Genomic DNA, 56,691 nt, shown 5'->3' on the forward strand with positions numbered 1-56,691 from the left:
GCATGGCCAAAGATGGCATGAAGAAAGCGTGCATGGGCAAGGAGTGCATGAAGAAAGACAAGATGGGCAAAGACGCGATGAAAAAGGATGGCATGGCGAAAGACGGTATGGCCAAAGACGGCATGAAGAAAGACGAAATGAAGAAGGACGCGATGGGGCACTAAGCCGCCGTACCCCGCGGCCGCAAGCGGGCGATCCGCGGCGGCCGTGGGCAACATAAGGAGAGAGGATGATGCTGGCGACATGGCTGCGGCGCTTTCAGCGCTCGAACGGGGACGTTATCTTTATGCGCGCGGCGCTGGTGGTGATCTTCGCCGCCTTCGGTTACGCCAAGTGGTTTGATTACGAGGCGCAGGGGCTGGTACCGCTGATCGGCAACAGCCCGCTGCTGAGCTGGATGCATCAGGCGTTCGGCATCCGCGGCGCCAGCTATGCGCTGGGCGTTGCCGAGTGGAGCTTCGGTTTGCTGCTGCTGGCGGGATTCTGGTCACGGCGGCTGGGGTTGCTGGGGGCGATCGGTTCGACGGTGACCTACCTGACCACGCTGACGCTGATCTTTTCCACGCCGGGGGCCTGGGAGCCTTCCGCCGGCGGTTTTCCGGCCATGGCCGGCGCCACCAGCTTTTTAATCAAGGATCTGGTGTTGCTGGCCGGTTCCCTGGTGCTGCTGAAAGCCGACTTGCCGGCCGAGCAGGCATAAAAAAGGGCGTAGCCTGGCTACGCCCTCTCGTGATTTATCGACCATCACATATCCGGGAAGGTCAGGGTGCCCCCCGGCGCTTCGCGATGAATGTGCAGGAAGTTCAGGTGCTTCTCGTACTGGTCGAGGATATCGCCAATCACCTGTTCCTTGCTGTAGTCCATCAGGTCGTTGCCCTGGGTGCCTTCCATCAGGAAGGTTTCCAGCCGGTAGTAGTGCGACTTGCCGGAGCGGGCGCGGTAGGTGAAGCCCGGCACCGAGTAGCGCATCGGCCAGATCTGATAGATAAAGTTCTGTTCCTCGCCCAGGCGCACCAGCAGCTCCAGGTGGTTCAGACGCTCGTCTTCGGTCGGCGGCACTTCGCTGAACTCCACTTTCGCGCCGCGCAACTCCAGCTCGCGCGCCACGTCCTGCATCGCCGGACGGCAAACCTTATCCAACATCTTCTGCGTGTACTGGGTGCCCGGGTAGTTCATCACCCGCGACAGGCGCTGTTTCCAGTTGAGCACGTCGTGGCTGGAGACCGGCACCGGTGCCAGGGTACTGAGCGCACTGGCCTTGCGGTAGTCTTCCACCCGCAGCGATTTATACAGCCCGGCCATCACGAAGAAGATCACGAAGCTGAACGGCAGGCCCATGATCACCGTGGTTTTCTGCAGCGCCGGCACGCCGTCGGTCATCAGCATGCCGATGGTCAGCAGGCCGATGGCCACCGACCAGAAAATCCGCAGCCAGTTCGGCGCATCATTATTGATGTCGGCCAGGCGCGAGGTGAAGTTGCCCAGCACCAGCGAGCCGGAGTCCGCCGAGGTGACGTAGAACAGCAGGCCGGTGATGGTGGCCACCGAGGCGCTGAAGGTGAAGCCGGGGTATTGCGCCAGCAGACTGTAGAAGCCGCGCTCCGGGAACTGCATCACTTCCTGCGCAAACTCGGCGTTGCCGTGAATGATCTGGTACAGCGCGCTGTTGCCGAAGATAGACAGCCACAGCAGGGTGAACACGAACGGTATGATCAGCGTGCCGACCACGAACTGGCGAATGGTGCGCCCGCGCGAGATGCGCGCCAGGAACAGGCCGACGAACGGCGACCACGCCACCCACCAGGCCCAGAAGAACAGCGTCCAGTTGTTCATCCACTCCACCGGCCGATCGAAGGCGAAGCTGTTGAGCGTCATGCCCATAAAGCGATTGACGTAATCGCCGACGTTGAGCACCAGCGCGTTGAGCAGGAACTCGGTGTCACCGAAGAACAGCACGAACAGGATCAGGCCCAGCGCCAGCAGCACGTTCAGCTCGGACAGGATGCGGATGCCCTTGTTGACGCCCGAGGTGACCGAGATGGTGGCCATGATCACCGACAGCAGGATCAGCGAGCCCTGCACCGTCAGGTTTTCCGGGATCTCGAACAGCACCTTGAGGCCGTAGTTGAGCTGCACCACGCCGATGCCCAGCGTGGTGGCGATGCCGAAGATGGTGCCGAGCACCGCGGCGATGTCCACGCTGTGGCCGATCGGGCCGTTGATGCGCTTACCGAAGATCGGGTACAGCGCCGAGCGGATGGTCAACGGCAGATTGTAGCGATAGCTGAAGTAGCCGAGGGCGATGCCCATCAGCGCATACATCGACCAGCCGGTCAGGCCGTAGTGGAACAGCGTCCAGACCATCGCCTGGCGCGCGGCTTCCAGCGTTTGCGCGTCACCTTCCGGCGGCATCATGTACTGGGTTACCGGCTCGGCGACCGAGAAGAACATCAGGTCGATGCCGATGCCGGCGGCGAACAGCATCGCCGCCCAGCTCATCAGGCTGAATTCCGGCTTGGACTGCTCCGGCCCGAGCTTGATCGAACCGAAGCGCGAAGCGGCGATAAACACCACGAACACGATGTACAGCGTCGCCGCCAGCAGGTAGTACCAACCGAAGGTGGCTGACACCCAATTCAGCGTGCGGGTGATCCACTGCCCGGAGAAGTCGGTGAAAAAGATGGTCATCAGCGAGAAGGCCAGGATCAGCCCCGCCGAGGTGAAGAAAACCACAGGGTTGAGGCGGTCCTGCTGCGGTTTGGAGGAGGTTTCGTGGGTTGTCATCGTCATCCTCTGAACTGAGAAAATCGTGCCGCTCCGCATTTCGGGGCGCGTTGGCCTCTGAAAAACGGGCGAATGAAGGCGGCGGCCGTCTCCGTAGAGGAGGGCCTGAATGATGCCGCTTTCGCCTGTTAATGAAGCGCCGGCGCGCTTCGCGGCGGGAACCGCTTACAGCCACTGATTTTGGTCAGATTCGTTAATTACCTCACAAAAATCAGCCAGTTCCACAACCAGATAGTACAAATTTTTAACCAGGCGGCAATAAAATATATGCAATTTTTATTGAACGTTCAATCAAAAAAAAGTTTAATAGTCCTCATGATGACCTGAATCACGGGCGAAACGGCAGTGAAATTTGCCCGCTGAGATAAGGCCGAAGTCGGTTTTGTGAGAGTCGAAATATGCCAAAGGTAGGAATGCAGCCAATCAGAAGGCAGCAGTTGATTGATGCCACGCTCGCCGCGGTAAACGAAGTGGGAATGCATGACGCCACCATCGCGCAGATCGCGCGGCGGGCCGGCGTTTCCAACGGCATCATCAGCCATTATTTCAAGGACAAGAACGGCCTGCTGGAAGCCACGATGCGCTATCTGATCAGCCATCTGGGCGAGGCGGTGAAGCTGCGCTTGCAGGCGCTGACCGATAACAGCCCGGCGGCGCGGCTGCAGGCGATCGTCGCCGGCAACTTCGACGACAGCCAGATCAACAGCGCGGCGATGAAGACCTGGCTGGCCTTTTGGGCCAGCAGTCTGCACCAACCGCAGCTCAACCGGCTGCAGCAGGTGAACGGCCGCCGGCTCTATTCCAACCTGTGCGCCGAGTTTCGCCGCGTCATGCCGCAGCCGCAGGCGCGGTTGGCGGCCAAGGGGCTGGCGGCGCTGATCGACGGACTGTGGCTGCGCAGCGCGCTGCGCGGCTCGGCGTTCAATCAGTCGCAGGCGCTGGCGCTCACGACCGAATACATCACGTTCCAACTCCGGGGGCAGACGCCGCCCGGAGGATAACCCAAGGAGATCCTATGTCCCGTTTTGGCTTGCAGAAGCTCTATATTCATGGCGCCTATGTAGACAGCACCGCTGGAAAAACCTTCAACGCCATTAACCCGGCGAACGGCGAAGTTCTGGCTGAAGTCCAGGCCGCCGGCGCTGAAGACGTCGATCGTGCGGTGGCCAGCGCGGCCAGCGGGCAGAAGGTGTGGGCGGCGATGACGGCGATGGCGCGTTCGCGCATCCTGCGTCGCGCGGTGGATATTCTGCGCGAGCGTAACGATGAGCTGGCGGCGCTGGAAACGCTGGATACCGGCAAAGCGATGTCGGAAACCACCGCGGTGGACATCGTCACCGGCGCCGACGTGCTGGAGTATTACGCCGGCCTGATCCCGGCCATTGAAGGCGAACAGATCCCGCTGCGCGAAACCTCATTCGTTTACACCCGCCGCGAACCGCTGGGCGTGGTGGCCGGCATCGGCGCCTGGAACTACCCGATTCAAATCGCGCTGTGGAAGTCCGCGCCGGCGCTGGCGGCGGGCAACGCGATGATCTTCAAACCGAGCGAAGTCACGTCGCTGACGGCGCTGAAGCTGGCGGAAATTTACACCGAAGCCGGCCTGCCGGACGGCGTGTTCAACGTGGTGACCGGCAGCGGCGCGGAGGTGGGGCAGTACCTGACCGACCATCCGGGCATCGCCAAAGTCTCTTTCACCGGCGGGGTGAAAACCGGCAAGAAGGTGATGGCCAACGCGTCGGGGTCGACGCTGAAGGAAGTCACCATGGAACTGGGCGGCAAGTCGCCGCTGATTATTTTCGACGACGCCGATCTGGATCGCGCCGCCGATATCGCCATGATGGCCAACTTCTACAGCTCCGGCCAGGTGTGCACCAACGGCACCCGCGTCTTCGTGCCGGCGGCGCTGCAGGCGCAGTTTGAGGCGAAAATCCTCGAGCGCGTGAAGCGCATTCGCCTCGGCGATCCGACCGATCCGCAGACCAACTTCGGGCCGCTGGTCAGCTTCGCGCACATGGAGTCGGTGCTGCGCTTTATCGAGAGCGGCAAGAACAGCGGCGCGCGCCTGCTGTGCGGCGGCGAACGCGTCACCCACGGCGAATTCGGCAAGGGCGCTTACGTGGCGCCGACGGTATTCAGCGACTGCCGCGACGACATGGAAATCGTGCGCGAGGAGATCTTCGGGCCGGTGATGAGCATTCTCAGCTACCAGAGCGAAGAGGAAGTGGTGCGCCGCGCCAATGACACCACCTTCGGCCTGGCTGCGGGCGTGGTGACCAACGATCTGGCTCGTGCGCACCGCGTGATCCACCAGCTGGAAGCCGGCATTTGCTGGATCAACACCTGGGGCGAGTCGGCGGCGGAAATGCCGGTCGGCGGCTACAAGCAGTCCGGCGTTGGCCGCGAGAACGGCCTGACGACGCTGGAACACTACACCCAGATCAAATCGGTGCAGGTCGAGCTGGGCGAATACGCCTCGGTATTTTAACTATCCCCGTCGTCTTTCAAGCTACAGCGTTGTTGGCTGCGAGCGCAGACCCCAGTCACTTACTTGAGTAAGCTCCTGGGGCTCTGCGCCCTTGCCGCCTAGCTGTAACTCGAAATCCATAGGGGATATATCTTTTTCGCATCCAAAACTGCCTTGTTATATTCAGCATGCGGAATTCAAGCCATTCGCATCATTCAGGCATACGAATATTTAGGAGATAATGAATGGAATTTGACTACATCATTATCGGTGCCGGTTCCGCCGGCAACGTGTTAGCCACCCGATTGACCGAGGATGCTGACGTCAGCGTCCTGCTGCTGGAAGCCGGCGGCCCGGATTACCGGATGGATTTCCGTACTCAGATGCCGGCCGCGCTGGCGTTTCCGCTGCAGGGCCGCCGCTATAACTGGGCGTATGAAACCGATCCTGAGCCGCATATGAACAATCGCCGGATGGAATGCGGCCGCGGCAAAGGGCTGGGCGGTTCGTCCCTGATCAACGGCATGTGTTACATTCGCGGCAACGCGATGGACTTCGATAACTGGGCCAAGGCGCCGGGTCTGGAAGACTGGACCTATCTGGACTGCTTGCCGTATTTCCGCAAGGCGGAAACCCGCGATATCGGCCCGAACGATTACCACGGCGGCGAAGGCCCGGTGAGCGTCACCACGCCGAAAGCCGGCAACAACGAACTGTTCCACGCCATGGTGGAAGCCGGCGTGCAGGCGGGTTACCCGCGCACCGACGATCTGAACGGCTACCAGCAAGAAGGCTTCGGCCCGATGGATCGCACCGTGACGCCGAAAGGGCGCCGCGCCAGCACCGCCCGCGGTTATCTGGATCAGGCGCGTTCGCGGCCGAACCTGAAAATCGTCACCCATGCGCTGACCGACCACATCGTGTTCGACGGCAAGCGTGCGGTGGGCGTCAACTATTTGCAGGGCGACAGCAATCAGCTGACCCACGCCAAAGCGCGGCGCGAAGTGTTGCTGTGCGCCGGCGCCATCGCCTCGCCGCAGATCCTGCAGCGTTCGGGCGTCGGCCCGGCGGCGCTGCTGAAAAGTCTGGATATCAACGTGGTGCACGATCTGCCGGGCGTCGGGGAAAACCTGCAGGATCACCTGGAGATGTACCTGCAGTACGCCTGTAAGAAACCGGTGTCGCTGTACCCGGCGCTGCAATGGTTCAACCAGCCGAAGATTGGCGCGGAATGGCTGTTCAACGGCACCGGCATCGGCGCCAGCAACCAGTTCGAGGCCGGCGGTTTTATCCGCAGCCGCGCAGAGTTCGCCTGGCCGAATATTCAGTATCACTTCCTGCCGGTGGCGATTAACTACAACGGCAGCAACGCGGTGAAAGAGCACGGTTTCCAGGCGCACGTCGGCTCGATGCGTTCGCCGAGCCGCGGCCGGGTGCAGGTGAAATCGAAAGATCCGCGCCAGCACCCGAGCATTCTGTTCAACTACATGGCGACCGAGCAGGACTGGCAGGAGTTCCGCGACGCTATTCGCATCACGCGCGAGATCATGGCGCAGCCGGCGCTGGACGAATACCGCGGCCGCGAGATAAGCCCGGGGCCGGAGGTGCAGACCGACGAGCAGCTGGACGCTTTCGTGCGCGAGCACGCCGAAACCGCCTTCCACCCGTCCTGCTCGTGCAAGATGGGTGAGGATGAGATGGCGGTGGTCGATGGTCAGGGCCGGGTGCACGGCATGGAAGGATTGCGGGTGGTGGATGCGTCGATCATGCCGCTGATCATCACCGGCAACCTGAACGCCACCACCATCATGATCGCCGAGAAGTTAGCCGATCGCATTCGCCAGCGCGCGCCGCTGCCGCGCAGCACCGCCGACTATTACGTCGCCGGCGATGCGCCGGTGCGCAAGCAGTAACCGACACGCCCTCTCGCCGTTGAGGGGGAGGGCCGCCGTAGCAAGCAACCCCTCTCCATATGCTCTTCCCCAAGGCGAGGGGGCAACTCCCTTTTATACCTTATCCCATCATGCCGCCGGCAGCGAGATCGCCTGATCGAAACTGGTGGGCGTCGCCATACGCCACATGCGGGCATAGAACTCGCTTTTGATCTCCGGCTGCAGCAGCGCGCCCGGCTCCAGGTAGTAATAGATATCGGCGTACACCTTGATCTCGGTCGGCGTGATGCGGCGCAGCATATGGTGCGAGGTCAGCTGCTCCGGGCGGCTGACGCCGGCCGCCGCCAGCATGTCCGCCAGCGCTTTCACCGTATTTTGATGGAAGTGGTAGACGCGTTCCGCCTTGTTCGGCACCACCAGCGCCTTTTGCCGCAGCGGATCTTGCGTCGCCACGCCGGTCGGGCAGTGGTTGGTGTGGCAGCTTTGCGACTGGATGCAGCCGACGGCGAACATAAAGCCGCGCGCCGAGTTCACCCAGTCGGCGCCGAGCACCAGCACGCTGGCGATGTCGAAGGCGCTGATGATCTTGCCGCTGGCGCCTACCTTGATCTGGTCACGCAGGCCGCAGCCTACCAGCGTGTTATGCACGAACAGCAGCCCTTCGCGCAGCGGCATGCCCATATAGTTGGAAAGCTCGAGCGGCGCGGCGCCGGTGCCGCCTTCCTTGCCGTCTACCACGATGAAATCCGGCAGGATGCGGGTGTGCAGCATCGCCTTGACGATGGCGACAAACTCCCACGGATGGCCGATGCACAGCTTGAAACCGACCGGCTTGCCACCTGACAGCTCGCGCAGCTGCTGGATGAAATGCATCATTTCCAGCGGAGTGGTGAAGGCGCTGTGCGACGCCGGCGAGATGCAATCGACCCCTTCCGGCACGCCGCGGGTGGCGGCGATTTCCGCATCCACCTTCTTCGCCGGCAGAATGCCGCCGTGGCCGGGTTTGGCGCCCTGGCTGAGCTTGATTTCAATCATTTTCACCTGCGGGCTTTGCGCCTGTTCGGCAAAGCGCCGCGGATCGAAATGGCCGTCGGCGGTGCGGCAGCCGAAATAGCCGCTGCCCAGCTCCCACACCAGATCGCCGTTGTTTTCCCGGTGATAGCGGCTGATGCTGCCCTCGCCGGTGTCGTGGTAGAAATTGCCCTTGGCCGCGCCGAGGTTGAGCGCGCGGATGGCATTGGCGGAGAGCGCGCCGAAGCTCATGGCCGAAATGTTGAAGATCGACGCGGAGTAGGGCTGGCGGCAGTCGGCGCCGCCGATGGTGATGCGGAAACTGGTTGGGTCGGCGGCTTCCACCGGCCGCATGGAGTGGCCGATGCACTCATAGCCGGTTTGATAGACGTCCAGCAGGGTGCCGAACGGCTTGTCGCCCATCTCGTTTTTCGCCCGGCGATACACCAGCGTGCGCTGGGTGCGCGAAAACGGGATCTCTTCATTATCCTGCTCGAGGAAATACTGGCGCAGTTCCGGACGGATGAATTCGAAGAAGAAACGCAGGCGGCCGATGATCGGGTAGTTGCGGCAGATGGCGTGGCGCTGTTGCGTGAGATCGTAGATACCCAGCACCATCAAGCCACCGCAGGCCAGGGCCGGCAGCCAGAACCACGGATGGTTGCGCATCATGATTAAGAAAACCAGGGTGAGCAAGATGCTCAGCACAAAGCAGGTGTAGCGGCTGAATAAGGACGACTTCATAACATCTCCTGATGTTTATTTTAATCCACACGACATGACTCACGGATAATCCGTGTGCAAATCGTAGCCAACAGGAGAGGATGTTGTGTGTCTGTTGCTGCTTTGTCGCTGGTTGTTACATTAATTTAACTTGGCGGGGGAGAGCCGGTTGCCGCGCGGCGTACCGCGCAACAAGCCAGGGCAGGTTATTTGCCGGCGACGAAGATGGTGCTCATGCTGCGCAGCCGCAGCTTTTTCATCGCGCTGTATTTCTGCGAGAAGATGGTTTTTGGGTGCGTACCGCGCTTTTCCGCAATGTGCAGCAGGCTGTCGCCGCGCAGCAGATTGAAGATAACGTCGCTTTCCGCCGGGCTGAGCTCGCGGGTTTTCTGCACTCTGATGCCGCCCGGTTCTTTGCTTTCCAGCAGCCGCTGGATTTTTTCCTGCAGCGAATAAAGCGGAATGCGGGTGGAGACCAACTCGACGGAAATCCCCAGGATCGACAACAGTTTCACCACGCGCTCGTCGTCATAGAACACCAACAGGCGCGTTTTGCTGTTGTACTGCTGGTGCAGGGACACCAGGCTTTCGATCACGTTGACGCTCTGTTCGAGGTTTTGCGAGGTGAAAATCAGCGCGATATCGTGCTTGGTGATCTTCTCTGCTTTGGCGCCGCCGTGCATGAAATCGGAAAACAGGCGGATATCGTACGCGCCGTAGTGTTTCTTCAGCAGCACCGACAGGCCAACATAGCTGTACTTACACTCACTAATCACAAGAACGTTGTTTTTAGACATAGGGCAAACACCAATACCGAGTTAAAAGTATTCAGCTGTAAGAAGCGAGTTCAAATCCTTGATGCTGGATTCCTTCCACAGCTTTCCCTGCAGTGCGTAATATGGCATTTCATCCAGCCATTTCTTGTGTTCGGGAGTTTCAACTCCTTCGATAATTACCTTGTAATGATTAAGGTAAAAGAAGCGCAGTAACGCGCGCATCAAGCCCTCGCCGCCGGACTTTTTCATGAAGTCCCAAAGCAGAAAACGGTCGAGCTTAACGAAGCGGAACTGGCTGTTGTACAACGCGGAAAAACCCGCATAGCCAGAACCAAAATCATCGAGCCAAAATGAATAACTATTCAATGACGGATCGCCGTGCACGCGATCTTTCACCAGCCGGGTTGAATTCTCGCTGATCTCGAAATGAATACAGCGCATAGCGTTAATTCTTTCGGCAAAGTGAGTATTCGCCAGCGATTGCAGGGAATAATCGTCAACATTCAAAGTGGCTATCACTTGGTTTTCATGAAACCAGTGTTTGTATTTATCGATCAGATTGATCTGATCCATCAAAATCTCAATCCGAGTGGCACTGTCGGCGTGGCGAAAGAACTGTTCAGGAGAAAAATGGGCATATTCGCTATTAAACGTAAAGCGAGACAGACATTCAACGGCCAGCAATTGTCCCGATTTCGCGAACATTGGCTGAAAAACATAATTAATGCCGTTATTTTTCTCTCTGAAAGAACCGCTCATTTCCCAATCCTTGGATTGATATTTAACTTGTTGATTTTAAATGATTAAAAAGAAAGTTACTCCGGGTTTATTGGTAAATTTCTTATTTAAAACGTCAGGATGGCCGAAGCGTGTCGACAGACCATTTAACGCGTAATTCGTGCCAAAGTCCAAACGTCGCAATCTGTTACTAAATGTAAATATTCGGGATAATATTCTGATTTTCAGGCCTTAATGCAAAATCTTGAACTCTGCAGCTTTCCCAAACACAGATTATTCCTATTCATATGAATCGTCAACATCGATCGATAGGTATCCGCCGATAGTTTATTCCTATCAAGAGGGCCTTATGAATGTTTTAAACGATTTAACATTAAGAATATGCTTAGTCTATATTTCGTCCGGCAATGAGTTCATCGAGGCAACGCTCCTTTTCAGCAAGGGAGTGCTATCGCTGAGTGTATGCTCAGTGGCGGCAATATATATATAAGCCCGCCACTGAATCGATTATTTTATTGTTCTATGGAGCTGGAAATGAAAAAAGTATTATTGCCTTTGGCTGCCCTGGTATTGTCTGCAACTGCTTCCAACGCAATGGCAGCAAGCGGCACTGTTAAATTCACCGGTGAAATCAAACAGTCTACCTGCCAGGTAACTAGCGATACTCAGAATAAAGAAGTTTACCTGGGTACTTACCCAACTTCTGCTTTCCAAAACGTGGGTGACAAATCTGCATCTAAAGCTTTCCAGATCTCTCTGGAAAAATGTGATGCCGGCGATTACAGCCTGCGCTTCGACGGTAACACCGTTGCCGGCAACCCAGACCTGCTGTCCGTAAGCAACGTGGGTGGCACTGGCACTGCAGCTACCGGCGTGGGTATCGAAATCACTGACAACAACGGCAAGCCATTCGCTATCGGCGACGGTTCCAACATCAAAGACGACGTAGCGAAAGTCACCATCGCTGCTGACGGTAAAGCGACCTTCAACCTGCAGGCTCGTTACCGTTCATTCGCTGCAGTGACCGCGGGTCTGGCTAACGCCACCAGCCCGTTCACCATCGAATACAAATAATCGTCTTTCAGGACACACACGGCCAAGGATGGCCCGTAGAGGAAACCGATGAAAAAGTTCTTTGCTGCTCTGCTGATGCTGGGCGCCTTTAACAGCTACGCCGGTATCCAGGTAGATGCCACTCGCGTGATTTATAAAGGCGATGACAAATCCGCCTCGCTGCCAATCCATAACGATGCTTCAGAAGCTTATATGGTGCAGACCTGGCTGGACACCGGTGACAGAAACCAAGTGCCGAAAAATCTGCCTGTCGTTGTCGTTCCACCGATTCTGAAATTGGACGCCGCTAAAACTGCAGTTCTGCGCTTTATCTATTCCGGTACGGGTTTACCTCAGGATAAAGAAACTCTGCTGTGGATTAACGTGCAGGAAATTCCACCGGCACCGAAGCAGGAAAACGTGCTTCAGGTTGCGGTGCGTACCCGAATCAAACTTTTTTACCGGCCGGTGGCGTTGAAAACGACGCTGGACGAGCAAGTACAAAACTTGCGTTGGCAGCGTGAAGGTTCACGTCTGCAAGTGATTAACGATGGCCCGCTGCATATCACCTTTGGGGCGCTGCATTTGAAAAACAGCGCGGGCAAGACCGTGGATGTGGACGCCAATATGGTGAACCCGAAAGATCGCTTATCGATCAACATCCCGGCGGGCGTCAGCGTCGGCAACAAGATTGCTTTCAGTTATATCAACGATTTTGGCGGTAGAACGGAAGTCAAGGACGTTCCAGTACAATAAGAGAGACAGGGAATGGCAAATCAACGAAAAGTAGCAGGCGGAACGACGCGGCTGACACAGCTGATCCGAATTGCAATCATTGCCGCCAGTGCGCCGATGTTATGGAGTGAAGCGGCGCTGGCAGAGTTTAACATGTCGTTTATTCACGGCGATGAAAACCTGAGCAACGCGGAAGCGGTCGCCCAGGGCGATGCTTTGCAACCGGGCGTTTACCCATTCGACATCTACGTCAACCTGACTCAGGTCGATCATAAGGATGTTACTTTTCGTCAGGCTAAAGGCCAGGCCGCGTCTCAACCCTGCCTGAAAGTTGAAGACCTGCGCAACTACGGCATCAAACTGCCGGAAACGCTGCAGGCCGGCAGCTGCGTTGATCTGCCTGCGTTGATTAAAGACGCCACCGTCAGCTATGACGCGGCGGTGCAGCAGATCAACATTTCCGTGCCTCAGACCATGATGGATCTGAGCGCTATCGGCGCGATCCCGCCAAGCATGTACGATGAAGGCATCAACGCGCTGTTCGCCAACTATAACTTCAACTACAACAAGAACAGCTATCGCCGAGATGACGCCGACGACAGCGAGTACATGTTCCTCGCGTTGAACAGCGGCCTTAACCTGGGCAGATGGCGCCTGCGCAACAACTCCACCTGGGACAAACAGAGCGGCAGCAGCAGCAACTGGACTAACGTCTCTTCCTGGGCCGAGACCGACATCGTGCCATGGCGCAGCCGTTTGGTGATGGGGCAGGCGAGCACCAACAACAGCGTGTTCAACAGCTTCCAGTTCCGCGGGGTGCAACTCTCCAGCGTTGACGACATGCTGCCGGACAGCCTGCGCGGTTATGCGCCGGTGGTGCGCGGCGTGGCGGCAACCAACGCCCGCGTCGAAATTCGCCAGAACGGTTACGTCATCTACAGCACCAACGTCGCGCCGGGTCCTTTCGAGATCCACGACGTCTATCCGCATACCAACAACGGTGACCTGCAGGTCACCGTGAACGAGGCCGACGGTTCGCATAAAACGTTCAGCGTCGCCTACTCTTCCGTGGCCAACATGCTGCGAGAAGGCATTTGGAACTTCCAGCTGACTGCCGGTAAATACCACACCGGCGATGGCGGTTATCAGCCGAAGCTGATCCAGGGCACCGCGGCATACGGCATGAACTATGGCCTGACGCCGTTCGGCGGCGCCATCATCGCCGAACACTACCGTTCCGCCGCCGTGGGTATCGGTAAGAGCCTGGGATCGTGGGGTGCCATCTCCGTGGACGGTTCGATCTCCGATACCGAGCTGGCGAACGGCGATCGCAAACAGGGGCAGAGCTTCCGTTTCCTGTACTCCAAGTCGCTTAACCAGATGGGTACCAACTTCCAGTTGGCGGGCTATCGCTATGCGACTTCCGGTTATTATGATCTCAGTGATGCGGTCCAGGAGCGCAACCGCTGGCGCAACGGCTTTTATGCCAACGATTATTGGGATCCGAACGATCTGCAGCCGGGCCAGCCTTCCTGGAGCAACAACCAGAAACGTACCCGATACACTGCGCGCTACGGCAACAAACGCGAACGCGTCGAGCTGTCGCTCAGCCAGCAGCTGTGGGCGGGCGCCAGCCTGTACGCCAACGTGAGCCACCAGAACTACTGGGGCGTGTCCGGCAACGATCGCACGATTCAGCTGGGCTACAACGATGGCTTCAAGCGCATTTCCTACGGCGTTTATCTGCAGGATACGCGCGGCCAGTACGGTTATTCCGATCGCAGCGTGAACTTCACGATGTCGATCCCGCTGGATTGGGGACAGAACAACAACTCAACCACTGCCAACTTCAGTGCGGCGCACAGCAAGCAGAGCGGCGACAGCTACTCGACCGGTATCAGCGGCACCATGCTGGACGACCGTCGCATGAACTACTCGGTCTCCACCGGGCATACGCAGTCCTCCGGTCAGAGCAGCAACCTGAACCTGGGCTACAGCAGCAGCATCGGTAACATCGACGGTAGCTATGCCTATAGCTCGAAATACCGTCAGGAAGGGCTGGGCCTCTCCGGTGGCCTGCTGGTGCACTCCGGCGGCGCGACCCTGACGCAGCCGTTGCAGAACACCATCTTGCTGGTGGAAGCGAAAGATGCCAAAGGCGTGCGTCTGGAAAACCAGCCGGGCGTGACCATCGACCGCTTCGGTTATGCAGTGGTGCCGTCGGCTACCGCTTACCGCTACAACTATGTGGCGCTGCGCACCGAAGACTTCGGCCCGGGCCTGGATGTGCCGGTGGCCAGTAAACAAGTGGTCCCGACCGAGAAATCGGTGGTGAAGGTGAGCTTCGATACCTTCAAGGGCGTCAGCCTGCTGATTCACGCTCGTCTGGGTGATAACGGCTATCCGGCCATCGGTGCCGGCGTGTTCAACGAGTCCGGCCGCAACAGCGGTACCGTGGGCCTGAACGGCGCGACCTATGTCTCCGGGGTGAAAGCGGGTGAAAAACTGACGATCAAATGGGGCCCGAAAGCCGACCAGCAATGCGTACTGCCGATCCCGGTGAACGTGGGCGACAAACAAGTGGCCATGGGATATCAGGAACTGACCCTGCAATGCCAAAAACTGTAAGGTACACCATGAACTTGAGCAAATTAGCACGTAACACACTTCTGTCGGTGGTGGGGCTGGCCGGGTTGGCGATGGCGCAACAGGCGTCGGCGATGCAGTGCCGCTTCGGCAACTCGACCGGCAATAGCAAGCCAACCGGCAGCGTGACGCAGGATATTGACGTCGGCCGTCCGATCGTGCTGGCCGCCAGCGACTTTGTGGCGGGCAACCTGATTTGGCGTTCGCAGAACTTTACCTCCACCTTTACCTGCTGGGATACAGATAGATTCCCACAGGGGGAAAACGCCTACATTTACTGGAACCCGCAAAACTCGTTCGGGGCGCTGGATAAATCGTTGTCTATTGGGGTGTCTATTAATGGCATCGACTATGATTCGGTCAACCTGCTGCAAAGCGGCAAGACGCCGACCGGTCCAAATCTGGGGCCGGGTACGATCCGCACTAACGGCAGAAGCCCGGCTGCGCCGCAGGCGGTGACGGCCACCTATTCGGTGTATATCAAGGCTACCGGGGTGAAACCGCCGGCGGGCAACTTCCAGCCGCTGGCGCGCGCGTCGCTGTTCCAGATTGACGGCGTGGGTGGCCTGAACGCCACCAAAGACAGCAACTTTAACGCCTATATCAAGGGGCTGGACAAGATCCGCGTGATCCAGTGCAACCCGCAGATCACCGTGTTGGCCAACAACGGCGCCAGCGTTGATTTCGGCGTGCTGACGACTTCCAGCGCCAAAACTGGCACTATCGCCAAGCAGGTGCCGTTTGATATCAAGGCCAGCCTGAGCGGCGGCGAATGTGCCGGCCAGTCTTTGCAGGCCAGTTTCAGCAGCACCAACGCCGATCCGTCAGACAACACGCAGATCCTGCCGACCACCAAGCCGGGCGTAGCGATCTTCCTGACTCAGCAGCGTGATACCAATAAAAAACCGATCCCACTGCAAACCAACGTGGATTTCGGCGGCGTGCTGCAGGATAAGCAGAACGAAGTGAAAGAGACCTTTATCGCGAACCTGAAGTGGTTGACCAATACGCCGAAGACTGGGGTGTTCAACGCAACCGCCAACGTCGACGTCACCTTCAAATAATCCGGTGTCGCTTCAATAAAAAAGGGGGCAGTTCTCGCGAACTGACCCCTTTTTTGTGCCTTATGCCGTGCCGATTAACGCAGCCCCATCCAGCTGGTGCAGACGCCTTCCGGCGGCTTGCCCGCATACCAACGAGGCAGCGTAGGGGCATCGTGGCGCGGTTCGGCCTCCGCCTCTACCGGCTGCGCCGGCCATTCCGCGACGTCCCAGCGGGTGGTGCGGCGATAGACTGCCGGGGTTTTGCCAAACTGTTTCTTGAAGGCGCGTGAGAACGAAGGCTGAGAGTCGAAATGGTATTGCAGGGCGATATCCAGGATCGGGCGTGGGCTGGAACGCAGCGCCTGCGCCGCCTGCGAAAGACGCCGCTCGCGGATATAGCTGCCGAGCGCGTGGCCGGTGGTGCTGCGGAACATGCGCTGCAGGTGCCATTTGGAGTAGCCCGATTTGGCGGCGACGTTATCCAGCAGCAGCGGCTGGTCCAGATGAGTTTCAATCCAGTCTAGTAAATCGTGAATGATATTGACGCGATCCATGGTTTTAGTTCTCCCGCAAAAACGACATTCAGGTCACAGTGACTTAGCTTAATTATCCAAGAATATGCTTTGATAATAGGCGTGAGTGCGCCGTTACGCAAGGGTAAACCGGGGGTAAAAAGGTAGCCAAAAATGCTCTTTGAACGGCAGGGGGATAAAAGAAAGGCCGCATAAAGCGGCCTTTTCAGCAGGAAATGAGTGGAAAATCAGTTAGTTTCCGGCTTCACTTCAATGTAGTTCAGACCCAGTACGCTGCTGGTGTAGCCGCGGATCTTGTTGGTCATCTCGATATCGCCGTTCAGCTTGTGGCCGTAGGACGGGATGATCTCTTTCAGCTTGCTCTGCCATTCCGGCGTCGCCACTTTGTCTTTGAACACGGTTTCCATCAGGTGCAGCATGATTGGCGCAGCGGTGGAAGCGCCCGGCGAAGCGCCCAGCAGAGCGGCGATGCTACCGTCTTCAGAGCTGACGACTTCGGTGCCGAACTGCAGCACGCCGCCTTTATCTGCGTCTTTCTTGATGATCTGTACGCGCTGGCCTGCGGTCCACAGCTTCCAGTCTTCCTGCTTGGCGTCCGGGAAGTACTCTTTCAATGCGGCGAAGCGATCGTCGTCGTTCATCATCAGCTGGCCGACCAGGTATTTCACCAGATCGAAGTTATCCAGACCAACGTGGGTCATCGGCATCAGGTTCGAGGTGCTCAGCGAGTGCATCAGATCGAACAGCGAACCGTTCTTCAGGAACTTGCTGGAGAAGGTGGCGAACGGCCCGAACAGCAGCACGCGCTTGCCGTCCAGCATGCGGGTATCCAGGTGTGGCACGGACATCGGCGGCGAACCTACGCTGGCCAGGCCATACACTTTGGCCAGGTGCTGGTTGGCGATCGCCGGGTTGGTGGTGACCAGGAACTGGCCGCCGACCGGGAAGCCGCCGTAGCCGTCGGCTTCTGGGATGCCGGATTTCTGCAGCAGGGTCAGGGACGCGCCGCCGGCGCCGATGAACACGAACTTGGCGTTAACGGTGGTTTCTTTACCGTCGCGGTTCAGATCGGCAACGGTCACGCTCCAGGTCTGGTCGGCGTTGCGCTTGATGTCGCGCACTTCGTGGCTCAGGTTCAGCTTGAACTTGTCGCTGGTGCTCAGCGCGTCAACCAGCTGGTGGGTGATCACGCCGAAGTTAACGTCGGTACCCAGCGGCATGCGGGTCGCGGCGATTTTCTGCGCCGGATCGCGGCCGTTCATCACCAGTGGCGCCCACTGTTTGATTTGCGCAGGATCTTCGGAGTATTCCATGCCGCGGAACAGGGTGCTGTGCTGCAGCGCCGCGTAGCGTTTACGCAGGAAGTTGACGTTGTCGTCACCCCACACAAAGCTCATGTGTGGCACGCTGTTAATGAAGGATTTCGGATCTTTCAGGACATCGTTCTTCACCTGATAAGACCAGAACTGGCGGGAGATTTCGAAAGACTCGTTGACCTTCACCGCCTTGCTGATGTCGATGGTGCCATCGGCTTTTTCCGGCGTGTAGTTCATTTCGCTAAAGGCGGAGTGGCCGGTACCGGCGTTGTTCCAGCCGTTGGAGCTCTCTTCCGCCACGCCGTTCATGCGCTCGTACATGTCGATGGTCCAGGTCGGCTCCAGCTCATGCAGATAGGTACCCAAGGTCGCGCTCATGATGCCGCCGCCGATCAACACCACGTCGACGGTTTTATTCTTCTCTTCAGCCGCTGCCTGCTGCGTAACGCTAAACAGGCTGAGACTGAAAATCAGGACGAGTAATTTTCTCATTGAATTAAATCTCTTGTGTGTAAATTCTACTCATTGCAGGTGAAAGAATTTAGCGGGAGTTACCCTGGAAAATAATGAAGCCGACCGCCCGGCGTGAGCCGATAGGCAGCGATAATGCCTTTTTGTTAATAGGGTTTTTAACGAAAAGTGAACTATTGCAGGCCGTCCGGATGCAAATTGATCGGTTCACGTTACTGGCGGGGTATTATTGTTTGCGAGAATGTTAAAAACTACTTTTGTAACTAAAAAAAATGAATATAAGCAAAAAACGGCCGGTTGCTGTCGCAGGAATAAACAGAGAGGGGAGAAAGGCCGTATAACCGCGTTATTTTCAGGGGTTAATTGTCGCGCAATTAAACGTTATTTCGTTATCACACAATAATTGCGGTTAAATTGCAAATACGCATCGGTAACCAATAATAAATGGCCGCCGTTGCGGGCGGCCAGGATTCACAAGGCGGTTACTTGATGCCCATCGCATCGCGCATGGTGAAGAACAGATCGGTCTGATCGGTCAACCCCACCACATTGGCGGCGTGCGGGCCATAGGCCGCGACGCGCAGCTGGGTGCCGGTGTGCCCCTGCGATTCTTCTTCCGAGTTGCCGTAGCTGAGGGTCATCGGCGCGCCGTCTTTGGTGGTCAGTGTCTGGGTCAGGCCCGGCGCTTTGGCGTCGGCGGCGACGATCTGGCTGGAGTGCGCGTGGTCGGCGGTGACGATCACCAGCGTGTTGCCGTCGGCGCGGGCGAAGGCCAGCGCTTTTTGCACCGCTTCGTCCAGATCGACGGTTTCACCAATCTGCCCGCACGGGTTGGCGGCGTGATCCTGCTTATCGATCGACGCGCCCTCTACCTGCAGGAAGAAACCGTTCGGGTTGTCTTTCAGCAGCGCGATCGCTTTTTCGGTCATCGCCGCCAGCGTTGGCGTGGCCGCGGTGCGCGCCGGGTTGTTTTCGCAGGTTACCGCCGGCTTGTCGAGGTTGCCGTGATAGCTGGCTTTCGGCCCCAGCCAGCGCACCGGCATGTTGCCGTCGGCGAACAGGCCCAGCAGCGGTTTTTGCTGATTGGCCAGGGTAACGGCCTGCAGTTCATCCGCATTGCTCACCCACTGGTAACCCTGCGCTGCCGCCTGGTCCTTCAGAGATTTTCCTTGCCATTCGCCGCTTTTCGCCAGTTGGTTGAAGGATTTCGCGCCGCCGCCCAGCGTGACGTCGGCGCGGGTTTTCAGCAACTGCTCGGTGATGGAGCCGCGGCCGCCGTTTTCCAGCGCGTTAGCAGCGCATTTCTCGCTGGTTTCCTCCGGGCCGTAGCATTTGCGCGAGGTGACGTGCGACACCAGCGCCGCCGGCGTAGCGTCCTGCAGTTCGGCGGTGGAGACGTTGCCGGTGGCCTTGCCGGCCGCTTTGGCGATCTCCAGCAGCGTTGGCTGGTCTTTGCCGTTCACGTCCACGCCGAGCGCGCCGTTATAGGTTTTCACCCCGGTGGCCCAGGCGGTGGCGGAGGCGGCGGAGTCGGTTACGTAATCCGGTTTGTGGGTTTTCTTGTCCAGCGAGTAGTGGGTGTATTGCCCGGTCAGCGGCAGAGCGTCGATACCCTTGAAGTAACCGCCTGCGCCTTCGGCGTAGTTACGCGCGGCGGTGATCTCGGAATCCCCCATGCCGTCGCCAATCAGCAGGATCACGTTTTTCACCGTTTTGTCCGACAGCGACGCCTTCAGCGCGGCGGTCTGATCGCCGGCCAGACGACGGGCACCGCCCGGCTCGGTGAGGGTGCCGCGCGCGGCGCGCTCGGTCAGGCCATCGGCATTGGCCGAGGTTTCCGCCGCGATGGCGGAAGAACAGAGCAGGGCGGACAGCACGGCGCCGGCGATCAGGGATACAGCAGGTTGCATGGGGTAAGCTCCTTGTCGTAATACAACAATGTAAATAACATCAAATTGTTACGTAAGGAGAGTAGAGCAGAGGGATGACAATTTTATGACAGCGAAAGACGGGATGGCCCGGCGGCCACCCCGTTTGGCGTCAGGCCGCGCGCGCCGGGATAGACAGCCCGCGCTGCACCGCCGGCCGCGCCAGACCTCGCTCCAGCCACTGCGCGACGCGCGGGAAACTGTCGAACTCCACCAGCTCGCGCGCCTCATAAAAGCCGATCAGGTTACGCACCCAGCCCAGCAGCGAGATATCGGCGATGGTGTAGTCCGCGCCCATGATCCAGTCGCGGCCTTCAAGGCGCGTTTCCAGCACGCCGAGCAGGCGTTTCGATTCGTTCTTGTAGCGCTCCAGCGGCCGTTTGTCTTCATACTCGCGTCCGGCAAACTTGTGGAAGAAACCGAGCTGGCCGAACATCGGGCCGACGGCGGCCATCTGGAAGAACACCCACTGAATGGTTTCATAACGCTGCGCCGGATCCTGCGGCAGGAAACGGCCGCTCTTTTCCGCCAGGTAGAGCAGAATGGCGCCGGATTCGAACAGCGGCAGCGGTCGGCCGCTGGGGCCATCGGGATCGATGATCGCCGGGATCTTGCCGTTCGGGTTCAGCGCCAGAAATTCCGGCGTCCAGGTTTCGTTGTTGCCGATGTCGATCAGGTGCGCTTCATAAGGCAGGCCGATCTCTTCCAACATGATGGATACTTTGACGCCGTTCGGCGTCGGCAGGGAATAGAGCTGCAGCCGTTCCGGGTGCTGAGCCGGCCAGCGTTTGACGATCGGGAATTGGGTGGAATCGAGCATGGAAACTCCTCGGGTTGGCGGGGTCGCTTAAGCGTACCCCTTGAGTATTGCAGTAAAACTACCCCGCCGCCGGGTTACACCGTGAGCTCAAAATGTGCGGCCAGCGCTTTTTTACCGGCGGGAGTCAGCTGCAGCTCGCGGCTGTCGAGCCGGCGGACGATCCAGCCGCGTTGAATAAAGGCGGCCAGCAGCGCGGCGCCCAGTGCGCCACCGAGGTGAGATCGGCGTTCGCTCCAGTCCAGGCAGCCGCAGGCGAAGCGGCGGCGGGTGGGGGCGGGGGAGCAATCGACGCCCAGCCGCGCCAGCGCGGCCTGACCGACGTCGCTTAACCGGTAGTCTTCCTCACCGCTCAGCCAGTTCAGCGCATGCAGCCGATCGTGCAGCTTCACCGCCACCTCGCCCGCCATGTGGTCGTAGCAGGTGCGGGCATATTGCAGCGTGGTGGGCGTGCTGCTTTTCACCGACGGGCGCGGTACGCCCGCCAGCGCCATCAGGCCTTCCAGCGCTTCGGCCACCGGCTGACCGGCCAGCCGGAAATAGCGATAGCGCCCCTGTTTGACGCAGGCGATCAGCCGCTGCTCCAGCAGTTTCGCCAGATGCGCGCTGGCGGTGGACGGGGCGACCTCGACCGCCGCGCTGAGCTCGGTGGCGGTGTAGGCGCGCCCATCCATCAACAGGCACAGCATGCGTGCCCGGGTGCGGTCGGCGATGGCGGCGCTCAACGCCGCTAAACGATCTTCTATGTCGATGTTATGCATACTTCGAGGTTAGGCGAAGTATGACTGCGCGTCCAGCGCTAGCCTGTGGTTATCGCCATCTGGTACCGAGGGAGAAAACCATGTCCGTATGTCCTTATGCCGCCGCGCTCGCCGCCGAGCCGCAGATGCACTATCGCGCCTTGCCGCCCCTGAGCTGGGATAGCGCATGGCAATGTTGGGTGGCCACTACGCCGCAGTGGGTGAGGGAAGCGCTGCTCAATGCCGATCTCGGCGTGCGGCCGGCCGATGAGCCGGTGCCGGCGGCCTTGCTGGAGACGCCGATGGCGCCGCTTTTCGCCGGGCTGGCGCGAATGCGCGACGGCGAGGAGCATCGCACGCTTAAGGCGGCGCTGCAGCGGGCGTTAGCTTCCTGCGACGATACTCTGATTCAGCAAACCGCGGCACTGTGCGCGGCGCGGTTAGCGTCAAAGGCCCCCGAGGCGGCGGCGATCACCCGCTTTAACTACGGGTTGCCGGTCTGCACCCTCGGCGCATTGTTGGGCGCGCCTGAAGCGCAGTGGCAACATCTTATCGACGACAGCCTGGACTTTGTCCGCTGTATCGCGCCCGGCGGCACGCAGCAGCAGCTGGCACGCGGCATTGCGGCGGCGCAGCGGCTCTGTGCCCGGCTGGCGACGGGGAATGGCGTGCTGCGCCAGGCCCTGGTGCGGGAGATCGGCGACGCCCGGCTTGTGTCGGCCAATGCGCTCGGCCTGCTGTTTCAGGCCTGTGAGGCGACGGCGGGCTGGCTCGGGCAGGCGTATTTGCTGGCACGGCAGAACGGCGAAGTGGACACCGCGCTGGATCGGGTGCGGGCGCTGACGCCACCTATCCAAAACACGCGCCGTTTCGTCTTACGCGAGACGCAGCTTGCCGGTTGTACGCTGCGCGTGGGGCAGACCGTCTTGCTGTTGCTCGGCACCGACGGCGAACTGGCCTTCGGCGCAGGGGCACACCGCTGCCCGGGCGAACGCTGGGCGAGGATTATCGCGCGCTGCGGCGTGGCGCATCTGTGTTCGCTGAATATTGATGAGCGGGCGTTGGAATCGGTGCGGTGGCGCCATTCCTACAATGCACGCGTACCTGAGTTTTACCGTTGAGAGGAAACGATAATGATCGCCGTGATTTTTGAACTGCAGGCCGCCGACGGGCAGCGTGATACCTATCTGGCGCTGGCGGCAGAGCTGAAGCCGCTGCTGGCGCAGATCGACGGATTCATTTCCATCGAGCGCTTTCAAAGCCTGGCCGATCCTGCGCGCCTGCTGTCGCTCTCCTTCTGGCGCGACGAGGCAGCGGTGCAGCAGTGGCGCAATCTCGAGCAGCACCGGGCGGCGCAGGCGCGCGGCCGTGGCGAGGTGCTGGCGCAGTATCGGCTGCGGGTGGCGGAGGTGGTGCGGGACTACGGGTTGGAGAAACGCGATCAGGCGCCGCAGGATAGCCGTGGCTATCACCGCACCTGAAGAAAGCCCGCCGGCGGCGGGCTTTCTTCGTCCGTTATTTCGCTTCGCTGCCCACCTTCATCGCCCCGGCGTAGCTGGCGCCCATCCCCCAGGCAGCGCCGTGGTCGCGGGCGATCTGCAATACGCCTCCCGCCGTGGCTTTGCGGCTCCAGTCCTGCTGCCATTCCAGCATCAACGCCACCCAGTTGATGGGCGTGGCGCCCGCCTGTATCAGGCGCTGCATGGCGTTGTTTTGGCTGTCTGGCGTAATGTCGCCGGTGACGTCCGACAGAATATAAACCTCATATCCCTCGCCCAGGGCGGACAGCGCCGGCAGCATCACGCAGCTGGCGGTCCACAGCCCGCCGATGATGATTTTCTTGCGGCCGGATTGTTTGATCAGATCCACCACGCGCCGATCCTGCCAGACGTTGATGGCGGTGCGATCGTACACCTGCAGGTCCGGGCGTGCCTGCGTCACCGGCTGGAATACCGGCCCGGCGAAGCTTTTGGCGTTGGCCGAGGCCAGAATGGTCGGCACGTTGAACACCTTGGCGGCCTTGGCGATACCGGTGGCGTTATTCACCAGGTTGGTTTGGTCGATAGAGGAAATGGTCATGCCGAACATGTCCTGCAGATCGACCAGCAGCAGCAGACTGTTCTCGGCCGTCAGCGGCTGCACATAACCCGCCTGGCGGCTGTCGGCGGCGGGGGATTGCGCCAACGCGGCGACGGGGGCGGCGGCGGCGCTCAGGCCGAGCATCAGGGCGAACAGGGTCTTTTTCATTATTAACTCCATGATTATCAGTAGATTAAATTCACTTCCCACTCAGGGAAGCGGTTGAATAAAGTCTACTGAGGTTGTTGAGGTTAATAATCTGTGTTTTATTGAATTTATAATTAACCAATAGGACATAATGTGGACGTGCTACTGACGATGCGCGCCTTTCGCCGCGTGGTTGAGCGCAACAGTTTTTATAAGGCGGCGGAGGATCTGGCGATCACGCCGGCGGCGTTGAGCAAGCAGATTAAGCAGTTGGAGAGCCGGTTGGGTACGCTGTTGCTGGTGCGCACCACCCGCAGCATGAGCCTGACCGAAGCCGGGCAGCTCTATTACCAGGAAGCCTGTCGGTTGCTCGGCGAGTTCGACGCGCTGGAGCAGACGGTTGCCGCCAGTGCGCAGCAGGTCTCCGGCACGCTGCGGGTCAATGCGCCGCTCTCGTTCGGCCTGACGGTGCTGTCGCCGCTGCTGCCGCCGTTTATGCAACGCTACCCGCAGCTGCAGGTGGAACTGACGCTGGACGACAGGGTATTGGACGTGGTGGCGGCCGGTTTCGATATTTCCTTGCGCATTCGCCGACGGCTGCCGGATTCTTCCCTCAGCGCCCGAGCACTGGGTGAAGTGCACCAGCGAATTTGCGCCGCACCCGGCTATTTGGCGCAGCACGGCGTGCCGCAAACGCCGAATGACTTGCCGCGGCACAGCTGTCTGGCCTATTCCCTGGCGGAAAGGCCGGGGCAGTTGCAGTTCACCGCCGGCGAGGAGAGCCTGAGCGTGACGTTCACTCCCCGGTTGATCGCCAACAACAGCCTGATGCTGCGGGACATGCTGGTGGCGGGACTGGGCATCGGTTCGCTGCCGTCGTTCGTGGCGGATCCCGAAATCGCCGCCGGCAGGCTGGTGCGGCTGTTCCCTGAACAGATTGCCGAAGCGCATCAGGTCTTCGCGGTTTACCCGACGCGCCGGCATGTGCAGCAGAAAGTGAGTTTATTCACCGAGTTTGTGCGAGAACAGGGATTGATGACGGCGAATTGACAACGGCGCACGGTTGTCATATTCCTTAGTTATGAAAAGATCCTATCGCCCATTCGCGCAAATTATTATCACCATGCTTCGTGTGGTGGGATAGCGCGTGTGTCGCCAATAAAAAACCCGCCGGCAAGGCGGGTTTTTTTATCCCCTTCCGGCAACGACCGGAGAACGGCATGAAAACCTACCCTGCAGTTTTACACCTGATGTGCGGCAAGGCCGGCGCAGGCAAATCGACGCTGGCGCAGCGTTTGGCGCAGCAACCGCAAACGCTGTTGCTGGTCGAAGATGCGTGGCTGGCGACGCTGTATGAACAGGAGATGGCCAGCTTGCAAGACTATGCGCGCTGTTCCGAACGGTTACGGCGGGCGCTGGGCGGGCACCTCGTTCAGCTGCTGCGCGGCGGCTGGTCCGTGGCGCTCGATTTCCCGATGAATACGCCGGACAGGCGGCGCTGGGCCAAAGCGTTGGCGGAGGAGGCCGGCGTCGCGCACTGCCTGCATTTTCTCGACGTCAGCCATGCGCAGTGCCTGAGCCGGATAACGCTGAGAAACGCGCGTGGCGAGCACCCGTTTACACTGAACGAAGCGGAGTTTGAGCGCCTGGCACAGTACTTTGTTCCCCCGGCGGAAGAGGAAGGGATGACCGTTTTGCGTTATGGCGAACAGAACTGAAAACCGGCGCCATGACGGCGCCGGCAACAGGGTTAGGATTCGGCGTTAAACGCGTTGTGGAAGGCGACTTCCGCACACGGCAGCGCGCCCTGGAAGGCGATGGCGCGGAAGTAGTCTTGCGGCACGCCCGGCAGGGTCAGCGCGGTCTGCGCCTGGAAGCCGAAACGGCCGTAATAGTTCGGATCGCCCAGCACCACGCAGCCTGCGGCGTGCCGTTCCTGCAGCTCGGCCAATAGCTGGCGGATCAGCCGGCTGCCGATCCCCCGGCTCTGACTGGCCGGCAGCACCGACACCGGCGCCAGCCCGTACCAACCGGCGGTGCCGTTGCTGAGTATGACCGGCGAGACGGACGCGTGCCCGATCGGTGTGCCATTGTGCTCAGCGACCAGCGACAGGGTGAGAGCGCCTGCCGCACGCAGCGCGTTGACGATAAACTGCTCGGTGTGGCTGCTGTGTTCGGCATGCAGGAACGCGGCGGCGGTCAGGGTGGTGATGGCGGCGATGTCGGCCGGCGTTTCGTGGCGTAAAGTGATGTTCATGGTTGTATCCTGATTAAATAAGGCTGAGCCGACCGGGCTACCTGCCCGGCCGGTATCGATGATTAACGGTTATCCAGCTGCGCACGCACGGCCTTGAGCCCGGCGAAGGTGACGCGATAAGGGCGCCCCTGGCGAGAGAGGATCAGGCGTTTGTTTTTGAGTTTGGTGAAGACGGCCAGTGAGCAGTCGGCCAGGCCGAGCCCTTCGCGGGTGTAGCATTCGACGTGGGTGACGCGACCGGCGTCGTTGCGGGTGAAGGCGATATAGCCGCCTTTGGCCAACACGTGCAGCACGCGTTGTTCCGCTTTGGAAATGTTCATGTTGGGAGATCCTGTAATAACCCCAGATACGCGCATCCCCGCGCAAACGCGCGTCGGATACGTCAGAGTCCCTCGCCATACGGCAAGGAAGCGACTATCGGGTGGTTACAATCTCCAACATACAGGCCTCGGGCAGTGAAAAACGCCAGGGCGGCGTTTCAGCGCAGTTAATGTAGCCAATGGCCGGTTGGCTGTCAATTTGCCGGCGGCGCGGGCCGCCGGCACAAGGCCAATCAGAAAGGCTTGGTCGGCAGGTATTTGCCGTCCAGGGTGATCACTGCGCGTTCGCCACCGTCCGGATCGGCGACCTTTTTGATATCCAGCTTGAAGTTGATGGCGCTGATGATGCCGTCGCCGAACTGCTCGTGCACCAGCGCTTTCAGCGTGGAGCCGTAAACCTGCAGCATTTCATAGAAGCGATAAATGGTCGGATCGGTCGGCACGCCGCCGGGAATGCTGCCGCGCAGCGGGATGGTTTGCAGCAACAGCACCGCCTCTTCGTCCAGCCCCAGCTTGGCCGCTACCGTGCGCGCCGCCGGTTCCGGCAGCGCATGCTGCCCCAGCAGCGCGGCGGTGACGAACGCCAGGCTGAGACCGGTGCCCTCGGCCAGCGCGTCGAAAGTCAGGTTATGGCGGATCTTGGCGACCATAATGGTGTCGGTGAGCGCTTCGCGCGGGGCGGCGTTATGCAGAGAGTGTGTCATGTTAGCTCCTTTTGTTGGCTTAAAAACGGGCGATCGCCGGGGTGGCGGTCACGTCGGGATGGGTGGCGAGCGGCACGAAGCGGCGGGTTTCGCCGTCCAGCGCTTCGATAGCGCCGCTGGCGATGTCATAGACCCAGCCGTGCAGCGTCAGGCGGCCCTGATCCAGCGCCAGGGCGACGGAAGGGTGCGTTTTGATGTTGTTGAGCTGGGCGATGACGTTTTCGCGCACCATCGACGCGACCCGGGCCTCGTCGGAGGCGTGCGGATAAGCCTGATTGACCGCCTTCGCGGAATCGGCGTAACGCAGCCAGCCGGCGACCGTCGGCAGGTGCTCCAGACACTGGCAGGTGGCGATGGCGGTCATCGCGCCGCAGTCGGAATGGCCGCAGATCACGATATCCTCCACGCCCAGCGCGGCGACGGCGTACTCGACCGAGGCGGTAACCCCGCCGGGTTCGGGGCCGAAAGAAGGCACGATGTTACCGGCGTTGCGGATCACGAACAGATCCCCCGGCTCGCGCTGGGTGACCAGCTCCGGCACCAGGCGGCTGTCGGAACATGAGATAAACAAGGTGCGCGGGTTTTGGCGGGTCGCCAACTGCTGAAACAGCGCCGTGCGTTCAACAAAGGCTTCGCGCTGGAACTTCAGGAAGCCTTCAATCACCTCTTTCATCCGTTTCTCCATTGGGTGTCGTTATGCGATGGCGGCATGATGAACGCTTCTGGCTATAGGGTCTAAGACCCATTTATAATGCCAGCTATAGGTTTTACTAATAGCTGGGGCGCTATGCTGCTGCGACACATCCGTTATTTTCTGGCCGTTGCCGAACAGGGCAACTTCACCCGCGCCGCCGAAGCGCTGCACGTCTCGCAACCGACGCTGTCTCAACAGATCAAGCAGCTGGAAGACACACTGGGGGCGCCGCTGTTCGATCGCAGCGGCAGAGCCGTGCGCCTGACCGACGCCGGTGAGGCGTGGATGCGCTATGCGCGGCTGGCGCTGCAGGATCTGGACGCCGGCGCGCGGGCGATCCATGACGTGGCGACGCTGGCGCGCGGCCATTTGCGGCTGGCGATGACGCCGACCTTCACCGCCTATCTGGTGGGGCCGACGATCGATGCGTTCTACCGCCGCTACCCGGGGATTACCCTGAGCATCGAGGAGATGGCGCAAGAGCGAATTGAGGCGCTGCTGGCGCAGGATAGGCTGGATCTGGGCATCGCCTTCGAGATGGCGCAGTCGGCGGAGGTGGAAGCGGCGGCGTTGTTCAGCGAGACGCTGGAGCTGATGGTCGGCGCCGACCATCCCCTGGCGTCTCATCGCCGGCCGCTGACGCTGGCGGAGTGGCAACATCTGCCGCTGGCCTTGCTGAGCGGCGACTTCGCCACGCGGCAGTTTATCGATCGCTACTGCACGCAGCTGGGATTTCGGCCGCAGGTGGCGGTGGAGGCCAACGCGCTGGGCGCCATCGTCGAGATCGTGCGGCGCGGGCAGCTCGCCACGCTGCTGCCGGCCGCCATTGCGCGCGAGAACCGGCAGTTGAAAAAAGTGGCATTGGCCAACGCCATGCCGGTGCGGCAGGCGGTGTGGCTGCAGCGCAAAGGCGCTTACCGCAGCGCCGCCGCGCAGGCGTTTATTGCCGTCTTGCAGGAACAGGGCGTTACGCCAACGCCCCCCAGCGCTGCGTCATCCCCAGCAGATGCACCAGCCCGAAGCCGAGGCAAATCAGCGAGCTGACGACGATAAAGCGCTGGCTGCGGCCGGTATCGCGCAGGGCGAAGGGGCCGGCGACGCCGCGCAGCAGGTAGATGAAGGTAATGATAAACAGCGCGGGCCGCAGCAGCGGCAGCGGCGCGATCAGGCCCGCGCCGGAAAGCGCATACAGCGACCAAATAAACAGCACCAGCGCGATACCGGCGGTGACGACGGCCGGGAACTTTTTACCCGCTTCCGCCGCCTTAATGAAGCGATCGCCGGCGCCGCATAGCCGGTAGCCGCGCGGCCCGGCGGCGATCACCCAGATATGCAGCAGCGCGGCGATGGCGCTCAGCGCGGCGCCGATCAGCAGCGCGGTGTTATAGAGGTGCGGCATGGTAGCGCTTCCCTGTCAGAAAAGTGGTTGGCATGAAGCGTAGACCAGAAAAGGCGAATTAACCGAACGTAACAGGGAAGAGGAGCAAGTAATGAGACTGGCGTCGGGTATGCTGAGCGCATTGGCGCTGTGGAGCGGGCTGGCGATGGCGCAACCTGCGGCGCTGACGCTGCCCAGGGAAGACGGTTCGAGAATTCATTACTATCTGGACGCCGCGGTGCCCGGGCAATCGTCGGCGGCGCTGTTGGTGATCCTGCAAGGATCGGATTGCAACAGCGTGCGGCATATCCGCCTGCTGGCGCCGTTGCGGCAGGTGTTACCCGCCGCAGACCTGCTGACGGTGGAGAAATACGGCATCGACGACCGGTTGCCGTACCGCGAAGAAGTCCCGCGGCAGGATTGCCCGGACGCTTTTGTGCAGCATGACACGCCGCAGCGGCGGGTGAGCGATGTCACCCAGGTGCTGCAGGCGGTGATTGCGCGCAACGGCTATCAAAAGGTCGCGGTGCTGGGAGGCAGCGAAGGGGCGGTGATCGCCAATCTGGTGACGGCCTCCTCGGGCCGGATTGATGCCACCCTCGCGTTCAGCGGTGGCGGGCGCTGGTTTATCGACGACGTGCGCCACAGCGCTGCCGGCGCGCCGAAGGAAGAGATGGCCGGGCTGAACGCATTTTTGCAGCAGGTGATGACGGCGCCGCCGTTCCCCCTGAACGCCAGCGATCATGGCTATGCCTGGTGGCATGGCATGCTGAACATCGATCAGCTCGCCACGCTGCGCAGCATCAAGACGCCGGTGCTGATCGTGCAGGGCGACCAGGATCGCGCCGTTTCGCCGGGGGCGGTCGACAATATGATCGACGAATTGCGGGCCGCCGGCAAAACGAACATTACCTATGTCAATTACGCTGGATTGGACCATGTGATGCGGCGTGAAAATGGCGCCAGCGAGATGGCGCGGGTGGTGGCGGACATGCGCGCGTGGCTGGAGAAGCAGCTGCGCTGACCGGCCACCCATGGGCCTTACTCGGTGTGGCGCTCCCGGAACAGCAGAGTGGCTATCAGGCTGACGGTCAGCATGCCGGTCACGTACCACGCCGGCGCCAGCGGGTTGTCGCTGACATCCAGCAACCAGGTAACGATCAGCTGCGCCGAGCCGCCGAACAGCGTCACGCCGAAGGCGTAGATCATCGAGGTGCCGGTGGCGCGCACGTGGCGCGGCAGCGCCGAGACGATCAGCATGGTGCTGGACAGCATGTTGATGCCCAGCGCGCCGATCAGCAGGATGCGGAAGACGATCGCCAGCCACAGGGTTTGCGTGGCGCTGAGGAACCAGAAGGTTGGGTAAATCAGGATCAGTGCCGCAAAGATCGAGAACAGCAGCGGCCTTTTGTAATTCTGGATCCGATCGACATAGCGCCCGGCGTAATAGACCGCCACGATTTGCACCACGGAGGCGATGCAACTGAACAGATAGGCGGTCGGGCCGGCGATGCGGTAGGTCTGCATCATGTAGGTCGGCATGTAAAGCAGCACCACATAAACCATCACGGTGCCGGACATGATGACCAGCACACCCAGCAATAGGTCTTTAGCATGGTTGCTCACCAGGTCCCATACCGGATTCAGCGGTACCCGCGCACGATCCGGCTGTTCGCCGCTGTAGGTCTCTTCCAGGTGCTTACGGATATAGACGCCGACCGGAATGATCAGCAGGCCGATGATGAACGGCACGCGCCAGCCCCAGGCATACAGCGCCTCTTCCGACAGAAAATAGGTGAGCGCCAGCCCGCAAGAGGCGCCGAGCAGGGCGCTGACGCCCTGGCTGATCGCCTGCCAACTGACGAAAAAGCCGCGCTGATTGGCCCCGGCGGACTCCAGCAGTAGCGTGGTCGCTGAGCCCACTTCACCGCCGGCGGCGAAGCCCTGAATCAGGCGACCGACTACGATCAGCACCGGCGCCAGAACGCCGATTTGCGCATGGGTTGGCGCGAAGGCAATCAGGGCGGTGCCGACGCCCATCAGCACGATGGTCATCAGCATGGCGGCCTTGCGGCCGACCCGGTCGGCATAGGCGCCCAGCACCATGCTGCCCAGCGGGCGCATGATAAAGCCGACGCCGAACACCGCCACCGACATCAACAAAGAGCCGTAGGCGCTGTCGCTGGGAAAATAGAGTTTGCCGATGATGGCGGCAAAGAAGCTGTATACGGTGAAGTCGAAAATCTCCAGGCCGTTGCCCAGGCTGGCGCCGACAATGACTTTGTAATTTACCGCGCCTTTCTCTGCCGTTTGGCTTTTGGGCAAGGTTTTTTCAGCAGTGTTCATCGTTATCTCTCGCGATAGGTGGACGGTGTGTTGTTATTATTTTCTGGCCGTGGTGGCATTATCCGGGACGGCGATAACCGCCGCCCGAAGCGGCAACAGAATGGCAACGTCTCCTTTACATATACTTGTATGTACAACCCTGTGCAATATGAGGGCGGTTAACGGGATAACGCGGGTTTGATTTTTTTAAGATTTTGTATTTATATGTTTTTTTTGAATTTATAACGTGTGGCAGTGAGGTGATTTAGTGCCGATTTAGTGAGCTGTAGCGCATTAATCATCGAAAAAATCCTGGCATTTAAGAAGGGGGTCACAAAATGTCGCGTATAGCAGAATATGTGGCGATAGTCGGCAAGAAATAGAATTAAATAGAAGTGTGTTGACTGTATCAATGATTCTCAAGAGGTATTCAGGTGCGATTTATTCTTACCTGGTGCGGTATCTGGCGAGAATGTATTTCATTTTTTATTTTAATTAATACCGATAATTAATATGTTTTGTGAATTTGTTCGAGCTATTGTACGGTTTGCTGAGCGAAGCCTCCCCGTGACTTTCATCGGTATTATCCAACGCAGGTATGATTCATCCGTCGGCGCCGCTCAAAATGTCACCAAAACTTCCCGCGATCTCTGCACCCCGTTGTGGCATAATGCGCGCCAAATCACATTCCCTATGTATAAAGAGCGAGCGCTGTGTTAAGCACCAACAACATCACCATGCAGTTCGGCAGCAAGCCGTTGTTTGAAAACATCTCTGTTAAATTCGGCGGCGGCAACCGTTACGGCCTGATCGGCGCCAACGGCTGCGGCAAGTCCACCTTTATGAAAATCCTCGGCGGCGATTTGGCGCCGACCGGCGGCAACGTGTTCCTCGATCCGAACGAGCGCCTGGGTAAACTGCGTCAGGATCAGTTTGCCTTCGAACAATACAGCGTGCTGGACACCGTGATCATGGGCCACACCGAGCTGTGGGCGGTGAAGGAAGAGCGCGATCGCATCTACGCCATGGCGGAGATGAGCGAAGAAGACGGCTATAAAGTGGCCGATCTGGAAGTCGCCTACGGCGAGATGGACGGTTACACCGCCGAAGCGCGCGCCGGCGAACTGCTGCTTGGCGTCGGCATTCCGGTGGAACAGCACTACGGCCCGATGAGCGAAATCGCGCCGGGCTGGAAGCTGCGCGTGTTGCTGGCGCAGGCGCTGTTCTCCGATCCGGAAATCCTGCTGCTCGACGAACCGACGAACAACCTGGACATCGATACCATTCGCTGGCTGGAGCAGGTGCTGAACGAACGCAACAGCACCATGATCATCATCTCGCACGACCGTCACTTCCTGAACATGGTCTGCACCCACATGGCGGATCTGGACTACGGCGAACTGCGCGTTTATCCGGGCAACTACGATGAATACATGACCGCCGCCACCCAGGCGCGTGAACGTCTGCTGGCCGACAACGCCAAGAAGAAGGCGCAGATCAACGAGCTGCAATCGTTCGTCAGCCGCTTCAGCGCCAACGCCTCCAAATCCAAGCAGGCCACCTCGCGCGCCCGCCAGATCGACAAGATCCAGCTGGAAGAAGTGAAGGCCTCCAGCCGCCAGAACCCGTTCATCCGTTTCGATCAGGACAAGAAGCTGTTCCGTAACGCGCTGGAAGTGGAAGCGCTCACCAAGGGCTTCGACAACGGCCCGCTGTTCAGCAAGCTGAACCTGATGGTGGAAGTGGGTGAGAAGGTTGCGGTGCTGGGCGCCAACGGCATCGGTAAAACCACCCTGCTGAAAACGCTGGTGGGCGACGCACAGCCGGACAGCGGCACCGTGAAGTGGTCGGAAAACGCCCGTATAGGTTACTACGCGCAGGATCACGAATACGAGTTCGACGATACTCTGACCGTGTTCGACTGGATGAGCCAGTGGAAGCAGGAAAAAGACGACGAGCAGGCGGTGCGCAGCGTGCTGGGCCGTTTGCTGTTCAGCCAGGACGACATCAAGAAGAAAGTGAAGGTGCTGTCCGGTGGCGAGAAGGGCCGCATGCTGTTCGGCAAGCTGATGATGCAGCGCCCAAATATTCTGGTGATGGACGAACCGACCAACCACCTGGATATGGAATCCATCGAATCGCTGAACATGGCGCTGGAGATGTACGAAGGCACGCTGATCTTCGTCTCCCACGACCGTGAGTTCGTCAGCTCGCTGGCGACGCGCATTCTGGAAATCACCCCGAACAAGGTGATCGACTTTACCGGCAACTACGAAGACTATCTGCGCAGCCAGGGCATCGTGTAACCCTCGCGGCAACGCATCAGGGCGGGAATTATCCCGCCCTTTTTTTATCCGTCATTCCCCGCCGCACACCTCGCAGTGCGGATCCTTCGGCAGTTTCATCTCGCGGAACTGCATGCTCATCGCATCGAACATCAACAGCTTGCCGCGCAGCGGCTGACCATAGTCGGCCAGCAGCTTAATGGCTTCCATCGCCTGCAGGGTGCCGATAGTGCCGACCAGCGGCGCCATCACGCCCGCTTCAACGCAGGTGAGGGCGCTGTCGCCGAACAGCCGGCTCAGGCAGCGGTAGCAGGGCTCGCCCGGCTGATAGGTGAACACGCTGAGCTGGCCTTCCATACGGATCGCCGCGCCGGAAACCAGCGGCCTCTGCTGCGCGTGGCACAGGCGATTCAGGGCGTCGCGCGCCGCCACGTTGTCGGTGCAGTCCAGCACCAGATCGCAGGCAGCGATCTCTGCCGCAATCGCCTCATCTTCCAAACGGCCGTTGATCGCGTCGATGCGGATATGCGGATTAATGGCGCTCAGTTCCTGCCTGGCGGAGGCGACTTTGCTCTGGCCGATGCGATCGTCGCGGTGCAGGATTTGGCGCTGCAGGTTGGAGAGCGAGACGGTGTCGAAATCCACCAGTACCAGATGGCCGACGCCGGCCGCCGCCAGGTAAGGCGCGGCGGCGCAGCCCAGCCCGCCCAGCCCGGCGATCAGCACGCGGGCGGCCTTCAGCTTCTCCTGGCCGTCGAAGTCAAAGCCGCGCAGCACGATCTGGCGGTTGTAGCGCAGCGCTTCGGCGTCGGTCAATTCCGGCAGCATGCTCAGCTCCTCAGCAGGGCGTTGAACGGCTCGATCTCCACCGTTTCGCCTACCGCCACCGAACCGCGTTCGCGCTCCAGCACGATGAAACAGTTGCCCTGGCTGTAGGAGCTGAAGACGTGCGAGCCCTGGTGGCCAGTGGTGCTGACCTCCAGTTCGCCCGCAGCGTTGCTGCTGAACACGCCGCGCTGGAAATCGAGGCGGCCCGGCGATTTCTTCAGCGGCGTCAATGCGCGCGCCCGCAGGCGCGGCGGCAGGCGCCAGTCGCTGTGGCCGGCCAGCTTCGCCAGCAGCGGTTGCACCAGCTGGTAGAAGGTCAGGGCGGCGGAAACCGGGTTGCCCGGCAGGCCGCAGAACCAGGCGTGGCCCAGCTTGCCGAAGGCGAAGGGTTTGCCGGGTTTGATCGCCAGCTTCCAGAAGCTAACCTGGCCCAGCTCGTCGAGCATCTGTTTGGTGTAGTCGGCCTCGCCGACCGAGACGCCGCCGCTGCTGATGACCACGTCGGCCTGGCTGTCCGCCCGTTCGAAAGCGGCGCGCAGCGCATCGCGATCGTCGCGGATAATGCCGAGATCGAGCACCTCGCAGCCCAGCTGTTCCAGCATCAGGCGCACCGCGAAACGGTTGGTGTCGTAGATTTGGCCCGCCTGCAGCGGCTGGCCGACCGGCTGCAGTTCGTCGCCGGTAGAGAACACTGCCACCTTCAGCTTACGCATTACCTGCACTTCGGCGACGCCAAGCGAAGCCAACAGCGGCAGCTGCGCGGCGCCCAGCTTCACGCCCGCCGGCAACACGCTCGCGCCCCGGCGAATGTCTTCACCCGCCAGACGGATATTCTGGCCGGCTTCAACCGGCGCGGTAAAACGCACGCCCTGGTCGCTCACCTCGGCCTGTTCCTGCATGACCACCGCGTCCGCCCCGGCCGGGATCGGGGCGCCGGTCATGATGCGCACGCAGCTGTTGGCCGGCCATTGGCCGTCGAACGGCGCACCGGCGAAGGCCTTCCCGGCGACCGGCAGCGGCGCATTGGCCGCCAGGTCGGCGAGGCGCAGCGCATAGCCGTCCATCGCCGAGTTGGCGAACGGCGGCACGTCGAGCGGCGAGACCACCGGCGCGGCGGTGATGCGGCCGGCGGCGGCGGTCAGGGCAACGGATTCGGTCTGCTGCAGCGGGGCGATCTGCCCGAGCATTTTTTCCAGCGCTTGCTCCAGGGAGATGAGATCGGAAGTATGGCAATGATCCATAAAGGGAACTCCGTAATCAGGGTGCGCTAAAATAGCGACAAAGTGCGGGTATTATGGCAGAGAACGCCGGGGGGGAGAACGGGTTATGCTTGCCATCTTTCGTACTGCGGCGCCGGGGCGAACGGGTATAAACTGCGCAAAACAGAGGAGAATCATGATGCATAAACAGGTTATCGAGTTCTGGTTCGACGAGATCGAACCGATCATGTGGTTTAAAAAGGACGACGATTTCGATCGTCTGCTGCACAGCCGTTTCGGCGAAATCTGGCGGGCAGCGGCGGCGGGGGAGCTGGCGCACTGGCGCGACACCATCGAAGGGCGCCTGGCGGAGGTGATCGTGCTCGATCAGTTCAGCCGCAACCTGTTCCGCGGCACGCCACAGTCGTTCGCCTGCGACGGCATGGCGCTGATCCTGGCGCAGGAGGCGATCCGCAGCGGCGAGTGCGAACGGCTGAGCCGCGAGCAGCGTGGCTTCCTCTATCTGCCGTTCATGCATTCGGAATCGCCGCTGATCCACCAGCAGGCGCTGGTGCTGTATACCGAGCTCAACAACGGCGACCAGCTGGAGTTCGAGCTGCGGCATAAGGCGATCATCGATCGTTTCGGCCGCTACCCGCATCGCAATGCGATATTGGGGCGCACCAGCACGCCGGAAGAAGAGGCCTTTTTACAACAGCCTGGATCGGGTTTTTAATCGTTGGATCATCTGCGCCCGGCCGGGGAAAAAACAGCAGGCCGGGCGCCGCAATAAGCGTTATTCAGCGCGAACGTTTATTTCCTTACGCCATGCCGCTATTTCCGCACGTGAAATTACCAATAATCTCAGCCGCAGGATCGGCGGTTTGCCGTTTTTTATAACCTGCTGTTTTTATTCCAATAAGCTATTTCAAGGTGCGAAACGGTCTAAGCGCGCTACGCTAAAAGCGGGGCGTGGACGTTATGCTGTACTTCCACTGCAGGACTAAATAGAGTCGAAAAAGACTGAATAATAATGATACCGCGCTCAGCTTATTCGCTGCGCAACGGCGGGATTAACACAGGGTGTCAGGCAAATGAGCAAACCAGTGATTGCCATTCATGGCGGCGCGGGCGCAATTACCCGGGCGGCGCTGAGTGCGGAAAAAGAACGGCTGTATATCCAGGCGCTGTCCGAGATCGTGGCCGCCGGGCAGGCGATACTGGCGCAGGGCGGCAGCGCGCTGGACGCGGTGACCGAAGCGGTGCGGCTGCTCGAAGAGTGCCCGCTGTTCAACGCCGGCAAAGGCTCGGTGTTTACCCATCAGGGCACTCACGAACTGGACGCCTGCGTGATGGACGGCCGCACCTGCGATGCCGGCGCTGTCGCCGGCGTCAGCTGCATCCGCAACCCGGTGCTGGCGGCGCGCGCGGTGCTGGAAAACAGCGAACACGTGCTGTTTGCCGCCGAAGGCGCCGAGAAGTTTGCCGCCGCCCACGGCCTGGAAATGGTTACCCCTGACTTCTTCTTTACCCAGGAACGTTTCGATCAGCTGCACCGCGCCCAGGCGGAGCAGGGCCGGGTATTGCTCGATCACGACGGTGCGGCGCAGGCCGGCGATCCGCTCGATCCCGATCGCAAATTCGGCACCGTCGGCGCGGTGGCGCTGGATGCGCTGGGCAACCTCGCCGCCGCCACCTCCACCGGCGGCATGACCAACAAGCAGGCCGGGCGGGTAGGCGACACGCCGATCATCGGCGCCGGCTGCTATGCCAACAACGCCACGGTGGCGGTCTCCAGCACCGGCACCGGCGAAATCTTCATGCGCGGTGTGGCGGCCTATGACGTCTCCGCCCTGATCGAGTATGGCTGCCTCAGCCTGCAGGCCGCCAGCGATCGGGTGGTGATGGAGAAGCTGCCGGCGCTCGGTGGCAGCGGCGGCATGATCGCCGTCGATCGCCACGGCAATATCGCGCTGCCGTTCAACTGCGAGGGGATGTATCGCGGTTTTGGTTATGTCGGCGATGCGCCGTCCGTCGGGATTTACCGCTAAGCGTTCACCGGGAGGGTGCATGACCGACGTTTCATTCCGGCCCGCCGGCAGCGGGTTGTCACTGCCGCCGCAGCGGGTGCTGACGGTGCGCGATCTGAGCATCAGCTTTCCTCAACCGGATGGCGCCGTGGCAGCGGTGCGTAACCTGTCGTTCGATCTCGATCGCGGCGAGACGCTGGCGATCGTCGGTGAGTCCGGCTCCGGTAAATCGGTGACTTCGCTGGGGCTGATGCGGTTGGTGGAGCAGGGCGGCGGGCGCATCGTCAGCGGCGCCATGACGCTGCGCCGGCGCGACGGCGCGCTGCTCGATCTGGCGCGCGCCCCGCAGAGCACGCTGCGCACGGTGCGCGGTGCCGACATGGCGATGATCTTTCAGGAGCCGATGACCTCGCTGAACCCGGTGTTTCCGGTCGGCGAGCAGATCGCCGAATCGCTGCGCCTGCATCAGGGCATGGATCGCCGCAGCGCGCGCCAGGAGGCGCTGCGCATGCTCGATCTGGTGCGTATTCCGGAGGCCAAAGAGGTGCTGGGGCGCTACCCGCACCAGCTTTCCGGCGGCATGCGCCAGCGGGTGATGATCGCCATGGCGCTCTCCTGCAAGCCGGCGTTGCTGATCGCCGATGAGCCCACCACCGCCCTCGACGTCACCATTCAGGCGCAGATCCTGCAGCTGATCCGCGTGCTGCAACAGGAGATGCAGATGGGGGTGATCTTCATCACTCACGACATGGGCGTGGTGGCGGAGATCGCCGATCGGGTGCTGGTGATGCGCCGTGGCGAACAGGTGGAACAGAATCGGGTGCGCGAGCTGTTTGCCGCGCCGCAGCAGGCCTATACCCGGGCGCTGTTGGCGGCGGTGCCGAAGCTGGGGGCGATGGCCGATCGGCCGCTGCCGGCGAAGTTTCCGCTGCCGGGCGGCGAGGAGGATACGGCGCCGCAGGATACCGTACCGCCCGGCGCCGCGCCGATTCTGCGAGTGGAGCATCTGGTTACGCGCTTTGATCTGCGCGGCGGACTGTTCAATCGGGTCACTCGCCGGGTGCACGCGGTGGAAAACGTCAGTTTCGATCTTTACCCCGGCGAGACGCTGGGGCTGGTGGGCGAGTCCGGCTGCGGCAAGTCCACCACCGGGCGCTCTCTGCTGAAGCTGGTGGACAGCCAGAGCGGCACTATCACCTTCGCCGAGCGGCGGATAGACCAATTGAAGGGGGCGGCGCTGCAGCACCTGCGGCGCGATATTCAGTTCATCTTTCAAGATCCCTACGCCTCGCTCGATCCGCGCCTGACGGTCGGTTTTTCCATCATGGAGCCGCTGCTGGTGCACAACGTGATGCGCGGCCGGGAGGCGGAGCAACGGGTGGCCTGGCTGCTGGAACGCGTCGGCCTGCTGCCGGAGCATGCGCGCCGCTACCCGCACGAATTCTCCGGCGGCCAGCGCCAGCGTATCTGCATCGCGCGTGCGCTGGCGCTGAACCCGAAAGTGGTGATCGCCGATGAGGCGGTCTCGGCGCTGGACGTGTCGATTCAGGCGCAGATCGTCAATCTGTTGCTCGATCTGCAGCGCGAATTCGGCATCGCTTTTCTGTTTATTTCACACGACATGGCGGTGGTGGAGCGCATCAGCCACCGGGTGGCGGTGATGTACCTCGGGCAGATCGTCGAGATCGGCCCACGGCAGGCGGTGTTCGACAATCCGCAGCACCCCTACACCCGCAAGCTGATGGCGGCGGTGCCGGTGGCCGATCCCGCTCATGCCCACAAACGGCAGCCGCTGCCGGCAGATGAGATCCCGAGCCCGGTGCGCGCGCTGGGCGATGAACCCGTTACCGCACCGCTGGTGCAGGTTGGCGCCGGGCACTTTGTCGCCCGCCACCCGATCGCCGGTGCTTTTTAAAGACCTCAGGAGAGACAAGCGACATGAAGCACACATTCAAACGCAATGCGCTGTTGGCCGCCGTACTGCTGGCGGCGGGAACCGGCCCGGTCTGGGCGGCGAAGGACGCGGTGATCGCCGTGGCCTCCAATTTCACCACCCTCGATCCTTACGACGCCAACGACACGCTGTCGCAGGCGGTGGCCAAGTCTTTCTATCAGGGGCTGTTCGGCTTCGACAAGGACATGAAGCTGGTGAACGTGCTGGCGGACAGCTATGAGGTCAGCAAAGACGGCCTGACCTACACGGTCAAACTGCGCCAGGGGGTTAAATTCCACGACGGCACCGCGTTCAACGCCGAGGCGGTGAAGGTAAACCTCGATCGCGCCAGCAACCCGGACAGCCACCTCAAGCGCTACAACCTGTTCAAGATGATCGACAAAACCGAGGCGGTGGACGCCAATACGGTGAAGATCGTGCTGAAGGCGCCGTTCTCGGCGTTCGTCAACAACCTGGCGCACCCGGCGGCGGCGATCATCTCGCCGGCGGCGCTGAAGCAATACGGCAAAGAGATCGGTTTCCACCCGGTCGGTACCGGGCCGTATCAGTTCGTGACCTGGAACCAGACCGATTTCGTCAAGGTGAAGAAGTTCGACGGCTACTGGCAGCCGGGGCTGCCGAAGCTCGACAGCATCACCTGGCGCCCGGTGGTGGATAACAACACCCGCGCGGCGATGCTGCAGACCGGCGAGGCGACCTTCGCCTTCCCGATCCCTTACGAGCAGGCCAAGGTGCTGGAGGGCAACGCCAAGTTGGACGTGGTGGCAGCCCCGTCTATCCTGCAGCGTTACATCAGCATGAACGTCACCCAAAAGCCGTTCGACAACCCGAAGGTGCGCCAGGCGCTGAACTACGCCATCAACAAGGACGCGCTGATCAAGGTGGCGTTCGCCGGTTACGCGGTGCCGGCGGAAGGCCCGGTGCCGCCGGCGATCGACTTCGCCGCCCGCTATAAGCCGTGGCCGTACGATCCGGCCAAGGCGCGCGAGCTGCTGAAAGAGGCCGGCTACCCGAACGGCTTCACCACCACGCTGTGGTCTTCCCACAACCACAGCACCGCGCAGAAGGTGCTGCAGTTCACCCAACAGCAGCTGGCGCAGGTGGGGGTGAAAGTGACGGTGACGGCGATGGATGCCGGGCAGCGTGCGGCGCAGGTGGAGAGCGTCGGGGTGAAGGACACCGGGGTGCGGCTGTTCTACACCGGCTGGTCGGCCTCGACCGGGGAAGCGGACTGGGCGCTGTCGCCGCTGTTCTCTACCCAGGCGGCGCCGCCGAAGCAGTTCAACACCGCGTTCTACAGCAACCCGCAGGTGGACAAGGATCTGACCGACGCGTTGGCGACCACCGATCGCGCCGAGAAGCAGAAACTGTATCAGGACGCGCAGGATCGCATCTGGGCCGACGCGCCCTGGATCTTCCTGGCGACCGAACGTCTGTTGTCGGCCAACAGCAAACAGCTGAGCGGCTTCTACGTGATGCCGGATACCTCGTTCAACTTTGATAACGCCGATCTGAAATAAGGCGCCCATCCCCGCCTGCGGCCAAGCGGCGGCGGGCGGGGGAAGGAATGAGATGCTCAATTATTTTCTGAAACGACTGCTGGGCCTGATCCCGACGCTGCTGATCGTGGCGGTGCTGGTGTTCCTGTTCGTCCACCTGTTGCCGGGCGATCCGGCGCGGCTGGCGGCGGGGCCGGAGGCCGACGAGGCGGTGGTGCAGCTGGTGCGCAAGGATTTGGGGCTGGATAAGCCGCTGCCGCAGCAGTTCGCGCACTTCTTCGTCAACGCGCTGCGGGGCGACTTCGGCATCTCGATGGTGTCCAAACGCCCGGTGAGCGAAGAGATCGCCTCGCGCTTTATGCCGACCTTCTGGCTGACCGTCACCAGCATGCTGTGGGCGGTGGCGTTCGGCCTGGCGATCGGCGTGGTGTCGGCGGTGTGGCGCAACCGCTGGCCGGATCGCCTCGGCATGACGCTGGCGGTGTCGGGGATCTCGTTCCCGGCCTTTGCGCTCGGCATGCTGCTGATGCAGGTATTCTCGGTCGAGCTGGGGTGGCTGCCGACGGTGGGCGCCGACAGCTGGCGGCACTACATTCTGCCTTCGATCACCCTGGGGGCGGCGGTGGCGGCGGTGATGGCGCGCTTCACCCGCGCTTCGTTCGTCGAGGTGCTGCAGGAGGACTACATGCGCACCGCGCGCGCCAAGGGCGTGCGGGAAAGCGTGGTGGTGATGAAACACGGCCTGCGCAACGCGATGATCCCGGTGGTGACCATGATGGGGCTGCAGTTCGGCTTCCTGCTCGGCGGTTCGATCGTGGTGGAGAAGGTGTTCAACTGGCCGGGGTTGGGGCGGTTGCTGGTGGACTCGGTGGAGATGCGCGATTACCCGGTGATCCAGGCTGAGGTGCTGCTGTTCTCGCTGGAGTTCATCCTGATCAACCTGCTGGTGGATATGCTGTACGCGGCGATCAACCCGGCGATTCGTTATCAATGAGGACGCGGCATGATTAAGCATTGGCGGCGCAACGCCGCACTGAAGGCGATGCCGCTTATCGACCCCAACGCGGTACGCACGCCGTGGAGCGAGTTTTGGCGGCGTTTTCGTCGCCAGCGGGCGGCGCTGGTCGCCGGCCTGCTGGTGCTGCTGCTGATTGCGGCGGCGCTGCTGGCGCCTTATCTGGCACCGTTCGATGCGGAAAACTATTTCGATTACGACCGGCTGAACGAAGGGCCTTCGCTGATGCACTGGCTGGGCGTGGATTCCCTCGGGCGCGATATCTTCAGCCGCATCCTGATGGGCACGCGCATTTCGCTGGCGGCCGGGGTGTTCTCGGTGCTGGCGGGCGGGGCGATCGGCACCTTGCTGGGGCTGCTGGCCGGCTACTATGAAGGCTGGTGGGATCGCCTCACCATGCGCGTCTGCGACGTGCTGTTTGCGTTTCCCGGCATTCTACTGGCGATCGGCGTGGTGGCGATCATGGGCAGCGGCATGGCCAACGTGATCGTTGCGGTGGCGATCTTCAGCATTCCGGCCTTCGCCCGCCTGGTGCGCGGCAATACGCTGGTGCTGAAGCACCTGACCTATATCGAATCGGCGCGCAGCATCGGCGCCTCGGACTGGACCATCATCCTGCGGCACATTCTGCCGGGCACCCTGTCTTCGATCGTGGTCTATTTCACCCTGCGCATCGGCACCTCGATCATCACCGCCGCCAGCCTGTCGTTTCTGGGCCTGGGCGCCCAGCCGCCGACGCCGGAGTGGGGGGCGATGCTCAACGAGGCGCGCGCCGATATGGTGATCGCGCCGCACGTGGCGATCTTCCCCAGCCTGGCGATATTCATCACCGTGCTGGCCTTCAACCTGTTGGGGGACGGATTGCGCGATGCGCTCGATCCGAAACTGAAGGGGTGAGGGTATCGCTGAATTGGCATACCCCTGTTTTAGAGTTTTTTGATGAAGATTTGACCGGTGTATATTACAGGGATGAGGAATGGGTATGACACATGAGATGGCTGCCGTACGTATTTCACAGATCGGGAAGGCCGTTGGTAATGCCAATGAGCATAGGAATCAAATTAAAGCTGCCATCGATTTTCTGATTGATGGCTTTTGAAGAAATCCGGGCGGTTTAACCGCCCGGATTTTTTTATCAGCGGAACAGGTGCTCGGCGTGGAAGCGCAGGTGATCCTCCACGAAGGTGGCGATGGTGAAGTAGCTGTGATCGTACCCCGGCTGAATGCGCAGCGTCAGCGGCCAGTCGCGCTGGCGCGCCAGCTCCGCCAAGCGCGCCGGCTGCAGCTGGTCGGCCAGGAACTGGTCGTCGTCGCCCTGGTCGATAAGGACCGGCATTTTTTCCGCGCCGCTGGCCAGCAGATGGCAACTGTCGTACTGCAGCCACTGGCTTTCGTCGCTGCCCAGATAGGCGGTGAACGCCTTGCGGCCCCACGGCACCTGGCACGGGTTCACGATCGGCGCGAACGCCGATACCGAGCGGAAGCGCTGCGGATTGCGAAACGCCATCATCAGCGCGCCGTGGCCGCCCATCGAGTGGCCGAAGATCGACTGACGATCGCTGACGCTGAAGTGCTGTTCGATCAGCGCCGGCAGTTCGGCGCTGATGTAGTCGTACATGCGGAAATGGCGATCCCACGGCGCCTGGGTGGCATTCAGGTAGAACCCGGCGCCCTGGCCCAGATCGTAGCCTTCGTCGTTCGGCACTTCGTCGCCGCGTGGGCTGGTGTCCGGCATCACCAGCACCAGACCCAGCTCGGCGGCGATGCGCTGCGCGCCGGCTTTCAACGTGAAGTTCTCGTCGTTGCAGGTCAGCCCCGACAGCCAGTACAGCACCGGCGGCGGGTTGTCATCGCGCGGCGGCGGCAGGTAGATGCTGAATGTCATGTTGCAATTCAGGCTCTGCGCCGCGTGGCGATAGCGCTGTTGCCAGCCGCCGAACATGCGGTGCTCTTCGAGAAGTTCCAATGACAGCGTCATCTCTGCCTCCTGGCTTATTGGTCGAAGTGGATGACGGAACGGATCGATTTGCCTTCGTGCATCAAATCGAACGCTTCGTTGATCTGCTCCAGCCCCATGGTGTGGGTGATAAAGTCGTTCAGCGCGAATTCGCCGTCCAGATAGCGCTCGACGATGCCCGGCAGCTGCGAACGGCCCTTAACGCCGCCGAACGCCGAACCACGCCAGACGCGGCCGGTGACCAGCTGGAACGGACGGGTCGAAATCTCTTCGCCGGCGCCTGCGACGCCGATGATCACCGATTCGCCCCAGCCCTTGTGGCAGCACTCCAGCGCGGAACGCATCACGTTGACGTTGCCGATGCACTCGAAGGAGAAATCGACGCCGCCGTCGGTCAGCTCGACGATCACTTCCTGAATCGGCTTGTCATAGTCTTTCGGGTTGATCAGATCGGTGGCGCCCAGCTTGCGGGCCAGATCGAACTTGCTGGTGTTGATGTCGATGCCGATGATGCGGCCCGCGCCGGCCATCTGCGCGCCGATGATCGCCGACAGGCCGATGCCGCCCAGGCCGAAGATCGCCACGGTGTCGCCCGGTTGCACTTTGGCGGTGTTCATCACCGCGCCCATGCCGGTGGTCACGCCGCAGCCCAGCAGGCACACTTCTTCCAGCGGCGCTTCCTTGTTGATTTTCGCCAGTGAGATTTCCGGCACCACGGTGTACTCGGAGAAGGTGGACGTGCCCATGTAGTGGAAGATCGGCTTGCCGTCCTTGAAGAAGCGCGTGGTGCCGTCCGGCATCAGCCCTTTGCCCTGGGTGGCGCGGATCGCCTGGCACAGGTTGGTCTTGCCGGATTTACAGAATTTGCACTCGCCGCACTCCGGGGTGTAGAGCGGGATCACGTGATCGCCGACCGCCACGCTGGTGACGCCTTCACCGACCGCTTCCACCACGCCGCCGCCCTCGTGGCCGAGGATCGCCGGGAACACGCCTTCCGGATCTTTGCCGGACAGGGTGTAGGCATCGGTGTGACAAACGCCGGTGGCGACGATCCGCACCAGCACTTCGCCTTTTTGCGGTGGCATCAGCTCGACTTCTTCGATCTTCAGCGGCTGGTTCGGGCCCCAGGCAACGGCGGCGCGGGTTTTGATCATCTCCATCATAGTCTCCTCAGTGGTTTTCTTTTTAAATCAGGCGATATCGACAACGTCTGATAAATCGTTGGGGGTGCTTTCATCAACAGCGGCGGTTTCCGTCTGTTCAATAATCAACTCTTTCAGCGCGCGCACGTTCGGCCCGAACGCGTCGCGGCGCCACAGCAACCAGGTGGCGGTGTCGGCCACGTCCGGCGGCAGGGTATGAACCCGAACCCGCTCATGGCCCGGCAGCAGGCTCAGCACCGAATGCGGGATCATCGCCAGCCCGGCGCCGCTGGCGACGCAGGCCAGCATGGCGTGATAGGACTGGATCTCCATAATTTGCCCCGGCCGCGCGCCTTCGCGCTTGAACCAGGCCTCCAGCCGCAGGCGGTAGGAGCAGCTGGCGCGAAAGGCGAACAGCGTTTCGCCATTGGCGTCTTTGGCGCTGTGGATCGGCGCGTGATCGAGACAGGAAATCACCACCATATGTTCAGGATAGGCGATGCAGCCGTTCAGCTCGTCATAGGGTACCGGGCCGTCGACCAGCGCCGCGGCCAGCGTGCCGGCGCGCACCCGATCGGCGATTTCGCCGGAGGTGCCGGTGGTCAGCGACAGCGAAACCTGCGAGAAGCGCTGGTGGTAAGCCGCCAGCAGCGAGGGCAGGCGGGTGGCGGCGGTGCTCTCCATCGAGCCGAGGGCGAAGTTGCCCGCCGGTTCGCCGGCGTGGGTGATGCTCATCGCCTCATCGCTCAGTGCCAGGATGCGGTTGGCGTAGCACAGAAAGTTATGGCCCATCGGCGACAGGCGCAGGCGCTGTTTTTCGCGGATAAACAGATCGGCGCCCAGCTCCTGCTCAAGCTGGCGCAGCCGGGTGGTCAAATTCGACGGCACGCGGTGCAGCTGCTCGGCGGCGCGGGCGACCGAGCCGGTTTCCGCCACGCAGCAGAACATGCGAAGCTGGGTCAGATCCATAATATTCTCGTTTCGTGATGAACTTGATAACTATTATTCAGTTTTTGTGAGTTTAATACTGCGGCATGATACTGGCAACTTTCTTTTAACCTTTTGGATACCGGTATGGCTTTACGTATTGCCTTGAGCGGTTTTGCCGCGCTGATCGTCGCGATGGGCATTGGCCGCTTCGCTTTCACTCCCCAGGTGCCGCTGATGCTCGCGGAGCACCAGTTCAGCCTCACCGGCGCCGGGCTGGTGGCGGCGATCAACTATTTGGGCTACCTGTGCGGCGCCTACGACGCGATGCGCGCCACGCGCCACGTCGAGCGGCGCCTGTGGTTGGGCGTGTGGGGCGCGGTGGTGCTGACGCTGCTGTCGGCGCTGGCGCAGGATGAATGGACGCACGGTGCGCTGCGCTTCGTCATCGGCTGGGCCAGCGGCTGGGCGATGGTGCTGGTGGCGGCCTGGACCAACGAGCGGTTGGCGCACTACGGCCGGCCGGCGCTGAGCGCGGCGGTGTTCGCCGGGCCGGGCGCCGGCATCTTCCTCAGCGGCATGCTGGCGGTGGGCATCAACACGCTGGGGCTGACGGCAGCGCAGGCCTGGCTGGTGTATGGCGGGCTGGCGCTGGTGTTGGTCGGAGGAATTAGCGCCTTTCTGCCGCGCAGCGGCGAGCTGCATCGCCCGGACGTGGCCCCGGAGCCGCTGCTGCTGACGCCGGCGCTCAAACGCCTGGTGTGGAGCTACAGCCTGGCCGGGTTCGGCTATATCCTGCCGGCGACGTTCTTGTCGCAGATGGCGGCGGCACGTTTTCCCGGTAGCCTGTTCGCGCAGTTCGTCTGGCCGGTGTTCGGCGGCGCGGCGGTGCTGGGGATCGTTATCGGCATTTTGACTCGCCACAGGCTGACCACCCAGAGCCGGCTGGCGATCACGCTGTGGATACAGGCGCTGGGCGTACTTAGCGCCGAAGTGGTGCCGGGCGTGGCCGGCCTGGCACTCGGGGCGTTGCTGACCGGCGGCGGTTTTCTCTGTGTGGTGCAGCTCGCCCTTCAGCACGGCCGTGAACTGGCGCCGCGCCATGCGCGTTACATGGCCGGGTTGCTGACCACCGGTTATGCGATCGGCCAGCTGGTTGGGCCGATGCTGTCGGCGCTGTCGACCGCCATGACCCATCGGCTGGAGCCGGCGTTGTACGTGGCGGTGGCGGCGCTGTTGGTGGCCGGTGCGCTGGTGGTGAATACCCCGGCGCGGCGGCTGGCGCAAAAAACGGCGATGCGCTGATTAAAATCCATACAAAAAGCGTGGGATCCCGCAGCCGGCCTGATTGTGCTAAATGCGAATATTTCACCTGCGGATGAAGCACTATCACTGGATAATCGCCGCGCTCTCATCTACAGTGGGGGCAAAATCTTGACCGGGTTCACGTTATCCATCACGAAAACTCTGCCGTCACGAGAGCAAGCAATTCGCCGGCCGCACGCCCTACCAGGCCGCCGGCGGGTTCCGTCCGCAGGAGAACAAGTACATGACATCATTAAGTAAAGAAGCCGCGCTGGTGCATGCGGCGCTGGAAGAGCGTGGTCTGGAAACGCCGCTGCGCGGGGAAGTGCTGGATCGCGAAACGCGCAAGCGCCGCATCAAAGAGCACATGACCGAAATCATGCAGCTGCTGAATCTCGATCTGTCCGACGATAGCCTGGCGGAGACGCCGCATCGCATCGCCAAAATGTATGTCGACGAGATCTTCTCCGGGCTGGACTACGCCAACTTCCCGAAAATCACCGTCATCGAGAACAAGATGAAGGTGGATGAGATGGTGACGGTGCGCGATATTACGCTGACCAGCACCTGTGAGCACCACTTCGTGACCATCGACGGCAAGGCCACCGTGGCCTATATCCCGAAAGACTCGGTGATCGGCCTGTCGAAGATTAACCGCATCGTGCAGTTCTTCTCCCAGCGTCCGCAGGTGCAAGAGCGCCTGACCCAGCAGATCCTCGTGGCGCTGCAGACGCTGCTCGGCACCAATAACGTGGCGGTATCGATCGATGCGGTCCATTATTGTGTCAAGGCGCGCGGCATCCGCGACGCGACCAGCGCCACCACCACCACCTCGTTGGGGGGGCTGTTCAAGTCCAGCCAGAATACCCGTCAGGAGTTCCTGCGCGCGGTGCGTCATCACCAGGGGTGATGGCGTTGCGGGGCGACCCGCACGACAACAACAGGCGCCTGCGGGCGCCTTTTTCATGAGCGGAAGACAGCGATAAAAAATGAACAGTCACCCTCTGCCGCGCATCGCCACGCTGGACTGCGTGCGCGGCATCGCCATTCTCGGCATTTTATTGCTGAACATCAGCGCCTTCGGCTTGCCGAAGGCCGCCTATCTCAACCCGGCCTATCTGGGCATGCCGTCGTCGCGCGACGCCTGGACCTGGGCGCTGCTCGATCTCTTCGCCCAGGCCAAGTTCCTGGCGATGTTCGCGCTGTTGTTCGGCGCCGGGCTGCAAATGCTGCTGCGGCGCGGCAAAAGCTGGATCCGCGCGCGGCTGTCGTGGCTGGTGCTGTTCGGCCTCGCGCACGCCATCTTCCTGTGGGACGGCGATATTCTGCTGGCCTATGGGCTGATCGGCCTGGTGTGCTGGCGCATGATCCGCGAAGCCAAAGAAACCTTCCAGCTGCTGAAAACCGGCGTGGTGCTCTATCTGATCGGCGTAGCGGTGCTGCTGCTGCTCGGCTTCGTTTCGCACGGTGAGCCGGGCAGCTTCTGGCAGCCGGGCGTGGCGGAGCTGCAGTACGAGAAGTTCTGGAAGCTGCAGGGCGGTTTCGAAGCCTGGCGCAGCCGCGCCGATCTGCTCTCGTCCAGCCTGTTGGCCATCGGCGCGCAGTATGGCTGGGAGCTGGCGGGGCTGATGCTGTTCGGCGCCGGGCTGATGCGCAGCGGCTGGCTGCGCGGCAGTTATTCCTCCGGTTATTACCTGCGACAGGCGGCGTGGCTGCTGCCGCTTTCAGTGCTGATCCAGCTGCCGGCGGTGGCGCTGCAATGGCAGGTCCACTGGGACTATCGCTGGAGTGGTTTCCTGCTGCAGGTACCGCGTGAGCTGGGCGCCCCGCTGCAGGCGATGGGCTATCTGGCGCTGTGCTACGGTTTCTGGCCCGCGCTGTCGCGCATGCGCATCGCCCACTGGCTGACCCTGGTGGGGCGCATGGCGCTGAGCAACTACCTGCTGCAAACGCTGATCTGCACCACGCTGTTTTATCGCTTCGGTCTCTATGCGCAGTTCGACCGGCTGCAGCTGTTGGCGTTCGTGCCGCTGGTCTGGCTGGCCAACCTGGCGTTTTCCGCACTGTGGCTGCGTTACTTCGCTCAGGGGCCGATGGAGTGGCTGTGGCGCAAGCTGACGCAGCTGGCCGCCGGCGCAGCGGAACCCAAAGCGCTGAAGTGAGCGCCAGCCGGCAGGTTAAAAAAATGTATGTAAACGTTTTCTTTCCTGTGACGTAATTCACGCGAGCAGCGGGCCAATCGGGGTAGGATAGCGCCACCGGCCACTACCCCGATTTCAGGATCCCGCATGCCTCCAGTTCATCCGATCACCATTCGCGACGTGGCGAAACGCGCCGGGGTCTCCGTGGCGACCGTCTCCCGCGTGCTGAACCACAGCGCGCTGACCAGCAAGGAGACGCGCGAGCAGGTGCTGCAGGCGGTGGCGGAGCTGGGCTATCGCCCCAACGCCAACGCGCAGGCGCTGGCGACCCAAAGCAGCGATACCCTGGGCGTGGTGGTGATGGACGTCTCCGACCCGTTCTTCGGCGCGCTGGTGAAAGCGGTAGACACGGTGGCGCAGAAACACCACAAATACCTGCTGATCGGCAACAGCTATCATCAGGCGGACAAAGAGCGCCACGCGATCGAAGTGCTGATCCGCCAGCGCTGTAATGCCCTGATTGTCCATGCCAAAGCCCTGAGCGACGCCGAGCTGATCGGCTTTCTGGAGCAGGTGCCGGGCATGGTGCTGATCAACCGGATTATCCCCGGCTATGAGCCGCGCTGCGTCGGGCTGGATAACGTCTGCGGCGCGGAAATGGCGATGCGTCTTTTGCTGTCGCAGGGCCATCGGCGCATCGGCTATCTGGGCTCCAATCACCCGATCGAAGACGGGCCGCTGCGCCAGCAGGGCTATGCGCAGGCGATGGCCGCCGCCGGGCTGGCCACGCCCGACAACTGGCGCGCCTACGGTTCGCCGGATCTGCAGGGCGGCGAGGCGGCGATGGTGGAACTGCTGGGGCGTAACCTGCAGCTGAGCGCGGTGTTCGCCTACAACGACGCCATGGCCGCCGGCGCCATGGCGGTGCTGAAAGAAAACGGTATCACAGTGCCGCAGCATTTCTCGCTGATCGGCTTCGACGACATCCCCATCGCGCGTTACACCAGCCCCAAGCTCACCACGGTGCGCTATCCGATCGTCTCGATGGCCACGCTGGCGACCGAGCTGGCGTTGCAGGGCGCAGCAGGCCTGGCGGAGCCGCAGGCCGCTCATCTGTTCATGCCGACGCTGGTACGGCGCCATTCTGTCGCCCCCTGGCAAAGTGAGGCGACGGTCACTCTCTGACGATTTAATCTTGTGTAACCGTTTTCAATCTGTGAGAAAATTCACAGAATATTAACATCGCGCCGTCTATGCTCTAGGCGTTTTCTGGCGCAAAGGCCCTTGCCGCTGCAACCTTTACCTCGCGCTGACACAGCATTTCTCGGAAATAACAAGATCCACGGACGACAGGTGTTGAGTGGAAATCGCCTGGCCTGGGGTGTGCGCACTGCCGGTGACCATTGGCTCAAAGACGAGTAATACCCTACACAGAACCGGAGACTGACAATGAATAAGAAGGTTTTCACCCTGGCCGCCATGGCCGCAGCCATGATGTTTGGCGCCGCAGCCCATGCTGACACCCGTATTGGCGTCACGATTTACAAGTACGACGACAACTTCATGTCGGTGGTGCGCAAGGCTATTGAGAAAGACGCCAAGGCTTCACCGGACGTCACCCTGCTGATGAATGACTCGCAGAACGACCAGTCCAAGCAGAACGATCAGATCGACGTGCTGCTGGCCAAGGGCGTGAAAGCGCTGGCGATCAACCTGGTCGACCCGGCCGCAGCGCCGGTGGTTATCGATAAGGCGCGCGCAAACGATATCCCGGTGGTGTTCTACAACAAAGAACCTTCCCGCAAGGCGTTGGACAGCTACGACAAGGCGTATTACGTCGGCACCGATTCCAAAGAATCCGGCGTGATCCAGGGCGAGCTGATCGCCAAACACTGGAAAGCCAATCCGGCCTGGGATCTGAACAAAGACGGCCAGATCCAGTATGTGCTGCTGAAGGGCGAACCGGGCCACCCGGATGCCGAAGCGCGCACCACCTACGTGGTGAAAACGCTGAACGAAAAAGGCATCAAGACCCAGCAACTGCAGATGGATACCGCGATGTGGGATACTGCGCAGGCGAAGGACAAGATGGACGCCTGGCTCTCCGGCCCGAACGCCAACAAGATCGAAGTGGTGATCGCCAACAACGACGCCATGGCAATGGGCGCGGTGGAAGCGCTGAAAGCGCACAACAAGACCAGTATCCCGGTGTTTGGCGTCGATGCGTTGCCTGAAGCGCTGGCGCTGGTGAAATCCGGCGCGATGGCGGGCACGGTGCTGAACGACGCCGACAACCAGGCGAAAGCCACCTTCGAGCTGGCGAAGAACCTGGCGGCGGGCAAACCGGCCACCGAAGGCACCCAATATAAAATCGAAAATAAAGTCGTGCGTATTCCTTACGTCGGCGTAGATAAAGACAACCTGTCTCAGTTTGTTAAATAAGAATTGAGATCCCGCTAAGACCCCGCCTGCGGCGCCAACACCAGGAATACCGCCGGCGGGGATGTTTACGACTGCAAGATCGTTAAGCCAGGTGTATTTATGGCCGATAGCTCACGCGAATTTCTGCTGGAAATGACGGATATCTGTAAGTCATTTCCCGGCGTCAAAGCCTTGGACAATGTCAATTTACGCGTCCGCCCGCACTCGATTCACGCCCTGATGGGGGAGAACGGCGCGGGGAAATCGACGTTGCTGAAATGCCTGTTCGGCATTTACAAAAAAGACAGCGGCAGCATTGTGTTTCAGGGCCGGGAGATCGATTTCAAGAGTTCGAAAGAAGCGCTGGAGCACGGCGTTTCCATGGTGCACCAGGAGCTGAACCTGGTGCTGCAGCGCACCGTGATGGACAACATGTGGCTGGGGCGCTACCCGACCAAAGGCCTGTTCGTCGATCAGGAAAAAATGCTCAAAGACACCCAGGCGATCTTCGACGAGCTGGATATCGACATCAACCCGCGCGAAAAGGTGGGCAACCTGTCGGTGTCGCAGATGCAGATGATCGAGATCGCCAAGGCGTTCTCCTACGACGCCAAAATCGTCATCATGGATGAACCGACCTCTTCGCTGACGGAAAAAGAGGTCAATCACCTGTTCACCATCATCCGCAAGCTGAAAGAGCGGGGCTGCGGCATCGTCTATATCTCGCACAAGATGGAAGAGATCTTCCAGCTGTGCGATGAGATAACGGTGCTGCGCGACGGCCAGTGGATCGCCACCCAGCCGCTGGAAGGGCTGGATATGGACAAGATCATCGCCATGATGGTCGGCCGCTCGCTCAGCCAGCGCTTCCCCGACAGGCAGAACACGCCGGGTGAGGTGATCCTTGAGGTGAAGAACCTGACGTCGCTGCGCCAGCCCTCGATCCGCGATGTGTCCTTCGATCTGCATCAGGGCGAGATCCTCGGCATCGCCGGGCTGGTGGGCGCCAAACGCACCGATATCGTCGAGACGCTGTTCGGCATTCGCGAAAAGGTGGCGGGCACTATCAAGCTGCACGGTAAAGCGATCGATAACCACAGCGCCAACGAAGCCATCAACCACGGTTTTGCGCTGGTGACCGAAGAACGCCGTTCCACCGGGATTTATGCCTACCTCGACGTGGGCTTCAACTCGCTGATCTCCAATATCCGCAATTATAAAAACAAGCTCGGCCTGCTGGATAACGCGCGGATGAAGAGCGACACCCAGTGGGTGATCGACGCCATGCGGGTGAAAACGCCGGGGCATCACACCCATATCGGCTCACTGTCCGGCGGCAATCAGCAGAAGGTGATCATCGGCCGTTGGCTACTGACGCAGCCGGAGATCCTGATGCTGGATGAACCGACGCGCGGCATCGACGTGGGCGCCAAGTTCGAGATTTATCAGCTGATGACCGAACTGGCGAAGAAGGGCAAGGGGATCATTATCGTCTCGTCCGAAATGCCGGAGCTTTTGGGGATCACCGACCGTATTTTGGTGATGAGCAATGGTCAGGTTGCGGGCATCGTTAACACCAAACAGACCTCGCAAAATGAAATCTTACGTCTCGCCTCCCTGCACCTTTAAGGATCGGAATTATGAACGCGCTAAATAAAAAAACCTTATTTACCTATTTCAAGGAAGGCGGCATTTACGTGGTGTTGCTGGTGCTGCTGGCCATCATCATCATTCAGGATCCGACTTTCCTCAGCCTGATGAACCTGAGTAACATCCTGACGCAGTCTTCGGTGCGCATCATCATCGCGCTGGGCGTGGCGGGGCTGATCGTGACCCAGGGCACCGACCTGTCCGCCGGGCGGCAGGTGGGGCTGGCGGCGGTGGTGGCGGCCACGCTGCTGCAGTCGATGGATAACGTCAACAAGGTGTTCCCGCACATGGAAACCTGGTCGATTCCCCTGGTCATCCTGCTGGTGTGTGCGGTCGGCGCGGTGATCGGCCTGGTTAACGGCCTGATTATCGCCTATCTCAATGTGACACCGTTCATCACTACGCTGGGCACCATGATCATCGTCTACGGCATCAACTCGCTGTATTACGATTCGGTCGGCGCTTCGCCGGTCGCGGGCTTCGATCCGAAGTTTTCCACCTTTGCCCAAGGCTTCTTGCGCTTCGGCGACTTTAAGCTGTCGTACATTACCTTCTATGCGCTGATCGCCATCATATTCGTCTGGATCCTGTGGACCAAGACCCGCTTCGGCAAGAACATCTTCGCCATCGGCGGCAACCCGGAAGCGGCCAAGGTGTCCGGGGTCAACGTGCCGTTGAACCTGATCATGATCTATGCGCTGTCCGGCGTGTTCTACGCCTTCGGCGGCCTGCTGGAAGCGGGGCGCATCGGCAGCGCCACCAATAACCTCGGCTTTATGTACGAGCTGGATGCCATCGCCGCCTGCGTGGTGGGGGGGGTCTCCTTCGCCGGCGGGGTGGGTACGGTGTGGGGCGTGGTGACCGGGGTGATCATCTTCACCGTCATCAACTACGGCCTGACCTATATCGGCATCAACCCGTACTGGCAGTACATCATCAAGGGCAGCATCATCATCTTCGCCGTGGCGCTGGATTCGTTGAAATACGCCAAGAAGAAGTAGATTTATCACCTCGCAGACCACAAGGCCGGCCTATTGCCGGCCTTTGTTTTGGGCGTTTGCCGCGTCAGGGCTGTTTGGCTTTCTGCTTCTCTTCTTTCAGCTTGTGCTCCAGCTCCACCAACTGTTCCGGTGAAACTGCGGGATAGCCCTGGGCGTCTTCCGGCACGGTGTGCATGGCGGAGATCGGGATCAGCGGGCCAAGGAAGCGCGGTTCGCGCTTGAGGATGTACAGATCGGTCAGCGCGCCCAGGCGAGCGAAGATCTCGCGGGCGCGCACCGTCATCATGTCTTTCGGCGACGGCACCGCGTAGCACTGCGCCTGAATGCCCATGTGCAGGGCGATGAACAGCGCGCGCTCGCAGTGGAAGCGCTGGGTGATGATGATGAAATCGTTGGTGTCGAACACCTTGCGGGTGCGCACGATGGAGTCCAGGGTACGGAAACCGGCGTAGTCCAGCACGATATCGCTCGGCGCCACGCCGGCGGCGATCAGATCGCGACGCATGGTCATCGGCTCGTTATAGCTTTGCTGGGCGTTGTCGCCGCTCAGCAGCAGGTATTTCACCTTGCCGCTGTTATAGGCGTTGATCGCCCCCTGAATGCGGTAACGGTAGTACTGGTTGATCACCCCGGTGCGGTAATACTTGGCGGTGCCGAGCACCACGCCGACCTGGCGGTGCGGCAATTCCTGCAGTTCGTCGTAGACGTAAGGCGCGGTTTTCCAGCTGATCCAGCGATCCAGCGCAATAGCCGAACCCATCAACACCGCAATGATGATGAACAGGCTGATGATCAGGCGTTTCCACATGTTGTTGCCTTACGCGCGCCGGGCTGAAAAAGATGGATCAAGGCTACTTTACCTGACCGATCGACGCAAGACGCGAACCGCCTGAAGCACGCGCAACGCCGCATTTTTAGGCGGTTTTGTCGCACAAAAAAGCCCGGCGGAGCCGGGCTGGGTCAATTTAGCGCGCCAGTTAGAACGAGGTGCGCTTGTAGCTGCGGTACTGCGGCCGCCAGAAGTTGTGCTCGATGGCTTTCGACAGCGCGTCTTCGGAGGTGACGATCGCCACGCCCTGCAGCTGCGCCGCTTTACCCACTTCCATGGCGATGCACTTCGACACGCCCTGAATATCGTCGATATTCGGCAGCAGTGCGCCGTGGCCGTCGGTGGCCAGCGGCGAACAGTCCGCCAGTGCGCGGCTGGCGGCCATCAGCATGGCGTCGGTGACGCGGGTGGCGCCGGAGGCCAGCACGCCGAGGCCAATCCCCGGGAAGATGTAGGAGTTGTTGCACTGGGCGATCGGGTACAGCTGCTCTTTATAGCTCACCGGCGCGAACGGGCTGCCGGTCGCCACCAGGGCGGCGCCGTCGGTCCAGTTGATGATGTCTTCCGGGCGGGCTTCCACGCGCGAGGTCGGGTTGGACAGCGGCATCACGATAGGGCGTTCGCAGTGCTTGTGCATCTCGCGGATCAGCTCTTCGGTAAACAGCCCCGGCTGGCCGGACACCCCGATCAGAATGGTCGGCTTGGCGTTGCGCACCACGTCCAGCAGCGAGATGGCGTCGCTGGCGGTTTCCCAACCGGCCAGGTTGTCGCTCTTCTGTACCAGCTTGCTCTGGAAATCGAGCAGGTTCGGCAGTTTGTCGGTCAGCAGGCCGAAGCGGTCGACCATGAATACGCGGGCGCGCGCTTCGTCTTCGCTCAAGCCTTCGGACTTCATCTGCGCGATGATTTGCTCGGCGATGCCGCAGCCGGC

53 protein-coding genes (1 of these 53 cut by a window edge) are annotated in these 56,691 nt (G+C 60.9%); 30 read left to right on the forward strand and 23 right to left on the reverse strand.

What is annotated here, in order from left to right; all coding sequences use genetic code 11:
* A partial coding sequence (locus AWX27_RS24470; RefSeq protein ID WP_156428560.1) for a pentapeptide MXKDX repeat protein occupies nt 1-164 on the forward strand: 164 nt, incomplete at its 5' end.
* A 65-nt stretch (nt 165-229) separates the two neighbouring features.
* The gene (locus AWX27_RS09355) at nt 230-700 is read left to right on the forward strand and encodes a YkgB family protein (protein ID WP_033637683.1); all 471 of its coding nucleotides are present in this window, start codon (nt 230-232) and stop codon (nt 698-700) included.
* Between the two features lie 44 nt (nt 701-744).
* Here the strand turns inward: AWX27_RS09355 and AWX27_RS09360 are convergent, their stop codons facing one another.
* Complete coding sequence (locus AWX27_RS09360) at nt 745-2,784, reverse strand: choline transporter (protein ID WP_060421320.1); 2,040 nt, start codon at nt 2,782-2,784, stop codon at nt 745-747.
* A 398-nt stretch (nt 2,785-3,182) separates the two neighbouring features.
* Here AWX27_RS09360 and betI point away from each other — a divergent pair, with 398 nt between their 5' ends.
* From betI to betA, 3 genes are all read left to right on the forward strand, one after another.
* The gene (gene betI, locus AWX27_RS09365) at nt 3,183-3,785 is read left to right on the forward strand and encodes a transcriptional regulator BetI (RefSeq protein WP_038880897.1); all 603 of its coding nucleotides are present in this window, start codon (nt 3,183-3,185) and stop codon (nt 3,783-3,785) included.
* Between the two features lie 14 nt (nt 3,786-3,799).
* On the forward strand, nt 3,800-5,272 hold the full coding sequence (gene betB / locus AWX27_RS09370; RefSeq protein ID WP_033653381.1) for a betaine-aldehyde dehydrogenase: 1,473 nt from the start codon (nt 3,800-3,802) through the stop codon (nt 5,270-5,272).
* Between the two features lie 224 nt (nt 5,273-5,496).
* A complete protein-coding gene (betA, locus tag AWX27_RS09375; RefSeq protein ID WP_060421324.1) occupies nt 5,497-7,164 on the forward strand; it encodes a choline dehydrogenase in 1,668 nt (555 codons plus the stop codon).
* Between the two features lie 108 nt (nt 7,165-7,272).
* Here the strand turns inward: betA and AWX27_RS09380 are convergent, their stop codons facing one another.
* The 3 genes from AWX27_RS09380 to AWX27_RS09390 form a co-directional block, all read right to left on the reverse strand.
* A complete protein-coding gene (locus AWX27_RS09380; RefSeq protein ID WP_060421327.1) occupies nt 7,273-8,898 on the reverse strand; it encodes an FMN-binding glutamate synthase family protein in 1,626 nt (541 codons plus the stop codon).
* A 185-nt stretch (nt 8,899-9,083) separates the two neighbouring features.
* Nucleotides 9,084-9,674, reverse strand: a complete 591-nt coding sequence (locus AWX27_RS09385) for a LuxR family transcriptional regulator (protein ID WP_004939094.1) — start codon at nt 9,672-9,674, stop codon at nt 9,084-9,086.
* Between the two features lie 21 nt (nt 9,675-9,695).
* Nucleotides 9,696-10,412 (reverse strand): EAL domain-containing protein, encoded by a 717-nt coding sequence (locus tag AWX27_RS09390; RefSeq protein WP_033637688.1) that lies wholly within the window; start codon nt 10,410-10,412, stop codon nt 9,696-9,698.
* A gap of 513 nt (nt 10,413-10,925) precedes the next feature.
* On the opposite strand from AWX27_RS09390, the gene AWX27_RS09395 reads away from it, so the two are divergent.
* The 4 genes from AWX27_RS09395 to AWX27_RS09410 are packed head-to-tail and all read left to right on the forward strand — an operon-like array spanning nt 10,926 to nt 15,889.
* Nucleotides 10,926-11,465, forward strand: coding sequence for a fimbrial protein (locus tag AWX27_RS09395; protein WP_060421329.1), 540 nt, complete (start codon nt 10,926-10,928; stop codon nt 11,463-11,465).
* A gap of 48 nt (nt 11,466-11,513) precedes the next feature.
* Nucleotides 11,514-12,200: a fimbrial biogenesis chaperone gene (locus AWX27_RS09400; protein ID WP_038880905.1), complete on the forward strand. Its 687-nt coding sequence runs from the start codon at nt 11,514-11,516 to the stop codon at nt 12,198-12,200.
* Nucleotides 12,201-12,212: 12 nt separating this feature from the next.
* The gene (locus AWX27_RS09405; RefSeq protein ID WP_060421332.1) at nt 12,213-14,807 is read left to right on the forward strand and encodes a fimbria/pilus outer membrane usher protein; all 2,595 of its coding nucleotides are present in this window, start codon (nt 12,213-12,215) and stop codon (nt 14,805-14,807) included.
* A gap of 14 nt (nt 14,808-14,821) precedes the next feature.
* Nucleotides 14,822-15,889, forward strand: coding sequence for a fimbrial protein (locus tag AWX27_RS09410; RefSeq protein ID WP_369819303.1), 1,068 nt, complete (start codon nt 14,822-14,824; stop codon nt 15,887-15,889).
* 74 nt (nt 15,890-15,963) lie between these two features.
* On the opposite strand, the gene AWX27_RS09415 is transcribed toward AWX27_RS09410, so the two are convergent.
* From AWX27_RS09415 to AWX27_RS09435, 5 genes are all read right to left on the reverse strand, one after another.
* The gene (locus tag AWX27_RS09415) at nt 15,964-16,422 is read right to left on the reverse strand and encodes a helix-turn-helix domain-containing protein (protein ID WP_019454454.1); all 459 of its coding nucleotides are present in this window, start codon (nt 16,420-16,422) and stop codon (nt 15,964-15,966) included.
* 206 nt (nt 16,423-16,628) lie between these two features.
* Nucleotides 16,629-18,209, reverse strand: a complete 1,581-nt coding sequence (locus AWX27_RS09420; RefSeq protein WP_060421338.1) for a malate:quinone oxidoreductase — start codon at nt 18,207-18,209, stop codon at nt 16,629-16,631.
* A gap of 461 nt (nt 18,210-18,670) precedes the next feature.
* Nucleotides 18,671-20,098, reverse strand: coding sequence for an alkaline phosphatase (gene phoA / locus AWX27_RS09425; RefSeq protein WP_033646822.1), 1,428 nt, complete (start codon nt 20,096-20,098; stop codon nt 18,671-18,673).
* A gap of 130 nt (nt 20,099-20,228) precedes the next feature.
* The gene (locus AWX27_RS09430; RefSeq protein ID WP_060421340.1) at nt 20,229-20,936 is read right to left on the reverse strand and encodes a glutathione S-transferase N-terminal domain-containing protein; all 708 of its coding nucleotides are present in this window, start codon (nt 20,934-20,936) and stop codon (nt 20,229-20,231) included.
* Between the two features lie 74 nt (nt 20,937-21,010).
* Entirely contained in the window at nt 21,011-21,694 is a 684-nt protein-coding gene (locus tag AWX27_RS09435) for an ArsR/SmtB family transcription factor (RefSeq protein WP_060421342.1), read from the reverse strand.
* Between the two features lie 80 nt (nt 21,695-21,774).
* Between AWX27_RS09435 and AWX27_RS09440 the strand changes: the two genes are divergently transcribed.
* Together AWX27_RS09440 and AWX27_RS09445 are read left to right on the forward strand one after the other, a co-directional pair.
* On the forward strand, nt 21,775-22,794 hold the full coding sequence (locus tag AWX27_RS09440; RefSeq protein ID WP_060421343.1) for a cytochrome P450 family protein: 1,020 nt from the start codon (nt 21,775-21,777) through the stop codon (nt 22,792-22,794).
* A 12-nt stretch (nt 22,795-22,806) separates the two neighbouring features.
* Nucleotides 22,807-23,154, forward strand: a complete 348-nt coding sequence (locus AWX27_RS09445) for an antibiotic biosynthesis monooxygenase family protein (RefSeq protein WP_060421344.1) — start codon at nt 22,807-22,809, stop codon at nt 23,152-23,154.
* Nucleotides 23,155-23,188: 34 nt separating this feature from the next.
* Here AWX27_RS09445 and AWX27_RS09450 read toward each other — a convergent pair whose 3' ends face one another.
* Nucleotides 23,189-23,920 carry an isochorismatase family protein gene (locus AWX27_RS09450; RefSeq protein WP_047572149.1) on the reverse strand — a complete coding sequence of 244 codons (732 nt, stop codon included), beginning with the start codon at nt 23,918-23,920 and terminating at the stop codon, nt 23,189-23,191.
* A gap of 132 nt (nt 23,921-24,052) precedes the next feature.
* Here AWX27_RS09450 and AWX27_RS09455 point away from each other — a divergent pair, with 132 nt between their 5' ends.
* Both AWX27_RS09455 and AWX27_RS09460 read left to right on the forward strand, forming a co-directional pair.
* Complete coding sequence (locus tag AWX27_RS09455; protein ID WP_060421346.1) at nt 24,053-24,949, forward strand: LysR family transcriptional regulator; 897 nt, start codon at nt 24,053-24,055, stop codon at nt 24,947-24,949.
* Nucleotides 24,950-25,119: 170 nt separating this feature from the next.
* Entirely contained in the window at nt 25,120-25,617 is a 498-nt protein-coding gene (locus AWX27_RS09460) for a P-loop nucleotide/nucleoside kinase family protein (RefSeq protein WP_060421348.1), read from the forward strand.
* Between the two features lie 32 nt (nt 25,618-25,649).
* Here AWX27_RS09460 and AWX27_RS09465 read toward each other — a convergent pair whose 3' ends face one another.
* The 4 genes from AWX27_RS09465 to AWX27_RS09480 all read right to left on the reverse strand — a co-directional run bounded on the left by AWX27_RS09465 (nt 25,650) and on the right by AWX27_RS09480 (nt 27,853).
* Entirely contained in the window at nt 25,650-26,156 is a 507-nt protein-coding gene (locus AWX27_RS09465; RefSeq protein WP_060421359.1) for a GNAT family N-acetyltransferase, read from the reverse strand.
* A gap of 62 nt (nt 26,157-26,218) precedes the next feature.
* Nucleotides 26,219-26,476, reverse strand: a complete 258-nt coding sequence (locus tag AWX27_RS09470; RefSeq protein ID WP_060421362.1) for a YjhX family toxin — start codon at nt 26,474-26,476, stop codon at nt 26,219-26,221.
* A gap of 233 nt (nt 26,477-26,709) precedes the next feature.
* Nucleotides 26,710-27,180: a cyanase gene (gene cynS / locus AWX27_RS09475; RefSeq protein ID WP_060421366.1), complete on the reverse strand. Its 471-nt coding sequence runs from the start codon at nt 27,178-27,180 to the stop codon at nt 26,710-26,712.
* A 19-nt stretch (nt 27,181-27,199) separates the two neighbouring features.
* The gene (locus AWX27_RS09480) at nt 27,200-27,853 is read right to left on the reverse strand and encodes a carbonic anhydrase (protein WP_048233124.1); all 654 of its coding nucleotides are present in this window, start codon (nt 27,851-27,853) and stop codon (nt 27,200-27,202) included.
* Nucleotides 27,854-27,967: 114 nt separating this feature from the next.
* On the opposite strand from AWX27_RS09480, the gene cynR reads away from it, so the two are divergent.
* Nucleotides 27,968-28,918, forward strand: coding sequence for a transcriptional regulator CynR (gene cynR / locus AWX27_RS09485; RefSeq protein ID WP_060421369.1), 951 nt, complete (start codon nt 27,968-27,970; stop codon nt 28,916-28,918).
* On the opposite strand, the gene AWX27_RS09490 is transcribed toward cynR, so the two are convergent.
* A complete protein-coding gene (locus AWX27_RS09490) occupies nt 28,842-29,273 on the reverse strand; it encodes a hypothetical protein (protein WP_033637706.1) in 432 nt (143 codons plus the stop codon). The two genes, cynR and AWX27_RS09490, sit on opposite strands and share 77 nt — an antisense overlap.
* Before the next feature lie 91 nt (nt 29,274-29,364).
* Between AWX27_RS09490 and AWX27_RS09495 the strand changes: the two genes are divergently transcribed.
* Complete coding sequence (locus AWX27_RS09495) at nt 29,365-30,276, forward strand: alpha/beta hydrolase family protein (protein WP_060421370.1); 912 nt, start codon at nt 29,365-29,367, stop codon at nt 30,274-30,276.
* Between the two features lie 17 nt (nt 30,277-30,293).
* Here the strand turns inward: AWX27_RS09495 and AWX27_RS09500 are convergent, their stop codons facing one another.
* The gene (locus AWX27_RS09500) at nt 30,294-31,598 is read right to left on the reverse strand and encodes an MFS transporter (protein WP_060421373.1); all 1,305 of its coding nucleotides are present in this window, start codon (nt 31,596-31,598) and stop codon (nt 30,294-30,296) included.
* A gap of 692 nt (nt 31,599-32,290) precedes the next feature.
* Here AWX27_RS09500 and AWX27_RS09505 point away from each other — a divergent pair.
* Nucleotides 32,291-33,883 (forward strand): ABC-F family ATPase, encoded by a 1,593-nt coding sequence (locus AWX27_RS09505; protein WP_033637709.1) that lies wholly within the window; start codon nt 32,291-32,293, stop codon nt 33,881-33,883.
* 51 nt (nt 33,884-33,934) lie between these two features.
* On the opposite strand, the gene moeB is transcribed toward AWX27_RS09505, so the two are convergent.
* On the reverse strand, nt 33,935-34,690 hold the full coding sequence (gene moeB, locus AWX27_RS09510; RefSeq protein ID WP_060421377.1) for a molybdopterin-synthase adenylyltransferase MoeB: 756 nt from the start codon (nt 34,688-34,690) through the stop codon (nt 33,935-33,937).
* Nucleotides 34,691-34,692: 2 nt separating this feature from the next.
* Nucleotides 34,693-35,931 (reverse strand): molybdopterin molybdotransferase MoeA, encoded by a 1,239-nt coding sequence (moeA, locus tag AWX27_RS09515; RefSeq protein ID WP_047728154.1) that lies wholly within the window; start codon nt 35,929-35,931, stop codon nt 34,693-34,695.
* Nucleotides 35,932-36,088: 157 nt separating this feature from the next.
* Here moeA and AWX27_RS09520 point away from each other — a divergent pair, with 157 nt between their 5' ends.
* The 7 genes from AWX27_RS09520 (at nt 36,089) to AWX27_RS09550 (ending at nt 43,486) form a co-directional block, all read left to right on the forward strand.
* A complete protein-coding gene (locus AWX27_RS09520) occupies nt 36,089-36,625 on the forward strand; it encodes a DUF924 family protein (RefSeq protein WP_060421380.1) in 537 nt (178 codons plus the stop codon).
* Between the two features lie 358 nt (nt 36,626-36,983).
* Entirely contained in the window at nt 36,984-37,940 is a 957-nt protein-coding gene (locus tag AWX27_RS09525; RefSeq protein WP_060421381.1) for an isoaspartyl peptidase/L-asparaginase family protein, read from the forward strand.
* Between the two features lie 19 nt (nt 37,941-37,959).
* Nucleotides 37,960-39,834, forward strand: a complete 1,875-nt coding sequence (locus AWX27_RS09530; protein WP_060421384.1) for a dipeptide ABC transporter ATP-binding protein — start codon at nt 37,960-37,962, stop codon at nt 39,832-39,834.
* A gap of 23 nt (nt 39,835-39,857) precedes the next feature.
* Nucleotides 39,858-41,393 (forward strand): glutathione ABC transporter substrate-binding protein GsiB, encoded by a 1,536-nt coding sequence (gene gsiB, locus AWX27_RS09535; RefSeq protein WP_060421388.1) that lies wholly within the window; start codon nt 39,858-39,860, stop codon nt 41,391-41,393.
* A gap of 52 nt (nt 41,394-41,445) precedes the next feature.
* Nucleotides 41,446-42,366, forward strand: coding sequence for a glutathione ABC transporter permease GsiC (gsiC, locus tag AWX27_RS09540; protein ID WP_038880960.1), 921 nt, complete (start codon nt 41,446-41,448; stop codon nt 42,364-42,366).
* A 9-nt stretch (nt 42,367-42,375) separates the two neighbouring features.
* Nucleotides 42,376-43,284, forward strand: a complete 909-nt coding sequence (gsiD, locus tag AWX27_RS09545; protein WP_049233469.1) for a glutathione ABC transporter permease GsiD — start codon at nt 42,376-42,378, stop codon at nt 43,282-43,284.
* Nucleotides 43,285-43,369: 85 nt separating this feature from the next.
* Nucleotides 43,370-43,486: a CcdB family protein gene (locus AWX27_RS09550; protein WP_204275811.1), complete on the forward strand. Its 117-nt coding sequence runs from the start codon at nt 43,370-43,372 to the stop codon at nt 43,484-43,486.
* A gap of 36 nt (nt 43,487-43,522) precedes the next feature.
* Here the strand turns inward: AWX27_RS09550 and fghA are convergent, their stop codons facing one another.
* From fghA to AWX27_RS09565, 3 genes are read right to left on the reverse strand one after another with little or no spacing between them, the layout of a single operon-like run.
* Nucleotides 43,523-44,365 (reverse strand): S-formylglutathione hydrolase, encoded by an 843-nt coding sequence (fghA, locus tag AWX27_RS09555; RefSeq protein ID WP_015377214.1) that lies wholly within the window; start codon nt 44,363-44,365, stop codon nt 43,523-43,525.
* 14 nt (nt 44,366-44,379) lie between these two features.
* On the reverse strand, nt 44,380-45,504 hold the full coding sequence (locus tag AWX27_RS09560) for an S-(hydroxymethyl)glutathione dehydrogenase/class III alcohol dehydrogenase (RefSeq protein WP_038880962.1): 1,125 nt from the start codon (nt 45,502-45,504) through the stop codon (nt 44,380-44,382).
* Nucleotides 45,505-45,534: 30 nt separating this feature from the next.
* The gene (locus AWX27_RS09565; RefSeq protein WP_016928453.1) at nt 45,535-46,455 is read right to left on the reverse strand and encodes a putrescine utilization regulator PtrR; all 921 of its coding nucleotides are present in this window, start codon (nt 46,453-46,455) and stop codon (nt 45,535-45,537) included.
* Nucleotides 46,456-46,560: 105 nt separating this feature from the next.
* On the opposite strand from AWX27_RS09565, the gene AWX27_RS09570 reads away from it, so the two are divergent.
* From AWX27_RS09570 to mglC, 7 genes are all read left to right on the forward strand, one after another.
* A complete protein-coding gene (locus tag AWX27_RS09570) occupies nt 46,561-47,718 on the forward strand; it encodes a YbfB/YjiJ family MFS transporter (protein WP_060421392.1) in 1,158 nt (385 codons plus the stop codon).
* 244 nt (nt 47,719-47,962) lie between these two features.
* Complete coding sequence (folE, locus tag AWX27_RS09575) at nt 47,963-48,628, forward strand: GTP cyclohydrolase I FolE (RefSeq protein ID WP_004938969.1); 666 nt, start codon at nt 47,963-47,965, stop codon at nt 48,626-48,628.
* A 79-nt stretch (nt 48,629-48,707) separates the two neighbouring features.
* Nucleotides 48,708-49,880: a DUF418 domain-containing protein YeiB gene (gene yeiB, locus AWX27_RS09580; RefSeq protein ID WP_060421397.1), complete on the forward strand. Its 1,173-nt coding sequence runs from the start codon at nt 48,708-48,710 to the stop codon at nt 49,878-49,880.
* Nucleotides 49,881-50,006: 126 nt separating this feature from the next.
* Nucleotides 50,007-51,044: an HTH-type transcriptional regulator GalS gene (gene galS, locus AWX27_RS09585; RefSeq protein ID WP_038880975.1), complete on the forward strand. Its 1,038-nt coding sequence runs from the start codon at nt 50,007-50,009 to the stop codon at nt 51,042-51,044.
* A 264-nt stretch (nt 51,045-51,308) separates the two neighbouring features.
* Nucleotides 51,309-52,301, forward strand: coding sequence for a galactose/glucose ABC transporter substrate-binding protein MglB (mglB, locus tag AWX27_RS09590; protein ID WP_038880978.1), 993 nt, complete (start codon nt 51,309-51,311; stop codon nt 52,299-52,301).
* 99 nt (nt 52,302-52,400) lie between these two features.
* Nucleotides 52,401-53,909, forward strand: coding sequence for a galactose/methyl galactoside ABC transporter ATP-binding protein MglA (gene mglA / locus AWX27_RS09595; protein WP_033637724.1), 1,509 nt, complete (start codon nt 52,401-52,403; stop codon nt 53,907-53,909).
* Between the two features lie 11 nt (nt 53,910-53,920).
* Nucleotides 53,921-54,931 (forward strand): galactose/methyl galactoside ABC transporter permease MglC, encoded by a 1,011-nt coding sequence (mglC, locus tag AWX27_RS09600; protein WP_004938953.1) that lies wholly within the window; start codon nt 53,921-53,923, stop codon nt 54,929-54,931.
* A gap of 64 nt (nt 54,932-54,995) precedes the next feature.
* Here mglC and sanA read toward each other — a convergent pair whose 3' ends face one another.
* Both sanA and AWX27_RS09610 read right to left on the reverse strand, forming a co-directional pair.
* Nucleotides 54,996-55,739: an outer membrane permeability protein SanA gene (sanA, locus tag AWX27_RS09605; protein WP_004938948.1), complete on the reverse strand. Its 744-nt coding sequence runs from the start codon at nt 55,737-55,739 to the stop codon at nt 54,996-54,998.
* A 169-nt stretch (nt 55,740-55,908) separates the two neighbouring features.
* Nucleotides 55,909-56,691, reverse strand: partial view of an NAD-dependent malic enzyme gene (locus AWX27_RS09610; protein ID WP_004938945.1) — the 3' portion only. Its footprint extends 915 nt past the window's final position; 783 of the gene's 1,698 nt are visible here — the last part of the coding sequence; the start codon falls outside the window, past its right edge; its stop codon occupies nt 55,909-55,911.

This window comes from Serratia sp. 2880STDY5682894, assembly GCF_001537385.1.
Classification (GTDB): Bacteria; Pseudomonadota; Gammaproteobacteria; order Enterobacterales; family Enterobacteriaceae; genus Serratia; species Serratia nevei.

Bases quoted from the DNA above. Each gene is read 5' to 3' on its own strand.
- AWX27_RS09355 (WP_033637683.1), top strand. From the start codon at position 230: ATGATGCTGGCGACATGGCTGCGGCGCTTTCAGCGCTCGAACGGGGAC.
- AWX27_RS09360 (WP_060421320.1), bottom strand. From the start codon at position 2,784: ATGACAACCCACGAAACCTCCTCCAAACCGCAGCAGGACCGCCTCAAC.
- betI (WP_038880897.1), top strand. From the start codon at position 3,183: ATGCCAAAGGTAGGAATGCAGCCAATCAGAAGGCAGCAGTTGATTGAT.
- betB (WP_033653381.1), top strand. From the start codon at position 3,800: ATGTCCCGTTTTGGCTTGCAGAAGCTCTATATTCATGGCGCCTATGTA.
- betA (WP_060421324.1), top strand. From the start codon at position 5,497: ATGGAATTTGACTACATCATTATCGGTGCCGGTTCCGCCGGCAACGTG.
- AWX27_RS09380 (WP_060421327.1), bottom strand. From the start codon at position 8,898: ATGAAGTCGTCCTTATTCAGCCGCTACACCTGCTTTGTGCTGAGCATC.
- AWX27_RS09385 (WP_004939094.1), bottom strand. From the start codon at position 9,674: ATGTCTAAAAACAACGTTCTTGTGATTAGTGAGTGTAAGTACAGCTAT.
- AWX27_RS09390 (WP_033637688.1), bottom strand. From the start codon at position 10,412: ATGAGCGGTTCTTTCAGAGAGAAAAATAACGGCATTAATTATGTTTTT.
- AWX27_RS09395 (WP_060421329.1), top strand. From the start codon at position 10,926: ATGAAAAAAGTATTATTGCCTTTGGCTGCCCTGGTATTGTCTGCAACT.
- AWX27_RS09400 (WP_038880905.1), top strand. From the start codon at position 11,514: ATGAAAAAGTTCTTTGCTGCTCTGCTGATGCTGGGCGCCTTTAACAGC.
- AWX27_RS09405 (WP_060421332.1), top strand. From the start codon at position 12,213: ATGGCAAATCAACGAAAAGTAGCAGGCGGAACGACGCGGCTGACACAG.
- AWX27_RS09415 (WP_019454454.1), bottom strand. From the start codon at position 16,422: ATGGATCGCGTCAATATCATTCACGATTTACTAGACTGGATTGAAACT.
- AWX27_RS09420 (WP_060421338.1), bottom strand. From the start codon at position 18,209: ATGAGAAAATTACTCGTCCTGATTTTCAGTCTCAGCCTGTTTAGCGTT.
- phoA (WP_033646822.1), bottom strand. From the start codon at position 20,098: ATGCAACCTGCTGTATCCCTGATCGCCGGCGCCGTGCTGTCCGCCCTG.
- AWX27_RS09430 (WP_060421340.1), bottom strand. From the start codon at position 20,936: ATGCTCGATTCCACCCAATTCCCGATCGTCAAACGCTGGCCGGCTCAG.
- AWX27_RS09435 (WP_060421342.1), bottom strand. From the start codon at position 21,694: ATGCATAACATCGACATAGAAGATCGTTTAGCGGCGTTGAGCGCCGCC.
- AWX27_RS09440 (WP_060421343.1), top strand. From the start codon at position 21,775: ATGTCCGTATGTCCTTATGCCGCCGCGCTCGCCGCCGAGCCGCAGATG.
- AWX27_RS09445 (WP_060421344.1), top strand. From the start codon at position 22,807: ATGATCGCCGTGATTTTTGAACTGCAGGCCGCCGACGGGCAGCGTGAT.
- AWX27_RS09450 (WP_047572149.1), bottom strand. From the start codon at position 23,920: ATGAAAAAGACCCTGTTCGCCCTGATGCTCGGCCTGAGCGCCGCCGCC.
- AWX27_RS09460 (WP_060421348.1), top strand. From the start codon at position 25,120: ATGAAAACCTACCCTGCAGTTTTACACCTGATGTGCGGCAAGGCCGGC.
- AWX27_RS09465 (WP_060421359.1), bottom strand. From the start codon at position 26,156: ATGAACATCACTTTACGCCACGAAACGCCGGCCGACATCGCCGCCATC.
- AWX27_RS09470 (WP_060421362.1), bottom strand. From the start codon at position 26,476: ATGAACATTTCCAAAGCGGAACAACGCGTGCTGCACGTGTTGGCCAAA.
- cynS (WP_060421366.1), bottom strand. From the start codon at position 27,180: ATGACACACTCTCTGCATAACGCCGCCCCGCGCGAAGCGCTCACCGAC.
- AWX27_RS09480 (WP_048233124.1), bottom strand. From the start codon at position 27,853: ATGAAAGAGGTGATTGAAGGCTTCCTGAAGTTCCAGCGCGAAGCCTTT.
- cynR (WP_060421369.1), top strand. From the start codon at position 27,968: ATGCTGCTGCGACACATCCGTTATTTTCTGGCCGTTGCCGAACAGGGC.
- AWX27_RS09490 (WP_033637706.1), bottom strand. From the start codon at position 29,273: ATGCCGCACCTCTATAACACCGCGCTGCTGATCGGCGCCGCGCTGAGC.
- AWX27_RS09495 (WP_060421370.1), top strand. From the start codon at position 29,365: ATGAGACTGGCGTCGGGTATGCTGAGCGCATTGGCGCTGTGGAGCGGG.
- AWX27_RS09500 (WP_060421373.1), bottom strand. From the start codon at position 31,598: ATGAACACTGCTGAAAAAACCTTGCCCAAAAGCCAAACGGCAGAGAAA.
- moeB (WP_060421377.1), bottom strand. From the start codon at position 34,690: ATGCTGCCGGAATTGACCGACGCCGAAGCGCTGCGCTACAACCGCCAG.
- moeA (WP_047728154.1), bottom strand. From the start codon at position 35,931: ATGGATCATTGCCATACTTCCGATCTCATCTCCCTGGAGCAAGCGCTG.
- AWX27_RS09520 (WP_060421380.1), top strand. From the start codon at position 36,089: ATGCATAAACAGGTTATCGAGTTCTGGTTCGACGAGATCGAACCGATC.
- AWX27_RS09525 (WP_060421381.1), top strand. From the start codon at position 36,984: ATGAGCAAACCAGTGATTGCCATTCATGGCGGCGCGGGCGCAATTACC.
- AWX27_RS09530 (WP_060421384.1), top strand. From the start codon at position 37,960: ATGACCGACGTTTCATTCCGGCCCGCCGGCAGCGGGTTGTCACTGCCG.
- gsiB (WP_060421388.1), top strand. From the start codon at position 39,858: ATGAAGCACACATTCAAACGCAATGCGCTGTTGGCCGCCGTACTGCTG.
- gsiC (WP_038880960.1), top strand. From the start codon at position 41,446: ATGCTCAATTATTTTCTGAAACGACTGCTGGGCCTGATCCCGACGCTG.
- gsiD (WP_049233469.1), top strand. From the start codon at position 42,376: ATGATTAAGCATTGGCGGCGCAACGCCGCACTGAAGGCGATGCCGCTT.
- AWX27_RS09550 (WP_204275811.1), top strand. From the start codon at position 43,370: ATGACACATGAGATGGCTGCCGTACGTATTTCACAGATCGGGAAGGCC.
- fghA (WP_015377214.1), bottom strand. From the start codon at position 44,365: ATGACGCTGTCATTGGAACTTCTCGAAGAGCACCGCATGTTCGGCGGC.
- AWX27_RS09560 (WP_038880962.1), bottom strand. From the start codon at position 45,504: ATGGAGATGATCAAAACCCGCGCCGCCGTTGCCTGGGGCCCGAACCAG.
- AWX27_RS09565 (WP_016928453.1), bottom strand. From the start codon at position 46,455: ATGGATCTGACCCAGCTTCGCATGTTCTGCTGCGTGGCGGAAACCGGC.
- AWX27_RS09570 (WP_060421392.1), top strand. From the start codon at position 46,561: ATGGCTTTACGTATTGCCTTGAGCGGTTTTGCCGCGCTGATCGTCGCG.
- folE (WP_004938969.1), top strand. From the start codon at position 47,963: ATGACATCATTAAGTAAAGAAGCCGCGCTGGTGCATGCGGCGCTGGAA.
- yeiB (WP_060421397.1), top strand. From the start codon at position 48,708: ATGAACAGTCACCCTCTGCCGCGCATCGCCACGCTGGACTGCGTGCGC.
- galS (WP_038880975.1), top strand. From the start codon at position 50,007: ATGCCTCCAGTTCATCCGATCACCATTCGCGACGTGGCGAAACGCGCC.
- mglB (WP_038880978.1), top strand. From the start codon at position 51,309: ATGAATAAGAAGGTTTTCACCCTGGCCGCCATGGCCGCAGCCATGATG.
- mglA (WP_033637724.1), top strand. From the start codon at position 52,401: ATGGCCGATAGCTCACGCGAATTTCTGCTGGAAATGACGGATATCTGT.
- mglC (WP_004938953.1), top strand. From the start codon at position 53,921: ATGAACGCGCTAAATAAAAAAACCTTATTTACCTATTTCAAGGAAGGC.
- sanA (WP_004938948.1), bottom strand. From the start codon at position 55,739: ATGTGGAAACGCCTGATCATCAGCCTGTTCATCATCATTGCGGTGTTG.